This is a genomic window from Virgibacillus alimentarius, from assembly GCF_017874635.1.
In the GTDB taxonomy this organism is placed as follows: domain Bacteria; phylum Bacillota; class Bacilli; order Bacillales; family Amphibacillaceae; genus Virgibacillus_B; species Virgibacillus_B alimentarius.
On record NZ_JAGIKX010000021.1, the window covers coordinates 1 to 53,652 of the forward strand.

Consider the following 53,652-nt stretch of genomic DNA (forward strand, 5'->3'; position numbering starts at 1 on the left):
AACGGAAATATCAACCGAAGAACGGAAATATCAACCGAAGAACGGAAATATCAACCGAAGAACGGAAATATCAACCGAAGAACGGAAATATCAACCGAAGAACGGAAATATCAACTTTTGGGTGTGTGGGTTTGAAAATCATTGTTTCTCGTTTACAATAAAGGAAATGAGATTGTGAAGGCAGGGTAATACATTTTGAATACTATTCGGAATTTTAATATAAAAAATATGTTTCCATCGGTGATTTATCGACGCGGGTTAGCATATTACAAAAATGATTTGATAAGTAATTTAGTATACGATTTGAATTATAATGTGTGGACAGCCACTGTACATGGCTCAGAAGATTATTTTGTGGAGATAAATATGTCTGAATTTTCAAGTGGCTCGATCAAGGCATATTGTGATTGTCCAGCCTTTGATACGTATGGATCGTGTAAACATATTGTTGCTGTTCTAATTAGCATTGCCAATAGATCAGCAGGGAATGAATCGGGACTGGATGACTATGAATACCAAACGACGAATCGTTTCATACAAGCGATTACTTCTACACAACAAAGTCCAGAAGCGGAGGAAATACTGCTACGGAAAATTCCGATGCATGTACAGTACTATTTAAAGTGGTCTTTTGATCGGAATTTGCTCATTGAATTAAAAGCAGGGGAAAAAAGATGTTTTGTTGTTAAAGATGCATTTGCATTTCTGGAAGATGTTTTACATGGACGGGAGCATTACTTTACAAAAACATTTACGTACAGTCCAGAGAGTCATTATTTCCTGCAGCAAGATCTGGATGCTTTTGAGCTGTTGTACTCTATCTTAAGAAATGAGCAAGTCTACAACGGGTATTCATTTTATCATTATCAAACAAAGCTACACGATAAACGATCCATTATTATACCGCCATTACTCGCTCGCGAATTAATAGAAAAGCTGATTGAAAGAGATTTAACGATAGAAAATGGAGAGCAAAGTTTTCAGCATGCAGAGATCGTTAAAGACCATTTACCTTTTCAATTTGTTGTAACCAAAAATAGACGGGAAGATTTAATGCTTGAAATGAGCGATGTTGCACAAAGTGTATATTTTAAACCGTATCAAATACTCTTTTCAGAAGGCACTTTTTATTTCCCGTCAAAAGAGCAAATACCTGTTCTCGAACAAATGAATCAATTAGGGATGGAAAATCACCAGCTTCCAATCACCAAAAATCAAGCAAATGTTTTCCTGTCTGAAGTCCTGCCCTCTTTAAAAAAAGTAGGAGACGTGGAAATTGCTGAAAAGGTCGAAGCTGAAATTATCCAAGTACCATTACATGCAAAATTATATCTAGAAATACAGGCGGATTGGATTGTTGGTAAGTTAGAATATCATTATGGTGATCACCAAATCGATCCCTTTAGCGGACGTGATGAAAGTGATACAATTATTATTCGTGATACAGATAAAGAGCAAAAGATCATGCAGCTGATTGAATATGCCAACTTTCATTATAATGGGAAAGATTTATATATCGAGGCGGATGAAGAAGAACTGTATGATTTTATCTACCATGTTTTACCTTTGCTTGAGCGTTATGTGGATTTGTTTTTAACATCTGAAATTCGAAATTTTATTGTTGAACATGAACCTAATCCAAGCACAAGTGTCAGTGTGGAATCATCTTCTAACTTGTTGGAAATCGGATTTAACATCGATGGGGTAGATGACGTTGAAATAAATCAAATTTTAAATGCGGTGATTGAGAAGAAGCGCTATTACCGCTTGCAGAGTGGTGCATTGATGTCGTTGGAAGGAGATGAATTTTCTTCCATGCAACAGTTCCTTGAAGATTTAGAAATTAAAAAGGGAGATCTGGATAAAGGCAATATTCATATGCCTTTTTATCGCAGTACACAGATTGATGAGCTGATTGATACGAAAAAAGATTATGACCCAAAGTTTAGGAAACTATTACATCAATTGAAGTCACCAGAAGAACAAGTTTATGAGCTTCCGGAAAATTTAAATGCCTCCCTTCGGTCTTATCAGGAGACAGGTTACCAATGGTTCAAATCATTAAGCAATTATTACTTAGGCGGAATTTTAGCGGATGATATGGGACTCGGAAAGACGTTGCAAAGCATCGCTTATATGCTATCTGAACCAAGCGACTCGCCACATTTAATCATAGCACCTTCCTCTGTACTGTATAATTGGAAAAATGAGTGTGAAAAATTTGCTCCTGATTTAAGTGTGTCTATTCTGAAAGGGACGCCAGTGGAAAGAGAAAAAATGATTAAAGAATCAACGGATAAGGATGTATGGATTACCTCCTATGCAACACTGCGACAAGATATAGAGCAATATAAAGAACTAACATTTCAAACAATGATACTCGATGAGGCGCAATATATAAAAAATTATGCTACAAAAACGTCGCAAGCAATTAGACAAATTAAGGCGACAAGAAGGTTTGCATTAAGTGGCACGCCAATTGAAAATTCGATTAGTGAGCTATGGTCTATTTTTCAAGTTGTTTTGCCTGGCTTAATGCCCAGTCAACGGTCATTTAAACAAATGTCGCATGAAAAAATAGCAAGTCTCACAAAACCATTCATTTTACGACGTTTGAAAGAGAATGTTTTAAAAGAATTGCCAGATAAAATAGAATCAACCTCTATTTCGGAGTTAACCAATGAACAAAAAGAATTATATCTTGGGTATTTAAGGCAATTACAACAAGAAGCAGCGGAGTCGATGAAAGCAGGCGGATTTAATCAGAATCGAATGAAAATATTAGCAGGCCTTACAAGGCTTAGACAAATTTGCTGCCATCCATCTTTATTTATCGAAAATTATCAAGGTAAATCGGGAAAATTGGAACAGCTGATGGAAACAGTAAGAAATGCGATTGCAAATGGAAAGCGTATGCTCATCTTTTCTCAATTTACAAGTATGCATGAAATTATCATGAACAAATTACAGCAAGAGGACATTGCCTATTTTTATTTGCATGGTCAAACCGGATCTCGTGAACGTGTCCAAATGAGTGAACGCTTTAATAACGGGGAAAAAGATGTATTTCTTATTTCCTTAAAAGCAGGTGGAACTGGGTTAAACTTAACAGGGGCAGATACGGTGATTTTGTATGACTTATGGTGGAATCCTGCAGTGGAGGACCAGGCGACTGGAAGAGCTCATCGCTTTGGTCAGAAAAATGTAGTGCAAGTGATTCGTCTGATAACGGAGGGGACCATAGAAGAAAAAATTTACGAATTACAACAAAAGAAACGTGAGCTTATTGATCAAGTTATTCAGCCAGGAGAAACAATGTTGTCCAGTCTGAGTGAAGAGGACGTGCGAGAATTATTGAATCTATAAGTGGTTATTTAAGGGGGTTGGGACATAACTAGCCAAGAATAAGTAGAAACGGAATACTTTCCACGACATCACGGCATAGGCAATATCATCTTCTTGTAATGTAATTTCTAAATCAAGCGGCAACACAACTTGATTCATGGTATAAGATTTAAACAAAAGGGACACCCCCGATAAATTGTTGTGTAGTGACTTTCATTTTATCAGAAGGTGTCCTTTTTGTTTCTAAAACAAGCATATTAAAGCTGCTTTCATATCTAGTTGACTGGAACGAAAGGCGGCTACTCTTGCGGGAACAGCACGAGTCCGAAGACCGCGCAGGAAGTGGTTTTCTTACGAGGACGCTGAGGCCGTGCCCGCGGAAAGCAGCCACCTGTAGTGGAAGTCAACGGGATTACTAAAAATTGCACGGAAAAGTAAATTTTTTTTACATTTACTGGGGTTTTGTCCCAATCTCTTTATTTTTGGGGCAATAAAGCTTTAACGAAGTAGATGTAAATCTAAAATTAGAAAGTTTGCGAATGGAGCAAAACGTTCATAATGAAAAATAGATAGACATGTTTCTTGTTTTATAAGTTTACTGATGTTATAATATTTAAACAATTCTGAAAGTTGGTGTTTCATGAAAACGGTTGTGAATGGATTTGCTAAGTTTATTGTTTCAAACGCAACAATTGCATTGGCTATCATGCTTTTGCCCGTATTTTTAATTACGGAACAAGTAACTTTTTTCGATCATATCATGGATTACTTATTTAATAACAAAAGTTAATTTGTTTAGGAGGCAGGTTAATTTCTATTACTATTTAAGTTTTCTTTTCGAATTTAAAAAGAAAAGTCAGGTAATGCGATGTTACCTGGCTTTTTCTTTTTCAGTTGCAATTTGAAATAACTTCCTTGGTCTTCCTTTCAGATATGGTTTTTCTTCACCGACTACTTTAATAACTTTGCCATTTAATAATTTATTTATCGTGCGTTCCGCGCTGCGTTTCGTGACACGGTAATACAAGGCAATATCATTCGAAGAAAAAGGTTCATTATTCCTGCTGGAGATGAAATTTATGAAATTATATGATAATTCATTATTTAGTCGTGCCTTATGAATGAGAGCCTGGTATAATCGTGCAGCGTCAAAATGTTTTTTAACTCCAATTGGGCCAAAGCTATCCCCTTGTTCGTTTACAAGAAAACAATTATGCCTGTATGGCTCTTGGTTGCATCTGTCTAGCGCCAGCTTCGCATTATTTTCCGCTTGTTTCACTGTCATACCTAGTCCAAATCCGATTGAAATAGGAACTTGCAGAGAACGCTCGATTTCTGTCAATAATGGGAAATTCCGGTAATGATCGGTAATATAATGGATCATTTTTTGTGTTCCAAATAAAACATATTGATTAGCTTTTGTTTGGATAAGTGCAGCTTCTGTCTGAAATGTAAATTCCTCTAAGAGTTGATCTAGCTTAGGGAGTATCATTTCATATGTGATTTCACCTTTTTCTCTGTTTAACAATTCAAAACCTTTTACACAAACGTATCCTGCAATCATTTGCGTATGATTATACTTTTTTAGTGTAGCAATGGATTTGCATTTTTGGATCGCACGCTCGATATTAACTTTTGGAATTTCCATGCATGTAGAAGGAATGTTAGCATCCTTCAGCATGAGATCAACTTCTTTTATAGAAGTAAGTACATGATCAATTTTACCTTTTTCCCATAGTTGCTTGTGAAATGCTGTGATCTGGTCAATGTTGTTGTCTTCATTATTTCTGTAATCAGATGTATATACTTCATAATTGCTTGTATTTAACTTTGTAAGTACCTCATGAATACGGTGTTTATTCCATAGATCAATGGATAAACGTTTGATGGGCTTTTCCCGTTCATTATTTGCGAGAAAAAGAGAGGTTAAAAACATATAGTCATCACAAGGAATTTGCACGGCAGGAAGGCGTTTTTTATTGATGATCTTTTTTACAAAGGCATAGGATATAGCTTCTGTAAAAAGGTATACATCACATATAAAGGCCTTCTCGATCAGTTTTGGAGTTTCGTTGACATGTGTATAAATAAAAGGAACGATCTCAAGATCCACTTGTCCTAACACAGAGGAATGGCATTGATCAACGACCTCTTTTCTACCGAACACCGCTATTTTGGTTTTCATATAAGATCCTCCCAGATAAATCGACAAATTTCGTTAATTTATACCATAATATAGAATATTCATACAACTGTCAAGAATGAAAGAGCAGCAGTTTTTATTAAAAATAGCTTTTTGTGCTATGTTCGCGGGTAGAATAATAGAGATGGTGCAACTAAAAAAGAGAAACAGTTGAAGAATACTTTCATTTCCTAGTAGAATCTGATATACACGAGAAATGTTTACGTGGAACTAGATGTGATAAAGAAAGGATGGACATGAATGAAGAAACAGCATGATTTTACCCAAGGAAATATTTTTAAACAGCTCATTTTATTTTCAGGTCCAATCATGCTGACAAATCTATTGCAGACTTCCTATCAATTTGCTGATAGTTTGTGGGTTGGAAATTTGCTTGGAGCAAATGCTCTGGGATCTGTAGCCGTATCGAGTACAATTATTTTTACCATACTTTCTTTTGTTATCGGCTTAAATAATTCCGCTTTAACCATCTTATCTCAGCAAAAAGGACGCGGAAATACATATGGATTAAAACGGTATTTAAATGCTTATGTTGTACTTTTAACGGCAATATCGCTCATTTTAGGTGTTACTGGATATATGTTTGCAGAAAATCTTTTACGAATTTTAGGAACACCAGAAAGTATGATCTTTTCCGCGAAATCCTATTTGCAAATTAATTTTATCGGGATTTTATTTTTATTTGGGTATAACTTTATTAGTACCGTCCTCCGTGCTTTAGGAGACAGCAAGACGCCACTTCGCTTTGTTATGCTGGCTGTTATGCTTAATATCATACTTGCTCCACTGTTCATTGCCGGACTTAACTTGGGGATCAACGGGGCAGCTTATGCAACAGTCATAGCACAAGGAACGGCATTTATCTATGGTGTTTTCTATGTTCTTCGACGTAAGCTGGCGCCATTTCGTATACCCTCTCTTCCAACAAAAGGGGAAATAGGGCTTATTTTAAATCTGGGCATCCCGTCCGGGCTTCAGATGGCAGTGATTTCTGCTGGAGCAGCAGCGATTATGAGCGTTGTCACCGTTTTTGGAGAAAATGTCGTTGGAGGATATGGTGCTGCACAACGGCTGGATAGTATTGTCATGCTGCCAGCCCATGCATTAGGAACAACTGTAAGCAGTATGGCTGGACAAAATATTGGTATAAATGATTGGGAGCGAGTGAAACGGATAGCCAAGTATGGCGTTTTATATAACTTTTCTGTCATGCTGATCATAGGTGTAATTGTTGTACTTTTTGCTGAATTTGGAGTTCGATTATTTATAGAAGAGGAAGAAGCAGTAGCTTTTGGAACAAAATACTTGCGTATCGTCGCATTATGTTATCCATTTCTTGGCATCAATTTCATATTAAATGGAATCGTTCGAGCATCTGGCGCAATGTATCAAGTGCTCGCATTAAATATCACGTCATTTTGGTTATTGCGATTTCCGTTTGCTTCTTTATTTTCAAAAATGTTTGGAGAAGTAGGAATTGGTGTTGGAGTAGGTGCCAGTTTTTTGGCTAGCAGTTTTATAGCCTATATGTATTACCGTTTTGGCAAGTGGCGGGAAAAAGAGTTATTTAAAGGGCAAAAAGCACATTAAATAATAGAGTGAACGTTAGCTAAAATGGATAAGAATTAGAGAACGAAAACATGAATGAATGCTTTAATCTGGATGGGTAAATTTCATACAAACTCTAGCTGTAACAGCGTTGCAACCGTAAGTTAAATAAAACTACGAAAAATTACAGTTCGTAGCTTTTAGCAACGTGCACGATCCAATCATTTGGTAAATGGCACATAAAATATAAAAGACTGGGGTAAGAGAATTGAAAATATGAAACGCAAGACAGTAAAAGCAATGAAAAAGGCAACCGTTCTATTTTTATTTATAGGAATCTTGTTTGTTGTCCTGTCTCTATTAACCTATGAAAAACCGGAAATAGACCGACAACCTGATAGACGCATAAGCGATGAAGTAAAAAAATATCAGCCGCTCGTTGAAAAATATGCAAAGAAATACCATGTATCCTCATACATAGATGTTATTTTGGCCATGATGATGCAGGAATCAGGAGGCAAGGGAAATGACCCAATGCAATCATCAGAAAGTTATTGCGGGGAAGTTGGCTGCATTGATGATCCGGAACATTCGATTAAGCAAGGAGTGTACTATTTTTCTCAAGTGCTGGAGAAAGCGGATGGAGATGTAAAGTTGGCCGTACAATCTTATAATTTTGGAAAAGGGTTCATTGATTATGTCAAAAATCAATCCGGAGAATATTCACAGCAAGAAGCGATTAATTTCTCTAAACAAATGTATGATAAAGACAGGGAAACTTATACGTGTTACCGAGAAGAAGCAAAGCGATATAACGCTTGTTACGGAGATATCTATTATGTCCGTGATGTCATGGCTTATCGAGAAACGCTATAGATAAAAAAACAGGGGTGTTCATATGAAAATCGTAGTGGCACCAGATGCATATAAAGGAACACTGACACAGGTGGATGCAGCAAATATAATAAAAAATGCCATCATGGAAGTGGATGCTACACATAACGTCGTCATCAAACCGATGGCGGACGGTGGTGAAGGAATGCTGGATGCCTTGCTCCGTGCGATTCCTGACAGTAAGCGATTGCCGGTAAAGGTAACTGGTCCTTTAGGGAGAAAAATAGAGACGTGTATCGGAGTGGTATACGAAGATACTGCTGTTATTGAAATTGCCAGTATGGCAGGTTTGCCGTTTGTTCCTAAGGACAGCCGAGATCCATATAAAACAACCACATATGGTATTGGCGAGGCCATACGTATAGCTCTAGATAAACAATTTCGTAAATTTATCATCGGGTTAGGTGGTAGTGCAACGAATGATGGTGGTTTTGGAATGCTCATGTCTCTGGGGGCTACCTTTAAAAATTCCCGTGGTGAACATGTTGGTATTTTCGGTGAGCATTTGTTAGAAATAGAAACAATTCATCTAGAAACACTCGACCCGCGCCTTGCTTCATGTACCATTCGTGTAGCAACAGACGTAGAGAATCCTTTATGCGGACAGAATGGAGCAACCTTTGTATTCGGCCCTCAGAAAGGGGCTAATCGTCAACAAATAGAATATTTGGATCAAGCCATGGGGAATTATAGTAAACGAATGCAAAAAACAAATTCCCTCTCGCTTTCATTAGACAAAGAACCAGGAGCTGGTGCAGCGGGCGGTCTGGGGTTTGCATTTATGGCGATGGGGGGTAAATTGCTTTCAGGCGCTAAGCTCATTTCCGAAGTGATTGAGCTTGAGGATGAAATAAAACATGCCGATCTAGTCATTAGTGGCGAAGGAGAAAGTGATACACAAACGCTTGATGGAAAAGCACCTGGATATGTTGCAGCATTAGCCCGAAAATACCATGTTCCCTCGATGCTTATTTCTGGCAATGTTACGGTGGAGGACAGATCAGCGTTACTTGATCAATTTACTGAAATTCATACATTAATTAATGGTACATTCAGCAAAAAGCAAGCCATGAACCAGCCAAAAATGGTATTATTTAATAGAACAAAGGAAATTTTTAAGTACATACAAAATCAAGGAGGAATTACAATGGTAAAAGCAATCCATACAGAAGATGCACCAGCGGCAATCGGTCCTTACTCTCAGGCAATTGAAGCGGGTAATTTTGTTTATGTGTCCGGACAAATTGGAATCGATCCTCAAACCAAAGAAGTGGAAGGAGGAATTGAAAAGCAGACGAAACAGGTTTTAGAAAACTTAAAAGCTATTCTAACAGAGGCAGGTACAGACTTTTCAGAGGTTGTGAAATTTACCATTTATTTGGATTCGATGGATGACTTTGCTACTGTCAATGATATTTATGGCGGATATTTACAAGAGCCTTATCCGTCAAGAGCTACCGTAGAAGTTGGTGGTCTTCCAAAAGGCGCACTTGTCGAAATGGACGTTGTCGTATATAAAAAATAACGCATGCATGATATAGATGAACTTGAGGCATTCACTGATATAAGAGGGCTGAGCTCTTGTTAGTGAATGCCTCAGTTTATTGCTTGGACTCTATTTTTATTTCATTTTCACGTTTTTTATACCATGTATAAAATCTCTCTCCCAGTTGCACAGGAACATCATGAAGAGCAGTATGACGCACCGGTTTGGCACGATTAACGGTCTCAATAGACGCTAATCCAAGCATTCGCTGAACGATATTACGGGATATTTTCACTTCCATGATCTTATCTCGTTTTGATGTGAACAGAGATGTTGTGAAGCCGCCTGTTTGAAACTGGATAAAGTGATGATTGAATGTATAGCTTGTATGAAAGAAATCAAGCAATCTTGATACAACAATGGATAAAAGCAAGCCAATAGATAAAATCCACCAAGCTTGCGTGATACCAAGTACAGCTGGCTTGAAGTAAAATAATAAACCAGTGGAAAAAATCCATAGCCAGCTAGGTCTGAATAAACGGACCCATAAAGATTTGCCAGGAAGACGCGTCATTTCCTCAGTCACTTCATACGAAGGAAGTATTTCGGAAATTATTTTACGTGCTTGTTCAATAGGCAGAAATGGATAAAGAGAATTAATTTCCATCTCCTCATCTCCGTCATTAGAGCCACCGGCACTGATCAGTTTAACTTCCACAAGTCCAAGCAATCGTTTCATCAGCGATTGTGTCATTTCAATCGCTTGTACTTTATCTTTTGATATGGTAAATGTTGTTTCCTCGACGATACCTTTTGTAATAAAAATTTGCTCTTCACTTGAAGCTATTTCATACTTCCCATATGTCAAAAATGTCTTTGCAAATCCAAAAATGACTGAAGCAAAAAGCATTACGATCACGATGATTGTAAGAAGCCACCAAGAATGCGTAATTTGTAAAAACAATCCTTCTACTTTTTTTCCTACATGAAAGATCTCGGTGAGTTTAAAATAAGCAGAAATGATGATTGGGATGAGCACTAGAATACTGAATGATGTAAACGATGCTTTGATAAGCTCCTTTTTGGTCGGCTTAAAATGAATTCTACGATTGGAAACTACTGCTTCCTTACTGTCTTGAGGTGGCATGTCTGGATCACTGACAGCTTGATTTGTGGATGGCTCATCCACGCCCGTATTTGTTATATGTGCTTCCAAGTGATCGGCCTCTTTTTTAGGGATGGCCTCAAACGCAACAGTGGCATCTGAATCAGACATACCGGTTTCAAATTTTATCGATGTAACGTTAAAAATACGATGGATTACAGTAGTACGACGATTGACGTTTTGAATTTTAGAAAAGGGAATGGTTCGCTCTGATTTTGCAAAAAGTCCTTTGTAAAGATGGAATGACGTATCATCCACCTTGTACTTATGTGAAAACCATTTCACCACAATGGAAATAATGGAGATTCCAATCAAAAGGAAAAAAATGATTCTCCCGTATTTAATAAAAGTGGAATCCGAGCCGAATTTTATAACAAATAAATAAATCACGAAGACAATGGAGTTTTTTATTAACCTCCATAAATGAAAAAGAATAAGCAGTGGGTGGTAACGTTGTTTGCTTTCCGTCATTCCTCCACTTCCTTTATTTTGGCGAAATGAGCAATCTGATTCCTCCATTTGACAGCAACTTCTTTAGGTAGTGCGGGAATTGTGTGAGAAGATCCCATCGTGCTGATTTCCAGTGAACAAAGTCCATATTTTCTAAACAATGGTCCTTGATTTGTCTCCACAGCTTGTATTTTTGTCATCGGAACAAGCTGATGTACTTCTTTTAGGGCGCCTGATTTCAATTGCAAGAACGACTCATCTGCGTCATATCGAAAGTTTCTGTAAAGCAGAAATGGTTCAATAAAGATGGACCAAATGGAGAAAAGGACAGCAATGATTGTAATCACAATAAGAATCCAACCAATCCAGTCTTTCCACGAAAAATGATAGTCTAAATAAAATAAAACACCAAGTATGATAAACCCAAGGATATCGATCATTACCTCGCGTATGATCCAAATTTTAACAGCATCTTTTGACAATCGATGTTCGGGTGAATGAATCTTGGAATACATGAAATCACTCCAATCTATTTCTAGCCATTTTTATACGCTTTCTCGGTTCGCAGTCTTTTCTTTGTAGGGGCCTTGAAATAAATAAAAATTCTTAGCAGCCACTCAAGTGGTCCCTGCTTGAAGTATTTTAAATAGAGGGTGCTTGCATATAGCTGCAATCGAAAAATAATGATTCCTAAAACAATGGAAAAGGTGACCCCCATTTTTGCAAAAAGTCCTAAACCGTAACCATAAAAGATAAACGTACAAATAATGGTTTGCATGATATAATTCGTTAATGATAATTTTCCCAAGTTTTCAAATCCAATAACGAAGCGACTTCCAAAAAATTTGCCATAAACAAATGCAAATAGACAAATATAACCAATCGCAAGGGTAATATCTCCCAAATAACTCAGATCGACAAGCCAATGAATAGACTCTTTGATGTAAAATGTAGCTTTTAAAATTAATCCTATTGGGATAAGCATGATCATTCCAGTTTTGTATTTATTTCTGTTTTTCAGTGGATTTACGAGCCACTTTTTATGGGCAGCATGCATGCCAATGAAAAACATCGGCAGCATAACAAGGGGAATAGCTAATAACATCAAGGCCGCTTCCTCTCCATCGAGTTCCATCGGATCTTTATGATTGCGGTGATATTTGATTTCGCTATATGAGCCAGAACTGTATATATTGGTTGTTTGATTCAGATATGTTTCCATTTTTCCATCTGTCGTTAAAGCAATATCCTCTTCAGTTTCAAAAAAGCTACCAACGGTGATGAATGAAAGTAAAAGTATCGCCCAGATAAGCAATGTTTTTGGTTTCCGGTTAACAAATAGCAAAAGAAGGATACCCATCATGCCATAGGATAATAAAATATCTCCCTCCCACAAAAAAGTGCTATGCAGGACGCCAAGCACAATTAACATGATAAATCTTCGGAATAGGTGCCATTTCACACGCAACTGCCTCTTTTTCAGGCTGTTCCTCATTAGGATTAAGGAATAGCCAAATAAAAATGTAAAGATAGGCATAAATGAATTCTCAATAAAAAGCTTCACAAAATAATAAGAAAACAGGTTGCTTGATGAAAGATCAAAGTAGGAAATTTCATCTTTTCCAAAGATTCCGTACTGAAAAATAAGTAAATTAGCTAGAAGAATTCCGAATAATGCCCATCCGCGGATTCCATCAATGAAACCAATTCTTTTAGTCGTTGCTCGCATGTCATACTTCCTCCCAAAAAACCTTATTTGCGGTTTGATAGTATAAAATATAGCAGATGGGAGATTATTTATCAATATTTTTTTATCGATTATCGATAAAAATGCATTGATAAAGAATGTGTGTTATAGTTGATGAAGAAATGAGGAAAACGGTGTTTTACGATAGGAGTGGAGCAATGGGAGCCAAAAAAGCTATTTTTAAATTATTATCGGTATTATGCTTGATAGGGTTTTATTTCACCATTTTAATAGGGATCTTTGCAATATTATTGCATCTATCATTCATTTGGGATGCAGATAGTGCTCTTTCAAAGTCGTTTGGCAAGTTTGAACCTATTTTTAGCTATCTCGAGTTACATTTTTATCAGGAGCCAAATCTTTACATGGAAAAATCTTTTATGGTTTTATCATTAATTTCCATAACAACCATGATCTTAACTGCGCTATTATTTTTAAGGTTGATGTATAAGCTGTTAAAAAATATTTATAAAGATAGTCTGTTTATGTACGAGAATGTTTCGATTATCTTTAAACTGGGGCTAACCTATCTTATTTTAGGGACGGCATTTACGTATACCGATGGACTTTTGCTGTCAAAGGCTCTGAGTGCATTAGATATTACAAATGCTGAGATTCAATCCTCCAATCTTTCTTATATCGATTCGATTACATGGGGCATTGTACTTATCATTCTTGCATCAGCTTTAAAAACGGCTGTTCATGCGGTAGAGGAAAATAAGAAAACAATATAAAGTAGGGGAAAAAGATGATCAGAATAAAGTTGGATGTTATGATGGCTGAGCGCAAAATGTCGCTCAATAAACTATCGGAATTAGTCGGCATAACAACAGCCAATTTATCCATTCTAAAAAATGAAAAAGGAAAAGCGATCCGTTTCACAACATTGGATGCATTGTGCAAGGCTCTCGATTGCCAGCCGGGTGATTTACTGGAATATATCGATGAAACAGATGCTCAGGAATAAAAAAGAACAAGCTGTTGTTATTGATAAACAGCTAGTTCTTCTTTGATTGCTGCGCGAATTTTGTCTAAGCATTCTTCAACTGTTTTCCCGAAAATTCGCCGATTGTTAACAAGGGCAAATGGCCTTACTCTGCATAAACCGCAAAATGCCAGACATTCATTCTTTAGCACAGCTACTTCTGGAAACTCGGATTCGATGATTCCTTCTATATCTATTTTAGTGATTGCATTTCCGTCACATACCTCGACTACGACAATTCCCATTGCTATCACTTTCTTTCAAATCAATTTAAAATTTTTGACTCTGTTAGTTGTAGCATATACTGCCACATGAATCAATTGATTAGCATTATTTTAGTATACCCATTTTTGTCACATTGAATTAGCGTCATTTTAACTTCCCACTTGGTGCCATCAATAAAAATGGCTTCTTCATCAATCTGTTTTTCCTGCACAAGGCTTACAACGGAATTCTACGAAACACTAACGCAATAATTCTTTGACTTCCGGGTGAATGCGGAAACGATTAATCGTTCGATAACTCGGTTCATATCCCTGGGGCCAGCCACATCATGCGCGGATGGTAGGCCGGACAGCTCCTCTTACGCAAAAGGCTGACGAATGCTTCGTCCGGAATACTTTCCACGACATAGGCAATATCATCTTCTTGTCATTTAATTTCTAAATCCAGCGGCAAAACAATTTGATTCATGGAAACATAAGGGACACCCCTGAAAAATTGTGTGTAGTGACTTTAATTTTATCAGAAGGTGTCCTTTTTGTTTACTAAAACAAGCATATTAAAGCCGTTTTCATATCTAGTTGACTCGAACGAAAGGCGGCTGACTCCAGCGGGAATAGCACGAGTCTGAAGACCCCACGTGAAATGGTTTTCTTCCGAGGAGGCTGAGGCTGTGCCCGCGGAAAGCAGCCACCTGCAGTGCAAGTCAACGGGATTACTAAATAACTATAAATCGAACGGAAAAGTAAAATATAGAAGTTCGGGGGGTCCATCTAGAGACGGGACTCCCGAAATTTTTTTACATTTACTGGAGTTTTGTCCCAGTCTCGTCTATTAGTTTCGGTGTGACGGCAGTGGTTGTGTATGTTTTTCTACATGTTCATATTTATACCATACGCTCAGCATGATCAGGCCACCTGCAAGAAGCAGACCGCTTGTTACAAAGAATACCGTAGAAATTCCGAAATATCCTGCCAGCATACCGCCTAAAGCGGGACCAATCATATTTCCGAGGAAGCGGAGACTAGTGTTGTAGCCAAGAACCTCTCCTTGCATGGAAAGTGGTGCAACTTGTCGTATATAAGCTATTCTTAGCGGGATAATGCCCCCAATCGACACACCTAATAAAAACCGGATGATGATGAGTTGCCAAATGCTTGTAACAAATGCTCCCGGAAAATAGACAATCCCTGCCATAAATAGCAGCGGTATTAAAACTTTCATATATCCAACCCGGTCGCCAAGTCTTCCCCAGCGCTTTGTCATCAGTAAATTTCCCAGACCTGCAGCAGAAAAGGCCATCCCGGAAAAGAGTGCTATACTTGCAGTTCCATGAATTTCTGCAACGTATAAAGAGAGGATTGGCTGTATGCTGAAATGCGCAATTTGTACGAGTGCAGATAAAAGCATAACAACGAGAAGTACTGGTTTTTGTAAAATATGCATGATAACTTCTTTACTGCTGTATGATTTTTGATCTGTTTCATCGGAAACATTTAGCTTTATTTCTTTGACTCCAACTAATACAATGATAGCGGATAAAAATACCGTAACGGATGTCCATTTGAACGTAGCAGCATAACCAACTACGTCAGCTATCGATCCGCCAATCAGCGGCCCCATTAATGTTCCTGTGATGCTTCCAGTTTGCAGTGTTCCAAGTACACTCCCTGCGATCTTTTTTGGGGTTTGTGTCGCAATGAAAGCTTGGGACATTGGGATAAAACCGGTAAATATCCCCATAAAGAAACGCAATAAAAAAAGTCCCCATACGGAAGTAGCATATCCCATCAATAATACAGATAAGCCAAGCCCGGTAGCAGACATAATCAGAATCTTTTTTCTGCCGTATTTATCACCAATGCGTCCCCATATCGGTGAAAAAATAAAAGCAGTAATAAATGTTACACCGAATGTCCAGCCCGACCATGTTTGCACATACGAACTGGAAAAATCGCCGAGTGTTTCAATATAAAGGGAAAGAAATGGCAAAAGAGTTGTCATACTTCCAGCAACAAAAAAGTTAGCAAACCACATGATTGCTAAATTTTTTTTGATACGTATATTTTGATCACAGATTGTGAAGCCCTTCTTTCTTTTATTAGCTATCTTCACTATATAATGGTTCCATAAAAAATAAAAGTTATCTGCTTATGTCAAGTTACTGCTTCTAAGGGGGTGCGAGATGAGCGATGACAATCAAATGTGTTCATTGCGAATAAAAAACGTTATAATAAGTTGAAGGCAAAAAGTATATGCAAGTAAAAGTAAACACTAAAAGGAGTAAAAGAATATGAAAAAAGATTTAAAATTAACTGCCATATTTTTGCTGATTATTGGTTTGGTAACTGGACTAACACAGCCTGCTCATGCAGCGGATTCAGATAGCATTAATGAAAAACTGGGTGTACCTGTAGTTGTTTATGGAGATACTTTATCAGAGGAACAAAAACAGGAAGTACGTGATTTACTAAATGTCACTGACCCAAGTGCAGTAGAAGCGTATACCGTAACAGGCGAGGATATTGCTAAATATATTGATGGAGACCCGCATTCAAGAATGTTTTCTTCAGCAAAAATAACAAGAAAAGAAAAGGGGACAGGTCTTCACATTGATATTGCAACACCAGATAATATTACAGAGGTAACTACGGAGATGTATGCCAATGCACTGCTTACTGCTGGTGTAGAAAATGCAGAGGTTGAAGTTGTTTCGCCAGTAAAGGTAAGTGGACATTCAGCGCTTACAGGGATTTATAAAGCGTATGATGTACAGGGTGAAGAGCTTGATAAGGAAAGAATGGAATTAGCCAATGAAGAGCTTGATGTAGCAACGGAATTGTCCAAAAAAGAAGGAATGAACCAAGAAAAAGTTAGTGAACTACTAACAGAGATTAAAAAGGAAATCGCAGAACAAAATCCGGCAACGAAAGAAGATGTGGAAAAAATTGTCCAAGAACAACTGGATAAATTAGAGATCTCTTTAAGTGACAAAGATCGTCAGTTACTCATTGATTTATTTGAAAAAATGCGTGATTTGAATATTAACTTTGATCAGGTAAAAAATCAGCTTGAGGATATTGCCTCTAAAGTAAAAGACAAACTTGAAAACTTGGATATCGATGAAGGTTTTTGGCAAAAAGTGGTGAACTTCTTTGCGGATCTTTTTCAAATAATCAGTGATTTTTTCAGAAGTCTTTTTAAATAATCGACCAGCCAACAAGGGCTCAGAAAAATGAGTCCTTGTTGCATTTACATAAACTACGCTTGGTCAGGTGGAGTTGATGAAGTGAGTACGAAACATAGAACATCTCAAAAATGGCCAGTAGCCCTTTTTACAATTGGGGTTTTTATGGCAGGCCTTGATAATGGAATAATTAGTACCGCACTTACGACAATTAACGACACGTTTGGTGTTTCTCCTGCCTGGGGAGCCTGGAGCATTACGCTTTACACACTTGGTATTGCAATAAGTGTTCCGATTATCGGGAAATTATCGGATCGTTTTGGCAGGAAGCGGTTATTTATTATTGAAATATTTTTATTTGGGATTGGTTCCTTGCTGGTTGCATTAAGTCCCAGTTTTATCTTTCTTCTTGCTGCGCGTTTTATCCAATCCATCGGTGGCGGTGGGATTTTTATTATTGGAAGTTCACATATTTTAGCAACCTTGCCTAAAGGTCAGCAAGGAAAGGCGCTGGGCATGTTGGGCGGAATGAACGGACTGGCGGCTGTCATCGGGCCTAATTTGGGAGCGATCATTTTAGGCATAACGGGTACGTGGCAGTGGATGTTTTTAATCAATATACCAATCGCCATTTTTTTGATCGTATTTGGCTTTTTTAAAATAGAAGAGACAACACAAAGTACTACAAAGCCGATGGATTTTGCAGGGACTGTTTTACTTGCGTTAGGAATCTTGGCATTCATGTATGGACTGACGAACCTCAATAGTCTTGCTTTATTTGAAAGTATGATGAAGCCTTCTGCAGGACCATTTTTATTGATCGGGATTGTATTTTTTATCATTTTTATTCTTCATGAACGCCGTGTAGAAGAACGTAACGGAGATCCAATTGTAGCTTATTCTTTACTTAAAAAACGGCTATTTCAAATCACATTAATTTTAGGCCTTTTATCAGGCGGGTTTTTAGCGGGCATTATTTTTATTCCTTCCTTTGTCCAGCAAGTTTTGCAAGTGCCGGTTGAGAAAGCCGGATACTGGTTAACCCCAATGGCACTTGCCTCCGGAATTGGCGCTGGATTAGGGGGCTACCTTACAGATAAAGCGGGGGCAATTAAAACAATCATCTATGCCGGATTCATCGGTGTCATTGGCTTTGTCCTTTTCCCGCTTTGGGTCGATAGCCTTGGGCCATTTCTTATCGCAAGCGTTCTGGCGGGGATTGGCTTAGGTATTTTACTTGGAGCGCCACTAAATGTTCTGGTTGGCGAGTGTGCCGGGAGCAATGAAGAAGGATCAGCACTTGGAGCATTATCGTTAATCCGTCAAATTGGTCTATCTCTTTTCCCAACGTTATATGCTGGCTTTGTTGCTGGAGCATTTACAAATATTTCTCCGGTAATGAAAGCGAAATATGGAGACTTAGGCCTGGATCATGTCAATGGGGAGGAAAATTACGGAGAGGTTATCGAACAGATCAATAAAATAACTGATCCCAAAACACGTTTGGAGGCGCTTGATACAGTCTCAAATATATTAAAAGCCGGCTTTAATCAGATGTATATAACAGCTGGTATCTTAGCCCTTTTTGTTATGATCCTAGGTGTTTATTTATCTTCACGAAAGCAATAACTTTCTCCAACTCCCTGTCCCGTATAGGAGTAATACAGTATAACCCATCATACCAATAGGATAGCTTAACTTCCTATTGGTATGATGGGTTTGAAAAGAGTTAAATAGATTATAACATTTTATGGACACTAAAGACGGAATATTTAAACTAAATTGAAATATTAGTAAAATAGTCTTGTAAAAATGTAGCGTATCCTTTATAATCGGGGAAAATAGACTGTTTTGTAAAACAGGGATGTAAGTTTGAGTGTCTCCTGAATTGTCGGAATATTAAATAAAGTGTCGGGAGGTAGATGTCCAATTGAAAGAAAGTCCCTATGATAAAAAGCTTCTCGAAATTAAAAACTTGCAAACAGGCTTTATAATGGATGGGAAATTACATAACGCCATAACAGATATCCATATGGACGTAAAACCAAAAGAGGTTGTTGGTGTTGTGGGAGAATCCGGGTGCGGAAAAAGTGTATTGTCCCTATCTATTATGCAGTTATTACCAATGGCAAACTCCAAAATAGCAGCCGGTGAAATTTTATTTAACGGAAAAGATCTGACAAAGCTACCCGATAAAGAAATGAGACACATACGCGGCAAGGATATAGCCATGATTTTTCAAGAACCGATGACAGCGCTCAACCCGGTATTTACAATTGGCTTCCAATTAAAGGAGGCATTATTTAATCATATTGCTATATCAAAGAAAGATGCGAGAGAAAAGGCAATTCATCTGCTGAGGCAAGTAGGTATTTCTCGTCCTGACAAGGTGGTAGACGAATATCCTCATCAATTATCAGGGGGAATGCGTCAGCGTGTGATGATTGCAATAGCGATTTCCCTTCACCCTAAACTTTTAATTGCAGATGAACCAACGACTGCACTTGATGTAACCGTACAGGCGCAAATATTAGAACTTTTAAATGAGATACAGAATGAAGAGGACATGGCAATTATGCTCATCACCCATGATTTAGGTGTCGTAGCAGAGATGGCAGATCGAGTCATTGTGATGTATGCCGGGCAAATTGTAGAGACATCCAATGTTATCAATCTGTTTCATTCCCCTAAACACCCATATACGGAAGCATTATTAAATAGTATCCCGAAAATAGATGAAGACATTAGTAAGTTACATACCATTCAGGGGATCGTGCCTTCACTGCAAAACATGCCCAAAACAGGATGCCGTTTTGCAGACCGATGTCCCAAGGCATTTGAAGACTGTTCAAAAATAACACCGAAACTTGCTGAAGTCGTTGATGGACATCACGCAAGATGCCTGCTTTATGAGCAGTGTTATCCAAACCCATCAAATAAGCAGGAAGGAGTGAATTTATGAGCAGACAAAGTAGTATAGCTTTAGAGGGTGGAAGTGATCGTGATGTGTTACTGGAAGTAAAGCATTTGAAAAAATATTATCCTGTAACCTCAGGGTTTTTTAAGCGAAAAGTGGCGGACGTGAAAGCTGTAGATGATATTTCATTGCGTTTGAAAAAAGGGGAAATATTTGGACTGGTCGGGGAATCTGGATGCGGGAAAACGACTGCTGGAAGAACAATATTACGCCTTACGGACGCTACGGAAGGAAAAATTGTTTTTGACGGGGAGGATATTACAAGATTAAAAGGTGCTAAATTAAGAAAGGCCCGGAAAGACTTTCAAATGATTTTTCAAGATCCGTATGCATCATTAAATTCAAAAATGATGGTAGGCCATATCGTTGATGAACCAATTCGCAACTACATGTCAAAGTCACATAAAGAATTAAAAGGGGAGGTAAAAAAATTATTAAAAAGAGTAGGTTTGCGCTCGGAAGATTATTATAAGTATCCGCATGAATTCTCAGGAGGACAACGACAGCGTATCGGCATTGCAAGAGCACTTGCATTAAATCCCAAACTAATAATAGCAGATGAGCCAGTGAGTGCTTTGGATGTGTCGATTCAGTCGCAGGTCTTAAATTTGCTTAGGGACTTGCAGGATGAATTTAAATTGACCTATTTATTTATTGCACACGATTTAAGTGTAGTGAAACATATGAGTGATCGCATTGGGGTTATGTATCTTGGAAACATGGTGGAAGTTGGCGATAAGGAAGCAATTTATAGAGAGCCTTTACATCCTTATACGCAAGCGTTGACGTCAGCCATTCCTAATCCCAATCCATTAAGAAAGAAAGAACGTATTATTTTAAAAGGGGACGTACCCAGTCCGCAACATCCACCAACCGGTTGTGTCTTTCATACAAGATGTCCAGTGGCGATGCCAAAATGCAAAGAAGTTGTACCTCAATTGAAGGAGGTGAAACCAAATCGTCATGCTGCTTGTCTCTTATATGGATAATATAGAATAAATTCTAAAGGGGGAAGATGGTTTGAAAAAAAGGTATTGGTTTTTGTTAGCGCTTTCATCTGTTTTGGTTATTGTATTTGCAGCCTGTTCTAATAGTACGTCGAATAATGAGGGAGAAGAAAATAAAAATGATGCAGATACAAAGGAAACAGCGGAGGGCGAAATAAAGGAGGACGGCACGCTTACTTATGCAGTCGACCAGGCCCCAGAGGGATTATTTATTGATGGATTTGCCGGCAGTGCCATTGACAGTGAAATCATGGACTTTATACATGAAGATTTAGTTACCGTAAATGCCGATATGGAGTATGAGCCAAATCTCGCTGAATGGGAGACAGAGGATAATAAGGAATTTACATTTACACTGAAGGAAGGTGTTAAATGGCACAATGGTGAGGAATTAACAATGGAAGACTGGGAATTTGCTCTTGAGGTAATTGCTCATCCGGATTATGAAGGGCCACGCTTTAATTATGTCAAGGAGATTGATGGTGCAGAGGAATATCGCGAGGGAGAAGCAGACTCCATTTCCGGATTTGAAATAAAAGATCCATATACAGCAGTAGTGACATTTAAAGAAGCAAAAGTAAATAACTTGGGGAACTTATGGACGACACCAATGCCGAAAAAAGAACTTGAGGATATTCCTGTAGCGGACATGGAATCTGCAGAGGAAGTGCGTGAAAACCCTGTAGGAATGGGGCCGTTTAAAGTGAAAGAAGTTGTTCAGGGAGAGTATGTTCGTCTGGAGCGTTTTGACGATTATTGGCAAGGCAAGCCTAAATTGGCTGAGGTGTTAATTAAAGTGGTCGACCCTTCATTAACATTAGGGGCACTGCAAAACGGGGAAATAGATATTATGGAGGTTCGCCCTGATGATATCGCAGAACTTGAAGGATTAGATCATATTCGAGTTGAAGAACAAAAAGGTCTCGGGTATTCTTATGTCGCTTTTCGATTTGGACATTATGATCAAGATAAGGGGCAGGCAGTAGCCGACTTTGATAAGTATGCTAATAAAAAATTACGACAAGCTATGTTTTATGCGCTGGACCGGGAATCTTTGATTGACTCTTATCTAGCAGGTAAGGGAACGATTGTTAACACACCTATACCTTCTGTACATTGGATAGCCGCTGATGAATCCGAGTTAACGCAGTATGACTTTGATCCAGAAAAAGCTAAAAAACTGCTTGATGACGCAGGATATAAAGATACAAATGATGATGGATATAGAGAAGACCCAGACGGGGAAGAGTTTGTTGTTAAGTTTTCTCATTATGCTGGTCCGTCTGCTTTTGAGGGACGCGCGCAAGCTATTATGCAAAACTGGGAAGATGTCGGTCTAAAAACAGAACTTGCAACTGGACAGTTAATTGAATTTAATACGTATAATGAAATGAAGGAAAATGATGATAAAAACATTGAAGTGTTTTTTGGAGCTTGGGTGGTCGGGTCCGATCCAGATCCATCTGGATTATGGCACAGCACGGCTGAGTGGAATTATGGCAGATGGGTAAATGAAGAATCAGATAAATTGTTAGATGAAGGATTGAGCAAAGCATCTTTTGATGAAGAATACCGTGCAAATGTATATGTAGAGTGGCAGAAACTATTTAATGAAGAACTACCTGCACTTCCGCTTTGGGAAAATATTGACCTGTACGGGATGAACAACCATTTAGAAGGTGTAACCATTGATCCTAATGGTTTACGTAATTTCCATGAATGGTATGTAACAGAGTAATAAAATAGCTGCATTCTTTATCTATAAGGAGAAATGTCTATGTTAGCATACACGTTGCGCAGGCTGTTCTCTATGATTCCTTTGCTGATTCTTGTTTCTGTTGTTGTGTTTTCCCTGGCACATTTGATGCCAGGGGACCCCTTTTCAGGTGAAATCGACCCAAATAATACAAGTACAGATTACATTGAAGAAATGCGAGAAAAGCTGGGCTATAATGATCCGATCCCTGTTCAGTATAAAAGGTGGGTCACGAATTTTGTCCAAGGAGACTTAGGGAAGTCAACGACGTATAAGAAGCCAGTATTAGATGTCATTGTAGAAAGGCTTCCAAATACGATATTTTTGGCATTAGCAGCACTCATAATTACATACATACTAGCATTCATACTAGGTATGTATTCTGGCCGCAAACCATATACGGTTGGTGATAACTTAATCGCTACGTTTAACTATACTGGAATAGCTATCCCCCAATATATTATAGCGATAGTAGCCATCTACTTTTTTGCATTCCAGTTAGGCTGGCTGCCATCGAACGGCTCCGTCACCCCAGGTCTTGAAGAAGGAACATTTGCGTATTGGAATGATAGAATGCTGCATGTTATTTTGCCGGCGATAACGCTTGGATTATTCTCGACAGCATCTTACACGCAATTTTTACGGAATGATATTATTCAAAATAGCGAAATGGATTACGTGCGTAGTGCTAGAGCAAGAGGTACGAGTGAATCGCATATTTATAATCAACATATTTTAAGAAATTCCATCATCCCTCTTGTAACGTTTTTTGGGTTTGATTTAGCTACATTAATTGGAGGAGCGATTATTACGGAAACAATTTTCACTTATCCGGGAATTGGAATGCTGTTCATTGATTCAGTGAATACGAGAGATTATCCCGTTGTTATGTCTTTAACATTATTGTTTTCATTGCTGACGTTAGTAGGTAACCTCGTTTCCGACCTATTATATGGGGTTGTAGATCCCAGGATTCGTTATTAAGGAGGGTTATTTGTGGAGCCAGCACTAAATACACCATCTTCAGACCGGGATGAAATGGAACGGAAGTTTGACTCTACATGGACGATAGCCCGAAAGAAATTTTTTAAACGGAAATTAGCAGTAATCAGTTTACTCTTTCTTCTGTTTATTATCACGCTGTCCTTTTTAGCTCCTTATATCACTAGTGAGGATATTAGTAGAATTGATATGGCAAATATTAATCAAGAGCCATCAAATGAGCATTGGTTTGGGACAGATAGAAATGGAAGAGACGTGTTTACGAGAACGCTTTACGGAGGAAGGGTCTCCTTGACAATCGGCTTAACGTCCATGCTTTTTGTAACTTTCATTGGATCGATTATTGGATCGATTGCTGGTTTTTTTGGTGGTAGGATTGATGATTTATTCATGCGTTTTACAGACTTTGTTTTAACGTTGCCCTTTTATGTTTTTGTTATAGTATTAAATGCAATAATGATTGGCTTTGGTAAAGTAACAGGGATGTGGAGTTTAATCATTGTTTTTAGTTTACTGGGCTGGGGAAGTGTAGCTCGGATTGTTCGTAGTAAAATATTAGCAGAAAAGGAAAATGAGTATGTTTTAGCTGCAACTTCCATCGGGTCGAAACCATCTAAAGTAATCATGAAACATTTAATCCCAAATGTAATGACAACGATTATCGTCCAGGCTACGCTGTTGCTTGCCACGTATATTGTAGCTGAAGCAGGACTAAGCTTTATTGGGGTTGGCGTCCCGCCGGAAATTCCGAGTTGGGGAAATATGCTTATGGAAGCAAGACAGACAGATGTACTGCAAAATAAACTATGGATATGGATTCCTCCAGCTGTTTGTATTACATTAACGATATTGTCCATTAACTTCTTTGGGGAAGGATTAAAGGATGCTTTTGACCCAAAGCGAAAAAAATAGATTAGATCATCGTGAAAAAGATAAAAAAGCATGGTTCTACTACCAAATGGTGGTAATGAACCATGCTTTTTTACTTATGAATGACATCACGGATAGACAATACACCTATTTTTTATTGGAGAAAAGAACCTTTAATAATACAAAAGTATTACAAAAGATTCACGTGACACATTTATATTACAAAAATATTTCAATTGTAATAGGGTTATAATAGTTTAATAGGAACTGTAATAAATATTAATCGATTTGTAAATCCACTCTCCTTTTTACTGTGATAATATAATCACTGTTAGAAATTTGAGGAGGAATTACAAATGAAGAAAATAGTAGCGACAATTGCTACAGGAATCATTATTGCAGGAGCTGCAGCAACAAGCGTATCAGCAGAGCAATATGAAGTTGAAAAAGGAGATAACCTTTGGGATATAGCAAATGAACATCATACGACAGTAGATGAATTAGTTAATATAAATGGTTTGAAAAATACGGTAATTCAGCCGAAACAAACATTAGTCATTGATGAAGAATCAGAAGACGTTTATGTAGTTGAAAAAGGCGATACATTATCAAGGATTGCAAAAGAATTTAATGTAACAGTTCCAAGTATCAAGAAATGGAACGATCTATCATCAGATAGAATTGTAGAGGGACAAGAACTACATTTAAAAGAGGCCAATGTATCAGAAGAAGTAACTCCAGCTGTTGAAACGGAAGTTAAATCAGAAGAAAATGTTACTGAAGAATCTGATCAAGCTGCTGAAGCAAGTTCTCAGGCAAACCAATCTGTAAATGAAGAATCTGCAAATGATTCCAGTTCTGAAAAAGAATCTAATGAGAATAATAGTGAACAAGAAAGCTCAAGTGAGAGTCCTGAAGGAAAAACAATCAATGTTTCCGCGACAGCATACACAGCTAGCTGTGATGGCTGCTCAGGTGTAACAGCGACTGGTGTGGATTTAAATGCAAATCCAAGTGCAAAAGTGATCGCTGTTGATCCAAATGTTATCCCGCTAGGTTCAAAAGTACATGTTGAAGGCTATGGCTATGCCACTGCTGCAGATAAAGGAAGCGCAATTAAAGGAAATAAAATTGACGTATTTATCCCAAGCAAAGACAAGGCAAATGTCTGGGGCGTCAAAAATGTGAATGTAACGATTGTAGAATAGTTCGCTGAAACAATTAAAGAATCTAATAATCTAACAGAAGGAAGCATCTAAAAAGAGGGTGTTTCCTTTTTCGGTGATTATTTTTAATATAAATAAGAAGAAATATTACTAAAATCATATTTTGTAATATAAATTTGTTAATCTGGAAACTATTGCAATAAACTCTTAACGACCTTGTAACCGCACAACCCCTTTTCTTATGATAGTATAGGCATTGTCAGAAATTGAAGGAGGTACTATTTATGAAGAAAATAGTAGCGACAATTGCTACAGGCATCATCGTAGCCGGCGCAGCCGCAACAAGTGTTTCGGCAGAACAATATGAGGTAAAACAAGGAGATAACCTCTGGAGTATCGCAAACAATCACAATACTACTATAGACGAACTAATGGATAGGAACGGCTTACATAGCACCGTGATCCATCCGCAGCAAAGCCTGGTTGTCAGTGGCGAAGGAGATGCAGAAAAAGCTAACACTTACACCGTTAAGCAAGGAGATACATTATCAAGGATTGCAAAACAGTTTGGTGTAACAGTGCAAAATTTAAAAGCATGGAATAGCTTGCCGTCCGATTTAATTATAGTTGGGCAAGAGCTTGGAGTAAATGGTGCTCAGGCATCTCAACATCAAAATCAAACGAATCAAACTGCTGAAGTAGAAACGGAAGAGCCAGCAGTTACAGAGGAAACTCAAGCGGCTGAAGCATCTAATCAAGAGCAAGAGCCTTCCGAAGATCAAAATCAGGTGCACCAAGATGCTGAAGGCCAAAATGCTGAAAGTCAAACTACGGAAGAACCAATTGCTGAAGAAGTGAGCACATCTTCAAACGAAAATTCAAACGCTGAGCAAGCTTCTGCAGCTGAATCTGATGACCAAGCAGAATCAAATGAAAGCCCTGAGGGGAAAACAATTTCCGTTTCATCAACTGCATATACCGCAAGTTGTAATGGCTGTTCTGGTGTAACTGCAACTGGGAAAGATTTAAATGCAGACCCTAACGCTAAAGTAATAGCCGTTGATCCTAATGTTATCCCATTAGGTTCAAAAGTATACGTTGAAGGCTATGGTTACGCAACTGCTGCTGATACTGGCGGTGCGATTAACGGAAATAAGATTGACGTTCATGTTCCTAATAAAGGTAAAGCATATGACTGGGGTGTCAAGGACGTCAACGTAACAATTGTTGAATAGGCTGTTATGAAACGCCGGCGATATTAAAGTAAGGAAAGCATCTTTATAGAGGCTTTCCTTTTTTCTTATTTAAATATCATGCTGTTATTTGTCGATGCTGAAATAACTATTTTGGTCTACAACTTCAACCGAATGATCCGTTGTTTGACTATATCCGAAAAAACTAAATGCGAGGATCAAGACTAAGAATAATGCGACAAGTAATTTTTTCATTTTCTTTTCCCCCAATATTTTGTATCCTTTCTTAGTATAAAAGAAAATGAAAGAAATAACCATGGATTTTGGTGGCAAAAGTAAAGAAAAATCTTACAAAAATGTAAGGGGAAGTGTACAAAAAGAGACTGGAACAAAACCCCAGTAAATGTAAAAAAAGTTCGGGAGTCCCGTCTTTAGATGGAACTCCCGAACTTCTATATTTTACTTTTTCGTGCGATTTATATACTTATTTAGTAATCCCGTTGATTTGCACTGCAGGTGGCTGCTTTTCGCGGGCACAGCCTCAGCCTCCTCGGAAGAAAACCACTTCACGTGGGGTCTTCAGACTCGTGCTGTTCCCGCTGGAGTCAGCCTCCTTTCGTTCCAGTCAACTAGATATGAAAAGGGCTTTAATATGCTTGTTTTAGTAAACAAAAAGGACACCTTCAGATAAAAGAAAAATGGGTTCGATCATCAAAGACCGATGGTCGAATCCATTTTTTCTTATTCTTGGCTAGTTATGCCCCAACTACTTTGCTTAAACAGCATACATTTCTGTTAATTTTTGTTGTATAGCCTTATCATTTACATATTCATCGTAACTCATTTCCTTATCGAAAATGCCATTTGGTGTAATTTCAATGAGTCGATTTGCGATACTATTGATGAATTCATGGTCATGTGATGTAAACAGAATAGAACCTTGGAATTTAATTAAGCCATTGTTTAAAGATGTGATGGATTCTAAATCGAGATGACTTGTTGGCTCATCAAAAAGTAGTACGTTAGCATTGCTTAACATCATTTTTGACAGCATGCAGCGCACTTTCTCTCCACCTGATAAAACACTGGCTTTTTTCAATGCCTGTTCACCGGAAAACAACATTCTTCCTAAGAAACCGCGTAAAAATGTTTCTGTCTCATCTTCGGGAGAATATTGCCTTAGCCAATCGACTAATGGAAGGTCATTATTATCGAAATACGCACTGTTATCTTTAGGGAAATAAGATTGAGATGTCGTCACTCCCCAGTGGTAAGTTCCGGAATCTGCTTCCATTTCACCCATGAGGATTTTAAATAATGTTGTTTTAGCGATATCATTTTTTCCGATGAAAGCAATTTTGTCACCTTTATTCATGGTAAAGCTTATATTATCTAAAATCTTTTCGCCATCAATTGTCTTCGTTAATCCCTCTACGCGCAATAAGTCGTTACCGATTTCCCTACCAGGAGTAAAGGCGATATATGGATATTTGCGTGACGAAGGTTTTATGTCATCAAGTGTAATGCTGTCAAGCAGTTTTTTTCGCGAAGTCGCTTGCTTGGATTTGGAAGCATTTGCACTAAACCGGGCGATGAAATTTTTCAGGTCTTTTATTTTTTCTTCTTTTTTCTTGTTTTCATCTTGTGCCATTTTAGCAGCAAGCTGGCTGGATTCGTACCAGAAGTCATAGTTACCGACATAAATTTCAATTTTTCCGTAATCAACATCTGCTATGTGTGTACATACTTTATTTAAAAAGTGACGGTCGTGGGAGACGACAATAACCGTATTTTCAAAGTCAATTAGGAATTCTTCCAGCCACTGGATGGCATGGATATCCAACCCGTTTGTCGGCTCATCTAGTAATAAAACATCCGGATTACCGAACAGCGCCTGAGCAAGAAGCACTTTCACTTTTTGATCAGCAGAAAGTTCAGCCATCGTTTTTGTATGCAGGGATTCTTCAATACCCAGTCCTTTTAACAGGACGGCTGCATCGGATTCTGCTTCCCACCCATTCATTTCTGCAAATTCTCCTTCTAGCTCAGCAGCACGTATGCCGTCCGCTTCAGAGAAATCAGGTTTCATATAGATGGCGTCTTTTTCTTGTTTAACATTGTACAATTTCTCATGACCCATTAAGACGGTTTCAAGCACGTGATACTCTTCATAAGCAAAGTGATCTTGTTTTAGAACTGCAAGGCGCTGGCCGGAAGCAAGGGAAACATCTCCAGTCTGAGGTTCTATTTCACCAGATAAAATTTTTAAAAAGGTTGATTTCCCGGCACCGTTTGCTCCTATTACGCCATAACAATTTCCAGGTGTGAATTTTAAATTCACATCTTCAAAAAGCTTTTTATCTCCATATCGTAAACTAACATTAGTAACAGTTATCATTCGCAGAAATTCCTCCAAATAAAAGTAATCTTAACGCTAGCTTACGGGATTTGAAGGCTAACGTCAATCAATATATAAATTGAATTTGCAGCATGAAAAAGGGGATGTTTTTTAAAATAATCGTGTACCAATTCAATCGCAGAACGTATGATAATAATATACGCTCCATAGAATGATAGGGCTTCAAAGACGAAGGCGGAGGGGAAGGTTATGAGAGAAAAGACGATTTATTTTCTCTTTACAGATACAGGCACCTTATTATCGAAATTCATCAATTATTTTACGAAGCAAACACTTAATCATGTTTCGATTGGGTTTGATTCAACATTAAATGAAGTATATAGCTTTGGGAGAAAACGTCCGAGAAATCCGTTTATTGGAGGGTTTGTAAGGGAGGATATTCGTAATGCTCTTTTCAAAGACGCAAACTGTGCGGTGTATGTATATCCAATGACAAAAGGAGAATGGGAGACAGTTGTAAATAATGTTAAAAAGATAGAAGCAGAACAGGAATACTATAAATATAATTTTATGGGTTTACTGGGTATCTTGTTTCAAATTAAAATTAACCGGAAGCGTGCCTTTTTTTGCTCTCAGTTTGCAGCAAAGATGTTAAGCGATATACCATCCGTCCAATTAAATAAATCGCTCTGTTTCATTACTCCTGCCGATATTCGGGCGTTACCGGAAATGCAGTTGGTTTATCAGGGGAAACTTGGGTATTATCAAGCCTCCCAAGAAGTCGCAAACGAACAGGTCATCCTCCATCATCCTGCTTTTAGAAAGCGAATGCTATTTGTAGAAAAGATTAAACAGCTTGTTATTCGATGAGAAGAACGTCTACACGAAGGTAGATCGTTCCTTCTATGTCTTAAAATTCAGGTGGTGGCGGCTCTATTCCAAGTGTTCGATATGGTACTCGGATTTTAAATGCCAAATTATTCGCTTCTAGATCAATATGTTCAATACTTACTTGGAAGTTACTTCTAATATCCATTTCTGTTACTGCCACATAAATTTCTTCCTTTTGCGGATCCACGGATACCCATTTTGGCATTGGTAAATATTTCTTAATATATTCCATGATTTTCTTATTAGGAAGCTCTAATAAGCCAATGGAGATTGACTTTTGTTTCAAAATAACGTCACCGTTTTCTTGAACAAGCGGTTCAAGATGGACGGAGAGGGGGACAGTTGATGAGAAGACAGGTAACTCCCCCATTAAATGAACATCTTCCTCCAAAGATACACTGTATTGATGTTTGGTGTCACTAAGGAATTGATCAATATAGGCATTTACTAATTCATTTAGATTTTCTTTCGTCGTACGAACAACAAATTCAGAACTCTCTTCATCATATGAATCACTGCCCGGAGAGACCTCTGTATCAGCAACAGGCCAGTAAATGAGTGAAATAATGATAAGGACAACAACGATATTGACTGCCAGTAAAGTATAGAACCGTCGTTTCCATTTTTTATTGAGTCTTCTTTTAGACATCGGGCTCACCTTTCCTGTTTGGTTAAGTACATGAGAACACGTTTAGCCATTAATTGATAGCCCCGATTATTCGGATGAAAGTTATCTTCTGCAATCAAGTCTTTGTCTGTTTTATCAAATAAATCGCTTGTAGGGATAAATGCGACATTTTCAAGCTCTTCTGTGATCGCTTCTCCGGTGCCATTCCATTCATCAACAATAATAGCAAGTTCTTTAATGTCTTTAAAGTATTTATCATATGGGTTATAGAATCCAATTAAAAAAATATTTGCATCTGCATTTAAACGTCTTATTTCTGAAAAAATATCTCGCAGCCTAGCTTCATAGTGAACACGCTCTTCTCGAAACTTATTCAATGTTAGATTGGTAATATTATCTTTTAACACCTGCATAATATCGTTTGCTCCAATTGTAATTAAAATAATATCTGCATCTTGGATGGCGGATGAAACTTTTGGATTATCTAGGCGTTTTCGTAATTGATCTGTACGATCACCTCGATGGCCAAAATTATAGAAGTTTGCAACCTGATTATTTTGATTGATTGTATTGTCCAAGATTCCTACATAACCGCCTTGTTTAGTGCTATCTCCCACACCTTGGGTTAAAGAATCTCCAATAGCTACAATATTCATTTCTTTATTTGAAAAATAAGCAACTGTATCTTTAAAGGCTTCAGTGATTGCTCCTTTAAAGTTCTTAGTGGGTGCATTTTCTTCGTTTGTTGGAGTTTCCTGTTTATTATCGTGTATACTCTTTTCCCTTATATGTTCGTTATCTGTATGATTTATATTGGAAAAAGGGTGATTCATGGGGCTGGATTCATTGGTATTTATTTGGCTTATGAAAATAAATACCCCGAATCCTGATAACAATATAAGGATAGTAATGAGGAGGATTTTCGTTTTCATGTCATCACACCTAAAGTTGTTTATATTCTATGTATATAGCCGTAACATGTTGTCTCATGAGTATAGCATATCCTATTTGCTAAAAATCTTACCTTGATAGTTTAAACTTTTATGCTTCAATGTAAACTTCAATTTTCTATTATAAAGACAACTTAGGGTAGAAACCATAACAAGAAGATTACATAATGGAAAGAAGAAATAAAAAACCCGTCTTGCTGCAGACGGGTTTTTCAAAGTTTATATTTTTGCCACGTAATGCTCTCTGTTATTTTCTCGAAGCTGAACTGCTTCTTTGTAAATATTTTTATTTGTGACTGTAACGATTCCTGACGTGTGTGCTACTTCAAGGGTTTGATCGTCGATATTCGCATGTTCCACCCACAGCACTTTTCCTTGTTTATTCCTTAGTTGTTTAAGGGCTTGAGGTGAAACATCCTTATTTATCCATAGAACATCAACGTCAGGTATATCGTTTAACTGGTCCTGGGAAGTTAATATCACTTCATATCCCAAGGCTTCTAGTTGTTTTGCATGTTCATTTTGTCCGGCAATTGCAATCACTTTTTTCCTGGCAACGCCACTGTTGCGATCAAAAGGGGAGTGCAATAGCCATTCAATCGCATCTTCTTCTGTCGTTTGGATCGTCGGTGTGTCGTTTACCGCTCGTGCGATTGCTTGATCTAGATCAAGCAAAATATCTTTAACGGATTCAATGCCTACAGAAAGTCGGACTAACTCTTCGGTGACGCCACTACGTTTTAAGTCTTCAGCACTTAATTGCTGGTGCGTTGTTGATGCAGGATGAATAATAAGTGATTTCGCATCACCCACATTAGCGACATGTGACCAAAGTGAAACATTGTTAATCAGTTTTCTGCCAGCTTCTCTGCCACCTTTAATACCAAAGGTAATGATGGAACCAAAACCAGAAGCTAAATATTTTTTAGCTAATTGATGGGATGGATGTTCTTTTAATCCAGGGAAGTTAACCCACTCGACTGCACGGTGTTTCTTTAGGAATGCTGCGACTTCTTCAGCGTTTTTATTATGCCGTTCGATGCGTAAGTGCAATGTTTCTAACCCTTGAAGCAAATGAAATGCATTATGCGGACTTAAAGCTGCTCCAATATCACGTAATAGCTGTACGCGAAGCTTTGTAGCAAATGCAGCTATACCAAGATCTGCATATCTGAGACCATTGTAACTTTCATCCGGTTCCGTAAATCCAGGGAATTTTCCATTGTTCCAATTAAATCTTCCGCCATCGATGACAATTCCGCCTATGGTTGTTCCGTGTCCGCCGATCCACTTTGTTGCTGAATGAACAACGATATCTGCTCCCCATTGAAGCGGCTTTGTAAGGTACGGCGTGGCAAATGTGTTATCGATGATCAATGGAACGCCATGTTCATGTGCGATAGCACCAATTGTCTCAACATCAAATATATTAAGACTCGGGTTTGTAATGATTTCGCCAAATACGGCTTTCGTTTTAGAAGTAAAGGCTGCCCTAATAGCTTCTGGATCTGTTCCGTCAACAAACTTTATCTCAATTCCATAACGAGGTAGCGTATGAGCAAATAGATTATAGGTCCCTCCATATAAATTACTGTCGGCGATGATTTCGTCACCAGCACCGGCAATATTTAAAATACTAAGTGTAATAGCGGCCATTCCGGAAGATGTCGCTACCGCAGCTGACCCATCTTCCAGTTGAGCCATACGTTGTTCGAAAGCATCTACGGTTGGGTTCATAATTCTAGAATAGATGTTTCCTGGTTCCTGCAATCCGAATAAATTTTGTGCATGTTCGGTATCCCGGAATACATAAGACGTCGTTTGATAAATGGGCACTGCACGTGATCCTGTTGTTGGATCTGGTTCTTGTCCCGCATGAAGTAAAGCTGTTTCTGGATTAAAAAAATGGAAATTTGACATGAATAATTCCTCCTTAGATAGTTTGAGGTTCATTCCTCTTGTGTCTTTGCTTTTCGTTGGAAGAAATGTCTTGAGAGAGGCGCGTATGTAAAAAGCCCTCTTCGCTAAGAAGAGGGCGTATATATCACCGGACCTCCTCTTATCTTCCAGATCTGCAACGGACCTGTAGGATTTGGCACCGTTAAAAGCAAAAGGATTTGCTTAAAGGTTGCTGGGTTTCGTCGGGCCTATTCCCTCCACCGCTCTTGATAAGAGATAAAAGTATAAACTTTTTTGAATTTAAAGAGTATTATAAGCGTAAGAATGGACTTTGTCAACTGGTGAAAAAATTAAGGTTGTGTACGTCGCTGAAAAGAGCTTCTTTGAATCGCTGAACCCATATAAATAAGCAGAGCAATCCAAATCATTCCGAAAGATATAAAATGTGCAAATGAAAATGTTTCTTTAAAGTGAAATACCCCAAGCAGTAACATAATGGTTGGCGCAATGTACTGCAGGAACCCGAGCATTGCTAAAGGGATATGTTTTACGCCGCTGGCAAATAACAGGAGTGGCACCGCTGTTGCAATTCCGGCTCCAATTAGTAAAAGGCCGTCAAATGTAAAAAAACTGCTTGGCGAAATGGTGCTTGAAGGCATTGTTAATAAATAAATAACGGCAACTGGTGTTACGATCATTGTTTCAATCGTTAGTCCAAACATCGCACTGATATCCACTGTTTTCTTTAATAAACCATAAGCTCCAAAGCTAAGTGCAAGTAGCACTGAAACCCAGGGGAAAATTCCAAAATGAAATGTAAGATAGAACACGCCTGCTGCCGCAATGATAAAGGAAATCCATTGTCTTTTCGTTAATGTTTCTTGAAGGACAATCATTCCAAGCAAGATACTGATAAGTGGGTTAATATAATAGCCAAGACTTGCCTGAACGACGTAGCCGCTGTTAACAGCCCAAATATAAGTAAGCCAATTTAAACTGATCACAACCGAAGCTAATGTAATGCTGAATAACTGTTTTTTATGATTCCATATTCTCCGGCATTCTTGGACAAAAGGGGTCCATTTTCTAAGTGAAATGACAATGCCCATCATAAAAATAAAGGACCATAAAATACGGTGAGCCAATATTTCATCAGCAGAAATATGATCAACAAGCTTCCAATAAATTGGTAAAAAACCCCATAGTACATAGGCCAGTACGGTGTAAAAGATGCCAAGTTTTGCTTCGTTTTTTTTCATGGTAGCCTCTCCCCTGAAAATATCTAAATAAATTAATTTTAGATTCAGTTATAAAAGATTGCAAATATCATGACTTGATTGAAAATAAAAACATTACTGTCAAATGCAGGGTAGATATATTATAATAAGAGTTGCACTGCTTGAGAAAATAATCATTAAGGAGGAGATGTCTTTGCATCGGGGAAAGAAATACTTTGAAACATCTGTCATCCATGATGGCTATGATACGAAAGATATGTTAGGAAGTTTAACGCCACCGATTTTTCAAACATCTACATATACATTTAAAACTGCAGAGCAAGGAGAAGCGCGTTTTGCAGGGGAAGAAGAAGGTTATGTCTATTCTCGGTTAGGGAATCCGACTGTATCAGCGCTACAAAAGCGGATTGCGGCGCTGGAGAATGGAGAACGCGGGCTTGCTTTTGGTTCTGGAATGGCGGCTATTTCCGCTGTGCTAATCGCATTAACGAAAGCGAATGATCATATTTTATGTTCATCAGGTCTATATGGATGTACATTTGGATTATTAACAATGATGAAAGAAAAGTATAATATTACACATGATTTTTCGGAGATGGCAACGAAAGAAGAGATCAAGTCTCTCATTAAACCGGAAACAGCCTGTATTTACGTAGAAACACCCATCAATCCAACAATGAAACTGATCGATTTACAAATGGTTGCTGAAGTTGCAAAAGCGTTTGATATTCCTGTTGTCGTGGACAATACATTCTCCTCTCCTTATTTACAGCGACCGCTTGAACTAGGTTGTGATGTTGTTGTTCATAGTGCGACAAAATATATAGGCGGTCATGGTGATGTGGTTGCAGGTTTAGTCGTCGGTAAAAAGACATTTTTAGATTCCGTTGCGATGACAACCCAAAAAGATGTAGGCGGCATTATTTCTCCGTTTGATGCATGGCTGTTGATTCGGGGGATGAAAACACTGCCAATACGGATGGACCGACACTGTGATAATGCTGAAAAAATAGTAGAAAAACTAAAGGCACATCCGAAGGTAGCCAATGTATACTATCCGAATGATGAAAACAATCCTGATTATCCAATTAGAAAAAAACAAATGAAACGTGGAAGTGGCGTTATTTCATTTGAGATTCAGGGGGAGAAGGAGGATGCACAAAAGCTGTTAAACCAATTGAACTTCCTGAAAATTGCTGTTAGTCTTGGTGATGCTGAAACATTAATACAGCATCCAGCAACGATGACACATGCCGTTGTACCTGAGGTATCACGCCTCGAAATGGGAATTTCAGATCGGCTCATCCGTCTTTCAGTGGGCTTAGAAGCTTGGCAAGACATATGGGCTGATTTAGAACAGGCATTAAATAACTTATAATCGCATCTGTAACTTAAAATACGATAACGTAACTACTACCCCCATTCGCATTGTACATATTTTACTTACCGAAAATGTGGAATGGGGTTCTTGCTGTTTGATAAACAAGGATAGAATGGATCTAGAACGCTTATGTTACATGATAAATGGTTATGTATTTTTTATATGTTTTTCACATGCAAGAATGGGTATGTTAAACGTATAAAGGAAATTTATGCTATATTATTGTTAATATAAGTATCCATGGCGTGTGGAAGGAGAGTGATGTTTGTGCAAATGGTGGAAGTAACACCTTATTTTATTGGATTTATTATGTTTATGAATTTTATTTTGGCGTTTACCGTTATTTTTTTAGAGAGAAAAGATGCTACTTCTACATGGGCATGGTTAATGGTCCTTTTTTTTATTCCGATTGCGGGCTTTGTGCTGTATTTGATTTTTGGAAAGACAATAAGTAAACGACGCATCTTTACGTGGGATACGAAAAGTAAATTAGGAGTAAAAAAGGCAGTACATGCCCAAATGCGTGCCATTGAAGAAGGTCATTTCAACTTTAAGCACCAGCATTTAATGAAGTACAAAGATTTATTTTATATGCATTTAAGAAATAATGATGCGATTTTCACACAAGATAATAATGTGCAGGTATATACGGATGGCGAGGCAAAATTTAATGATTTAATACAGGATTTAGAAAAAGCTACTGATCATATTCATCTGCTATATTATATCATCCGGCATGATGAACTTGGAAAACGGATTGCTGATGTCCTAGTCAAAAAGGCAAACGAGGGTGTTGAAGTTCGGCTCCTCTATGACGACATGGGGTCTCGTTTATTAAGCCGAAAATATATTCGACGTCTCAGACATGCGGGTGTTCACGTGGATGCATTTTTTCCGCCGAAAATACCGAAAATAAACTTAAAAATAAACTTCCGGAATCATCGTAAATTAGCTATTATTGATGGGAAAATAGGGTATATAGGCGGTTTTAATATTGGAGATGAGTATCTTGGTAAGAAGAAAAAATTTGGATACTGGCGAGATACCCACCTACGGATAGACGGTGATGCAGTTCGAAATATGCAAACACGGTTTATTTTAGATTGGAACCAAGCATCACGCAACGATATTTTGTATGAAGATCGCTATTATTCAGCTATACCTGCTGGTAACACCGGCGTCCAGATTGTATCAAGCGGGCCAGATTCGGACTGGGAGCAAATTAAATATGGGTATATTAAAATGATTTTATCCGCAAAGAAATACATCTATATTCAAACGCCCTACTTTATTCCAGATGAAAGCTTAAGGGACGCTCTAAGAATCGCAGTACTTTCAGGCATTGAGGTAAAATTGATGATACCAAACAAACCAGATCATCCATTTGTTTACTGGGCAACATTATCTTATATAGGCGATTTATTAAATGCAGGAGCACAAGTGTATATTTATCAAAACGGATTTTTGCACGCGAAAACAATCGTTGTTGACGGGGAGATAGCTTCAGTAGGAACGGCTAATATTGATGTACGAAGTTTCCGGTTGAACTTTGAAGTGAATGCCTTTTTGTATGATGAACAAACAGCACAGAATTTAGTGGATGCCTTTCAACATGATATTGCCTTATCCACGCAGATGACGAAAAAACTATATGAACAGCGCTCCCTGGGAGTCCGCTTTAAGGAATCTGTCTCCCGCCTGTTGTCACCAATTTTGTAATACACATCATCTGCCAATAAAGCTAACGGAGGGATGTAAGGATGGAAGCAAAAAAGTGTATTGATTCATTAACTGTTAAAACGTCTCATGTTCTCCCGCCTGATACGAATGCGCATCACACATTATTTGGCGGAAAATTGATGGCTCATATTGATGATGTTGCAGCCATTGCCGCAGTACGCCATGCCAGGCAAGTAGTAGTTACAGCATCTACAGATTCTGTTGATTTTTTAGCTCCAGTGAAAGAAGGGGACTCGATTTGCGTTGAGGCATTTGTAACGTGGACACATCATACATCGATGGAAGTGTTTGTGAAAGCTGTAACTGAAGACTTAATAACAGGTGAACGAAAAGTGTGTGCCACTGCATTTTTAACATTTGTTGCCTTGGATGAGCAGGGGAAACCTACAGTCGTTCCTCCTATTCTTCCTGAAACAGAGCAACAAAAGTATTTGCATGAAGGTGCATCAACCCGTGCCAAACGGAGAAATGAAAGAAAAGAACAATCCAAGGAAATGGCAGCCTTGTTTGGCAGTGACTATCCTTGGAATGTCAAATAAGCAATCATGGACGAATGGGTTTTTTCAGTGAAGCTGCAACGTATGTTCTTTTGATTGGAACAATTCGATAAAACGAGTGGCACTCTTTGAAAGATATCGATCTTTTGCCCAGATGACAGCTGACCTTGAAATAAGCTCTGCTTCTTTAATCTGCATTACCTTCGCTTCTTGCAAGTGTAATCTGGAAAGAGCGGATTCCGGAATAACAGTTGCCCCGATTCCTTCATTCACGAGTTCCAGTAACATATCGGCATCGGGGCATTCACATACCACGTTTGGGGTTAAGCCGTACTTTTCAAATTTATTGATTACTATTTCATATTGTCCAACACCGCTGATTCGGTGTAACAGTAATAATGGTATATCAGCTAAATCCGTAATGGAGATGCTTTTACCTGAAGTACCATTTCCCCACTGCTTTGGAAGAACGGCAACATACTCTTCATCCGGAAGCAAAAAGTGGGAGAACGCTTTCATTTCCAGCGGCAACCTTACAATTGCCAAGTCAATATGCCGGTCGTTTAATAATTCAGCAAGGCGGTAGGAATCTCCTTCTCTTAACTCAAAAGTAACTTTTGGGTATTTTTTTAAGAAAAGATGCATTCGAGGAGGGACGTAAGAAAAACAGGATTTTACACAACCGATGGACAGTTTCCCCCTTAATCCTTCCCCGGTTTCTTTTACCTCTGTTATTGTCTCATCAAAGTGTTGGAAAATGCCTTCTGTTTTTTTATACAATACCATGCCTGCCTCTGTCAGCTCCATTTTTCTTCCATTACGCTCCAACAAGGTAACTCCCAGTTCAGATTCAAGCGCTTTCAATGATTGGCTTAATGGAGGCTGAGCCATATGAAGTCTTTTGGCAGCACGTGTTATTTGCCCTTCATTAGCGATCGTATAGAAATAACGTAATTGTCGAATATCCATCTTTGTTTCTCCTTCTATACTTTTATTATATACTTATCAAACAAAATAAATATTTCATAAATGATATAACATTGTGATAAAATTTTCAATAGGGAAAATTCCAATAATTCGTTAAAGTATACAAAAGATAGATCAACTTTTGTTTAAAAAAGCATAAGTGTAAGCGCTTCCTGTATATTATGACGTTTATTATTGGAATTGTCAAAAACCAAGACATACTTAGCTAGTCAATACAAGGAGGTAATTTTCGTGCTAGGGATGGAGGATTATGTTGTTGCACTGGCTTGGCTTGCAACTGTTCTATCTGCAGTTGGCTGTGTCCTGTATGGAATTTTTACTTGGAATAAGGGAGGAAGTGATTCTGAATGAATCTGTCAGTATTAATACCGATTCTCGCTGGATATATTCTTATTCTGTCAGGGCTAGCCTATTATGGATATAAAAAAACGAGGACAGAAGCGGATTATTTAATTGCAGGGGGGAATGTGAATCCGATTGTAATGGCGCTATCCTACGGAGCGACGTTTATTAGTTCTTCATCACTGATCGGTTTTGGTGGGGTTTCAGCGATGAATGGTTTTGGTTTATTATGGCTAGCTTTTTTAAACATTGCTTTAGGGATATTTGTTGCTTTTGCTGTATTTGGGAAAAGGATTCGGAAGCTTTCTGTGAAGCTAAATGTTTTCACCCTTCCATCTTTGCTAGGTGCAAGATATGAATCAAAATTTATTACAGTGTTTTCAGGAATCATGATTTTTGTGTTTATGCCTGCATATACAAGTATTGTCCTTGTAGGCGGGGGGAGATTTCTACAAGAAACATTGGGTTTTAATTATAATATGAGTTTATTTATTTTGGCGATATTTGTTGGTTTCTATGTCATCAGCGGTGGGTTAAAGGCTGTTATGTATTCAGATGCTTTTGCGGCCTTGGTAATGCTCTCGATGATGATTTTATTTTTAGTTGTGACATATCAAGCGGTAGGTGGTATTACAGCGGGACATACTGCACTAAGTAATATGAAAGATCTAGTCCCTGAAGATTTAGTTGAACAAGGGCATCGTGGCTGGACTTCCATGCCAGCGCTAGGTTCTCCTATGTGGTGGACACTTGTAAGTACCCTGATTATGGGGGTAGGTATCGGTGTATTAGCACAACCGCAATTAGCGATGCGTTCGATGACTGTTAAAAGCGCTAAGGATTTAAATCGATCTGTTTTGGTTGGCGGTATCTTTATTTTCTTTATGACAGGTGCCATCTACATGATTGGACCACTTAGTAATATTATTTTTCAAGATACGCGTGGTGAACTGGCTTTAACTGTCGCTGGCGGCAATGTTGACTTGGTTGTTCCAATCTTGATCAATGAAATGATGCCTGATTGGTTTGTTTATTTATTTACATTAACTGCGTTATCAGCTGTTATCTCTACCATCAGTTCTTTAATGCATGTGCAGGCTACATCTTTTAGTGAAGATATATTTAAAACGTTGGGAATTACTTCCGTTTTTGGAGGGAAGATTAGTTTAGTGCGTTTTGGCGTTATTATTGGTGTAGTGGCTGCAGTTATTCTAGCGTATATTCTCCCAGGTGGAGTAATTGCTCAAGCAACTTCATTTTGGTTTGGTATTTGCGCTGCCGGTTTTCTGCCAGTTTTAATTGGAGCACTTTTTTGGGAGAAAGGCTCACGTGCAGGCGCTAATGCTAGTGTAGTTACAGGTTTTGCAGTTAGCATTATCGGGTTTCTCTTTTTCCATGAAAAAGAATCTGCAGCATTTGGGATTTCCGAGGCCTTATTTGGGAAAGGAGCATTACTTGGATACCCAGTGACACATATTGATCCGATTATGTATGCGTTGCCGCTTTCAGCAATTGTATTTGTTGTCATTAGCTTATGGACCTATAAAAAGCAAGGTCATTCGGTCAAAGCTGCAAATCAGCAAGAAATAGCTAAATAAAAAAGTATATTTATTTTATATACTTTTATAATAAAATAGATATTTTTAATATAATTTAAATCATGCTATGATTTGAACTATAAGAATAATTCAAAAAATTAATTCGGAGGAGTGTTGACAAATTATGTCGAAAATTGAAGAAGTAAAACAAAAGTTACGAGGGGCATCGATTGCACCGGTCATTACACCATTTAAAGAAGATGAATCGATTGATTTTGATAAATTCACGGAACTCATCGATTGGCAGATTAAAAGTGGAAGTCACGCCATTTCCGTAACAGGTACAAGTGGAGAGCCAAGTTCTTTAAGTGTGGAAGAACGCGTGCAGGTAATGGAAGCGGCGTATAAGGCAATTGACGGCCGAGTACCATTTGTTCCAGGAACAGGTTCTACCAATCATCAAGAAACAATGTACTTAACGAAAAAAGCTATTGAAATTGGCGCAGATGCGGCACTTGTCATCGTTCCTTATTACAATAAACCAAACCAAGCTGCATTGTATAAACATTATAAAACGGTAGCAGATGCAAATGATATTCCGATTATTGTTTATAACATTCCAGGAAGAACTGCAAGAAACCTAGAAGTGGAAACGCTTGCGAAGTTGAATCAAGATTGTCCAAACATCATTGGAGTGAAAGAATCCAATAAAGACTTCGAACATGTGAACCGCGTTCTATTAAATTGCGGCCGCGATTTCCTATTATATTCAGGTATCGAACTACTATGCTACCCGATGCTTGCAATTGGAGGGGCAGGATCCATCAGTGCAACATCAAACGTAGCACCGGCAAAAGTAGCAGAAATGCATGATGCATGGAATGAAGGCGATCTCAAACGTGCACAGGATTTACACTATGAATTAATGCCACTGAATGATGTTCTATTTAAAGATACAAACCCTGCACCAGCGAAAGCAGCACTTGGAATTCTTGGTAAAATCAATCCAACACTTCGTATGCCAATGGATGTTCCAACAAAAGAATTGCAGGATGAGATCCGTGAAGTTCTTAAAGGTTATTATGCCGAAGATGAAATAAAAGACGCTGTTAAGAACTAATACGAACGAAATCACTATCAGACTCAAGTAGAATGTTAAAGGAGTGTTCATAAGTGAGTCAAAAATTAGAAGAAAAACAACAAGCGATTATTGATAAAGAAGTCAAAGACATTCAATTATATATTAACGGTGAATTTGTAGATGCAGCATCAGGTAAAACATTTGATAATTTGAATCCGTTTACAAATGAAGTGATTAACCAAGTAGCAGAAGGGGATAAGGCAGATATAGATAAAGCAGTTGAAGTTGCAGACAAAGCTTTCAAAGGCCCTTGGGGAAAGATGAAGCAAGCAGAGCGTCTCAGCTATATTCGCAAAATTGCGGACGTGATTGATAAGCATATTGATGAGATTGCTCCGCTCGAATCGTATGATACGGGTCTTCCGATTAGCCAAACGAAAAAAATGGTTTCCCGTGCAGCAAATAACTTCCGTTTCTATGCAGAGATGGTTGCGTCTCGGATGGTTGGCGAGGCTTATCAAGTAGATGATCAATTTATTAACTATACCATTCATAAGCCACTAGGTGTTGCAGGTCTGATTACACCTTGGAACGCACCATTTATGCTAGAGACATGGAAAATTGCGCCGGCTCTTGCGACAGGAAATACAGTCGTTCTAAAGCCAGCTGAATGGTCTCCAGTTACAGCAAATCGACTCGCAGAGATTATTGACGAAGCGGGTCTTCCAGAAGGAGTATTTAATGTTGTTCATGGCTACGGTGAAACAGCAGGTGCTTCTCTTGTCGCACATCCTGACGTAAAGCTGATTTCATTTACTGGTGAAACAACAACTGGATCTGAAATCACGAAAAACGGTGCAGATACTTTAAAGCGTACGTCCATGGAACTGGGTGGAAAATCACCAATCATTGTATTTGATGATGCCGATTTCGATCGTGCTTTAGATGCTTGTACATGGGGGATTTTCTCCTTTAACGGGGAGCGTTGCACAGCGAACTCTCGCTTATTCTTGCACGAAAATATTTACGATCAATTTGTCGATGCATTGAAAGAACGCGTTCAAAATATTGTTGTTGGCGATCCAATGGATGAAGCAACCCAAGTTGGCCCACTGATTCATACAAAACATTTTAATAATGTGAAACGCTACTTGGAAATTGCCAAAGAAGAAGGTGCAGAAGTTATTAGTGGAAATGTTGCAGAAGAGCATAAACGCGGTAATTTTATCCCGCCAACACTACTTCTAAACGTAACGAATGATAAAACAGTTGCACAACAAGAAATTTTTGGTCCGGTACTTTCTGTGATGACCTTTAAGGAAGAAGAGGAAGTCATTGATCTGGCCAATGATATTGACTACGGACTTGCGGGATTTGTCTGGACGAAGGACATTCAGCGCGCGCACCGCATCGCACAAGCAGTTGACTCCGGCATGTTCTGGATCAATGCGCAAAACGTTCGCGACTTGCGTATTCCATTTGGCGGATCGAAAGCAAGTGGTATTGGAAGAGAAGGCGGACACTATGCATTTGACTTCTATACAGAAACCCAAGTCATCCACGTGGCATTGCAGGATCATCATATACCACAGTTTGGAAAGAAATAAATTTTTACAACTTTGAGGAGGAACAAATATGGGAGCGAAAACAGGGCAGCAATATATTGACCGTTTGAAAAAAGCGAATAATAACGTCTATATACACGGAGAACGTGTGGATGATGTTACAGAACACCCGGCATTTAAAGGGGCCATTCAGTCAATGGCGAATCTGTATGATCTACAGCATGAGAAGCCGGAGAAGATGCTTTACACCTCTCCGATAACAGGAGATAAAGTAGGTAAATCATTTATGGCACCGAAAACCATTGATGATTTAATTGAAAGACGCGAAGCAATTATGGAATGGCAGCATTTCACCGGCGGATTAATGGGACGTTCACCTGATTATTTAAACGCAGATGTGATGGCAATGGGGACTGCAAGTGAGTTTTTTGCAGAAGGTGACCCAATGTTTGCTGAAAATGCAAGGAAATATTATGAATATGCACGTGAAAATGATTTAAGTTTAACGCATACGTTGATTCACCCACAAGTGAACCGTGCGAAAATCCAAGCAGAACAAAAGGATGCGAACATGGCACTTCATCTTGTGAAGAAAACAGACGAAGGTATCATCGTTGATGGTATTCGCTTACTTGCAACACAAGGCGGCATTACAGATGAGATTCTCGTATTCCCATCAACCGTTGTAAAAGCAGATGTGAAAGATGATCCATACTCTCTTGCATTTGCACTGCCTAATAACACGCCAGGTTTGAAGTATCTATCTCGTGAAGCGTTTGTTCATAGTGAAAATAAATTTGACCATCCACTAAGTGCAAATTTTGAAGAAGGAGATACGATTGTCTCCTTTGATAATGTGCTTGTACCTTGGGATCGCGTATTTGTATGTGAAAACTCCTCGATTTGTAACCGTGCATTTGGTGAAACAAATGCGGTAGCTCATATGGCACATCAAGTGATCGCAAAAAACGTTGCAAAAACAGAATTTGTATTAGGTGTTGTCTTAACATTAATGGATTCAATTGGTATCGATGGTTTCCAGCATGTGAAAGACAAAGGAACTGAAATTATGTTAGCGCTTGAAACAATGAAGTCGCATATGTATCGAGCAGAGCATAACGCAAAATTAGATAAATGGGGAATGATGACACCAGATTTTAATGCACTTGATGCTGCAAGAAATTGGTATCCGCGCACGTACCCTCGTTTAGCAGAAATTGTACGTATTCTTGGAGCTTCCGGATTGATGGGAATTCCAACACATGCTGATTTCAATCATGAAGAAATTGGACCGATTTTGCATCGAGCAATGCAAGGTAAAAATGTGGAAGGTTATGAGCGTGTTCAAATATTCCGCTTAGCTTGGGATTTAACAATGAGTGCATTTGGAAATCGTCAAACACATTATGAGTACTACTTCTTCGGTGACCCAATTAAAATGGGAATGGCTTATTTTGATAAATATGATAAAGAGCCATACAAAGAAATGGTGCGCGATTTCTTAAAACGCCAAAATGTATCTAAACCAGGTCTGATAAAAGCTTAAGGGGGGAAATTCAATGGAAAGAGGCTTTAATATTATTCGTACTGCAAGAGCGATTGTTCGTGTGACTGACTTAGAAGCATCCAGAGATTTTTATGTGCATGCTTTAGGATTTATTGAAACAGAAGCAGATGACAACCATATTTATCTAAGAGGATTAGAAGATCAAGGTCATCATTGCTATGTTTTGAAAAAGGCAGACAAACCGGGTGTTGAAGTAATCAGTTATAAAGTTTCATGTGAAGAAGATCTGGATAAATTGGAAACGTTTTTTGCAGGTAAAGGGCTACCAACGAAATGGGTGGAGGCAGGAAGTCAGCGCGCTATCGGACGTGCGCTTCGCGTGAAGGATATCTCCGGTATCCCAGTTGAGTTCTTCTGCAAAATGGATCGGGTAGAACGTCTTCTACAACGTTTTGATCTCTATAAAGGCGCACGTATGCAGCGCATTGATCATTTCAACTGTATGGTGCCTGACGTTCAGAAAGCCTATGACTTTTATATCGATAAGCTAGGATTCAGATGCTCTGAATATACAACAACAGCTAAAATGGATGAGCGAATTTGGGCAGCTTGGCTGCACCGCAAACCAGCTGTGCACGATGTCGCATATATGAATGGAAAAGGGCCACGCCTGCATCATACAGGATTTTGGCTAAGTGACCCAATGAGTGTTATTGATACATGTGATGTACTCGCATCGATGGGTTATGCAAAAAATATTGAAAGAGGACCAGGCCGTCACGGTTTATCCAATGCATTTTTCTTGTATTTACGCGATCCAGATGGGCACCGAGTTGAGCTTTATACTGGGGATTATTTCACAGGCGATCCTGACTTTGAACCAGTCCGCTGGGATCTAGATGACCCGCAACGTGCCACGTTCTGGGGCCACGAAGCACCTGACAGCTGGTTTGAAGAAGCAATGGAATTCCTTGATGTGACATCAGGAGAGAAAGTAACAACCGAAGAAGCAAAACTAGAAAAAAGAAAACCAGACTTTGTCATGTAGAATCAAAAGCGCATGGCCATCCGAGTAGCGACGTATGGGGTGGACTGAGCCGCAGGAGATAAAGGAAACACGGTGAGCGGGAGCGAACCGATGTTGACCTTATCGTACGGAGGAGAAGGAAGCCTCACTAGTCGCTGGTGGCCATGCGCTAGACGAATCAAAAGCGCATGGCCACCCGAGTAGCGACGTATGGGGTGCGCCTATGCCAAAGCATAATTAAAACAGCGAAGTGGGAGGAAGAGCGAATGGAAGTAATTCATATCACACAGGCAAGCGAGCAATTCAATAAAGAAGCCCATGTGATGGCAATCGGTTTTTTCGATGGTGTTCATTTAGGACATCAGGAATTATTGAATCATGCAAAGTCGCTTGCTGAAAAAAATAATGTTCTATTTACAGCGCTGACGTTCAGTCCACATCCGGATGAAGTAATTAAAGGAGATAAAAACCGAAAATATATTACACCACTGCCTCAAAAGATAGAGAAGATGAGGGCGCTAGGAGTAGATAAGTTATTTGTCATGACGTTTGATAAAGCTTTTGCATCCCTTCCACCAGCTGACTTTATAAACGATTATATTATTAATACACATACAAAACATGTCGTTGTTGGTTTTGACTTTACGTTTGGCTTTAAGGCCGAGGGAGATACACTGCTTCTTCGCAAACAGTCAAAAAAGCAATCGTTTGGATTATCCGTTATACCGAAAAAAACCTACCGGAACGAAAAGATAAGTTCGACCCTATTAAGAAGATTAATAGGAGACGGGGAAGTTGATAGGATTCCTTTCTATTTAGGTGCAAATTATCAAGTAAAAGTAGAGACAGGAAAAAAACATCAAACTGGAAGTCAAAACGTACGCACACTTGGAAGTTACATTTTACCAAAAGCAGGTATCTATTTTGTCAAAATATCGGACGGAAGAAGAACTGTTCAAGGGGAGTTTCACCGATACGCAGAAAAGGATAATGAAATCGTTGCTCCGGGATTACAAGCGTTACATGGTGAGGAATTGTCGATTTTATTTCTCAGTAAAGTGTCAGCGGCAAGTGTGGTTTCTGTTTAAATTAAAATAAGGAGGAGCGTTATCATGGATGATCGAGTCTTTCGAAACACAATGGGGAAATTTGCAACAGGTGTTACGGTGATTACAACAAAAGTTGGAGAAGACGTACATGGGATGACAGCGAATGCATTCATGTCGGTATCCCTAGATCCAAAGTTGATCACTATTTCCATCGATAATAAAGCAAATATGCTGGAGAAGATAAAGAGCTCCGGACAATTTGCAGTGAGTATTCTAGGCGAAGAGCAACAGGACATTTCGATGCATTTTGCGGGTCAGAAGAAAAAAGAAGATGGCATTGATTTTGACCTCGTTCACAATGTGCCAATTGTTCGTGATGCATTGGCAACTGTTGTTTGTGATGTACACGATTCACATGTTGTGGGGGATCATACGCTATTTATTGGTAAAGTATTTGAAATTAGCCTAAGAGATGGCAACCCACTAACATTTTATCAAGGAAAATATGGTAACTATGCCCCGGTAGAATATGCTTAATCAAATAAGATAATCGATTAAGGCGTTAGACCAGTGATGAACTGGTCTGTTTTTCTGAAAAAGTGCAAGCGTACAGAAAGAGAAGAGGAGTGATGTTACATGAGCAATGTAATAATGAAATTACGTGGGGTAAGTCAGCTGCAGGAAGCAAGGGTTAATCAGGAGAATACAGTCGAGATAAATCAAAGAAATCTTCAAGTAAATGAACTATCGTTTGATGTTCCCGTATCTGGTACTGTTTATGGAACATTATTGAATTATCAAGGTGCGTATAAAGCATTTGAGAGTCAGATGCATGAGAAACCTTATAAAGCGCCACCAAAAAAACCAGTACTATATATCAAGCCAAAGAACACTTTTGCAAGTCATGGTGCTGCAATACCACTTCCAGAAGGTGTTTCAGAACTTCAAATGGGAGCTGCACTAGGCCTTGTTATTGGAAAAACAGCAAAGCAGGTAAAAGCAGATGAAGCGTTAGAGTACATGAAAGGATTCACCGTGGTAAATGATGTCAGCATTCCACATGAGAGTGTGCATCGTCCGGCAGTAAAGGAAAAAGCACGCGATGGATTTTGTCCAATGGGCCCTTGGGTGATGGAGCGCGAAGCAATTACGGATCCAGATGCATTAAATATCCGTGTCTTTATTAATGATGAACTGAAGCAAGAAAACAATACAAAGCATTTAATTCGTTCGATTGGAACTTTAATGGCAGATGTAACGGAGTTTATGACATTATATGCTGGAGATGTATTACTCGTTGGTGTGCCCGAAAATGCACCGCTTGCCAAAGAAAACGATGTTGTAAAAATTGAAATGGAAGGTGTAGGAACACTGAAAAATACAATTAAAAAAGAGAACGATGTAGTAGGAGGAGATATCATATGAAGCACGGTCGTGTCGCATTTGACGGATTAATTCATGACGTTGTTGAGCAAGATGGCAAAGTTAAGCTATTGGATGGACGCATTGTAGAAGAGACGGATGTCACTTGGCTTTCGCCGGTAGAGCCTCGCACAGTATTTACGCTAGGATTGAATTATGCGGATCACGCAAAAGAGTTGTCTTTTTCTGCTCCAAAAGAACCGCTCGTATTTTTAAAGGGACCAAACACATTTATCGGGCATCGTGGACAAACCTATCGCCCTAGTGATGCAACCTACATGCATTATGAGTGTGAACTTGTTGTTGTCATTGGTAAGACGGCTCGTCATGTCAAAAAAGAGGATGCATATGACTATGTATCCGGTTATACGATTGCGAATGATTATGTGATTCGCGATTATCTGGAAAACTATTATCGCCCAAACTTACGTGCAAAAAATCGGGATAGTTGCACACCGATAGGTCCATGGTTCGTTGATAAAGAGGATATTAAAGATCCAATGAATCTAACGCTGCGGACTACGATTAACGGAAAAGTTGTTCAGGAAGGCACAACAAAAGATATGGTATTTAGTATCCCAGACTTAATTGAATATTTAAGCGGATTTATGACGCTAAGCCCGGGTGACCTTATACTAACGGGTACCCCAAAAGGTTCCGTAGATACAGCTGTAGGCGATGAAGTGATTACGGAGGTCGAAGGCATTGGTCAACTGGTTAGCACCATTGTAGGAGAATCTGCTTTTAATCAGGCATAGGAAAGGTTAGGACAGGAGGGAATAAAATGCCACACTTTTATATTGAATATACGGATAATATTAAACAAGAAGCAAATATCCCTGAACTACTCAAAAAGATGAATCAATCACTCCTTTCCCATCGTGATATTATTCCAATTGGAGGACTGCGCTCCCGGGCAATTGAACTAACCGATTATCTTGTTGCAGATGGAGCGGAAGATGATGCATTTGTACATGCTACACTTAAACTTGGGAAGGGGCGTTCAGAAGAAGATAAAAAGAAGGTCTGTGATGCTCTTTTTCATGCAATGAAAGAGCATTTTGCTGAAACATATGAAAAGCGATCCTTGGCATTATCCATGGAATTATATGAGTTTCAGGCACCGACATATAAATTAAATAATATTCATACCCGGTATAAAAAGTAATGGGATAATTGAGAAAATGGGGCTGGGGCAAAACCCCAGCAAATGTAAAAATGGTCAGATAGTTCATCTTTCGATGGACTGCCTGACTTTTTTTATAAATGAAATAATTCTCGATATGGATGGGAACTTCGTTGCCTTCCACTACAGGTGGCTGCTTTCCGCAGGCACGGCTTCACCCTCCTCGGAAGAAAAACCACTTTACGCGGGGTCTTCAATTTTTCTTGGAAGATTAATATAACGCATTTTTCGATCGTCACGATATTGACGTTAGGTATGCTTTTCGCTATACTTTCATCATTAATCGTCTTAAAAATCAAAATTATAAAAGATTTGGGGGACATGATCAAGGAGTGTGAGAATAGATGAATGGAAAAGAACCAAATATTGGCCTTGCACTTGTTCCGTTAGTCATTTTAATAGGTGCTGCGGCTATGTCCATCTTTGTCTGGGACGCAGGGATGTTTATTCCCTTAATTAGTGGTATTGCTGCGGCATCTTTGATAGGAAAAATACTAGGGTACCAATGGCGCGATTTGCAAGGGGCTTTATCGGATGGTGTTTCTAAGGCACTTCCAGCAGTATTTATATTATTTATTATTGGAACCATCATTGGAACCTGGATTTTAAGTGGGGTTATCCCTACACTTATCTACTACGGACTCGCAATGATTAATCCTAATTTTTTTGTACCGCTCGTTTGTTTTATTACTGGTATTGTTGCACTTGTACTGGGCAGTTCTTTCACCTCAATCGCTACAGTCGGGCTGGCTTTTATTGCCATTGGACAGGGGATGGATTTTCCGCTGCCACTCGTAGCAGGTGCGGTTATTTCGGGAGCCTTTTTTGGTGATAAATTATCTCCTTTGTCAGACACTACAAATGTTGCTCCAGCAATGGTGGGTGAGGATCTATTTGCACACGTTCGCTACATGCTCTGGGATACGATCCCAGCTTTTGTAATCTCACTGTTATTATATTGGATTGTGGGGCTGAATTACGCAACATCAACAGCAAGTGTCAGTGAAATCAATGAAATGATGCAAGGTTTAGATGCGTTATTTGTCATTCATCCACTCCTATTTGCTATTCCGGTTTTCACCTTTTTTTTAATGCTGAAACAGTACCCGGCAATACCTTCTCTTGTACTCATTGCAGTCATAGGAGGTATAACAGCAATCCTTGTACAGGGAAGCAATATTACGCAAGTGGTCCAAGCAATGACAGCAGGATATCAAGCAGAAAGCGGTATTGAAGCAATTGACTCTTTGTTATCAAGAGGTGGAATTAATTCGATGCTTAACACAATCGGCTTAATTATTATTGCAACTGCTCTTGGTGGAGTCCTAGAATCAACCGGAGTGTTCAAAGTGATTGTAAATACGATCGTAGCAAGAGTTCATTCAACGGGGTCGCTCATTCTTTCTACGGTTCTATCCACTTTTGTAGTTGCTTTTGCAAGTGGAGCCCAGTTTTTGGCAATCATTTTACCTGCAAGAGGCTTTCTTAAGTCCTATAAAAATTTTGCACTTTCCCCATTAAATCTATCAAGAAGTGTTGAAGCTGCTGGGACAGTCGGGATAAATTTGGTGCCGTGGGGAGTTCCAGCTGTGTTTGCAGCAGGGGTATTTGGTGTACCAGCAACTGAATTCATTCCATTTATCTTTTTTGCGTTTCTGGTGCCGCTTATCAATATTGTCTATGGGTATACCGGTTTTGCAATCAAGCGTATCCCGGCTACAAATTATGAAAAGAAAGAGGGGATGGCTCGCAATGTTTATTAAAGTATTAGGAACAGCACAGGATGCAGGTATACCTCATCCCAATTGTTTTTGTGACCATTGTGAAGCAGCAAAAAAGGATAAAAAATACCAACGTTCTGCTGCTTCACTTTCCATTCATTTTGAAACAGAAAATAAGTGGTATATGATTGACCCTTCACCTGATTTTAAGCAGCAGCTTCAACATGTTCAAAGTGACATGGGGTGGAAGCAGATGATGGATGGGATACTGCTTACACATGCACATATCGGTCACTACCCTGGTTTGATGTTCCTAGGAAAAGAAGCAATTTCAACAAAGGAAATGCCTGTCATGGCAGGGGGGGAAATGAATCATTTTCTATCAAGCCATTATCCTTGGAAACAATTAATCGATTTTAATAACATAAAGCTCAAATTAATAGAGAATCAAAAAGCAATTTCATTCCCTGAAGGAGCATGTATTATTCCGCTATCTGTTCCGCATCGAAATGAATTCTCTGAAACGTTTGGTTTTATGATTCAAGGTAAACAAAAAAGTCTGCTGTATATACCTGATATTGATAGCTGGGAGGAATGGGAGCAAGACTTAGGTCAACGAATGAAGGATATCGATTACTGTATTATTGATGGAACATTTTATTCCACCGTAGAGCTTGAGTGGATTGGCAGATCCTATAAAGATATTCCGCATCCGCTCATGACAAAGTCGATGGAAAAGTTTGAACCATACAAAGACACATGTAATATTTATTTCACTCATTTTAATCATACGAATCCAGTGATTGGCACCGACCAGAGGTATCAAGAAGAAGTAGAAGCAAATGGATTTTTCATTTTGGAGGAAGGTCAGGAGATTCACTTATAAGAATGAATAGAAACAGCCCCACTTAGCTACAAAGTAAATCGGCTATTTGAGGGTAGGTATTCGTCTTGGTGTCGTTACGAATCATGATTTATTCCAGGGTGCTGCTGATCGGCACGGGAAATATGGGAATGGCCATATGGTTGTGAATACAAATGGTAGAAGATGTGTTTGTGGTAGTGATGGGTGTGTTCACACGTATTCAACCATTCTAGCTCTAAAGAGTGAGGTTATAGAAAAGATAAAATGTGGCCATTCCTCCCTTCTGATGGAACATGTGGAAAACCCGGAAGATATTGATTTTGATTCCATTTGTTTAGCAGTTGAAAAAGATGATGCATTATGCACCACTATTTTAAAAGATTTTGGTTATCATACTGGAATAGCTGTTTCTAATATTTTTGCGCTTTTGCAGCCTGATTTAGTTATCCTAGGCGGACCGATGTATCATCGCTTCGACTTATTTTAGTGCGCCCAGCATGGGCTATAACTTGGTGGTGAAAGTCCACTACAGGCTTGGCAGTAGGAACTGTTAGCTGAAAGCAAGGGTGTCCATTG

General features: G+C 38.7%; 47 protein-coding genes, 1 pseudogene and 1 riboswitch. Of the genes and pseudogenes, 34 read left to right on the forward strand and 14 right to left on the reverse strand.

All coding sequences use genetic code 11. From position 1 onward, the window contains the following. Window positions 1-195: 195 nt before the first annotated feature. A complete protein-coding gene (locus tag J2Z81_RS10615) occupies window positions 196-3,366 on the forward strand; it encodes a DEAD/DEAH box helicase (protein ID WP_029266073.1) in 3,171 nt (1,056 codons plus the stop codon). A 619-nt stretch (window positions 3,367-3,985) separates the two neighbouring features. Further along, window positions 3,986-4,135 (forward strand): hypothetical protein, encoded by a 150-nt coding sequence (locus J2Z81_RS10620; RefSeq protein ID WP_156947652.1) that lies wholly within the window; start codon window positions 3,986-3,988, stop codon window positions 4,133-4,135. 81 nt (window positions 4,136-4,216) lie between these two features. On the opposite strand, the gene J2Z81_RS16280 is transcribed toward J2Z81_RS10620, so the two are convergent. Continuing rightward, window positions 4,217-5,530: a hypothetical protein gene (locus J2Z81_RS16280; protein ID WP_264315444.1), complete on the reverse strand. Its 1,314-nt coding sequence runs from the start codon at window positions 5,528-5,530 to the stop codon at window positions 4,217-4,219. 258 nt (window positions 5,531-5,788) lie between these two features. Here J2Z81_RS16280 and J2Z81_RS10630 point away from each other — a divergent pair, with 258 nt between their 5' ends. The 3 genes from J2Z81_RS10630 (at window position 5,789) to J2Z81_RS10640 (ending at window position 9,515) form a co-directional block, all read left to right on the forward strand. Continuing rightward, a complete protein-coding gene (locus J2Z81_RS10630; protein ID WP_226371318.1) occupies window positions 5,789-7,138 on the forward strand; it encodes an MATE family efflux transporter in 1,350 nt (449 codons plus the stop codon). 234 nt (window positions 7,139-7,372) lie between these two features. Beyond that, the gene (locus tag J2Z81_RS10635) at window positions 7,373-7,972 is read left to right on the forward strand and encodes a lysozyme family protein (RefSeq protein ID WP_029266067.1); all 600 of its coding nucleotides are present in this window, start codon (window positions 7,373-7,375) and stop codon (window positions 7,970-7,972) included. Between the two features lie 22 nt (window positions 7,973-7,994). Further along, window positions 7,995-9,515, forward strand: a complete 1,521-nt coding sequence (locus J2Z81_RS10640) for a glycerate kinase (RefSeq protein ID WP_226371319.1) — start codon at window positions 7,995-7,997, stop codon at window positions 9,513-9,515. A gap of 76 nt (window positions 9,516-9,591) precedes the next feature. Here J2Z81_RS10640 and J2Z81_RS10645 read toward each other — a convergent pair whose 3' ends face one another. Genes J2Z81_RS10645 through J2Z81_RS10655 form a run of 3 tightly spaced genes read right to left on the reverse strand, consistent with a single transcriptional unit; the run spans window position 9,592 to window position 12,820 of the window. Then, window positions 9,592-11,112: a PH domain-containing protein gene (locus J2Z81_RS10645; RefSeq protein ID WP_226371320.1), complete on the reverse strand. Its 1,521-nt coding sequence runs from the start codon at window positions 11,110-11,112 to the stop codon at window positions 9,592-9,594. Next, a complete protein-coding gene (locus J2Z81_RS10650; RefSeq protein WP_029266062.1) occupies window positions 11,109-11,606 on the reverse strand; it encodes a PH domain-containing protein in 498 nt (165 codons plus the stop codon). The genes J2Z81_RS10645 and J2Z81_RS10650 overlap by 4 nt, the downstream gene beginning before the upstream one ends. A gap of 20 nt (window positions 11,607-11,626) precedes the next feature. Continuing rightward, on the reverse strand, window positions 11,627-12,820 hold the full coding sequence (locus J2Z81_RS10655) for a DUF418 domain-containing protein (protein ID WP_226371321.1): 1,194 nt from the start codon (window positions 12,818-12,820) through the stop codon (window positions 11,627-11,629). Window positions 12,821-12,996: 176 nt separating this feature from the next. Between J2Z81_RS10655 and J2Z81_RS10660 the strand changes: the two genes are divergently transcribed. After that, complete coding sequence (locus J2Z81_RS10660; protein ID WP_029266058.1) at window positions 12,997-13,572, forward strand: DUF2975 domain-containing protein; 576 nt, start codon at window positions 12,997-12,999, stop codon at window positions 13,570-13,572. Between the two features lie 14 nt (window positions 13,573-13,586). Continuing rightward, complete coding sequence (locus J2Z81_RS10665) at window positions 13,587-13,805, forward strand: helix-turn-helix domain-containing protein (RefSeq protein ID WP_226371322.1); 219 nt, start codon at window positions 13,587-13,589, stop codon at window positions 13,803-13,805. 17 nt (window positions 13,806-13,822) lie between these two features. Here J2Z81_RS10665 and J2Z81_RS10670 read toward each other — a convergent pair whose 3' ends face one another. From J2Z81_RS10670 to J2Z81_RS10680, 3 genes and pseudogenes are all read right to left on the reverse strand, one after another. After that, entirely contained in the window at window positions 13,823-14,068 is a 246-nt protein-coding gene (locus tag J2Z81_RS10670; protein WP_226371323.1) for a DUF1450 domain-containing protein, read from the reverse strand. Between the two features lie 134 nt (window positions 14,069-14,202). Next, window positions 14,203-14,516 (reverse strand): annotated as a pseudogene (locus tag J2Z81_RS10675) (IS5/IS1182 family transposase); the annotation flags it as partial. A gap of 363 nt (window positions 14,517-14,879) precedes the next feature. Continuing rightward, window positions 14,880-16,082, reverse strand: coding sequence for an MFS transporter (locus tag J2Z81_RS10680; protein WP_038221104.1), 1,203 nt, complete (start codon window positions 16,080-16,082; stop codon window positions 14,880-14,882). Between the two features lie 256 nt (window positions 16,083-16,338). Here J2Z81_RS10680 and J2Z81_RS10685 point away from each other — a divergent pair, with 256 nt between their 5' ends. From J2Z81_RS10685 to J2Z81_RS16080, 9 genes are all read left to right on the forward strand, one after another. Continuing rightward, complete coding sequence (locus J2Z81_RS10685; protein ID WP_029268694.1) at window positions 16,339-17,253, forward strand: DUF1002 domain-containing protein; 915 nt, start codon at window positions 16,339-16,341, stop codon at window positions 17,251-17,253. A 27-nt stretch (window positions 17,254-17,280) separates the two neighbouring features. Continuing rightward, the gene (locus J2Z81_RS10690) at window positions 17,281-18,861 is read left to right on the forward strand and encodes an MFS transporter (protein WP_226371324.1); all 1,581 of its coding nucleotides are present in this window, start codon (window positions 17,281-17,283) and stop codon (window positions 18,859-18,861) included. Window positions 18,862-19,225: 364 nt separating this feature from the next. Further along, entirely contained in the window at window positions 19,226-20,194 is a 969-nt protein-coding gene (locus J2Z81_RS10695) for an ABC transporter ATP-binding protein (RefSeq protein WP_226371338.1), read from the forward strand. Continuing rightward, window positions 20,191-21,198, forward strand: a complete 1,008-nt coding sequence (locus J2Z81_RS10700) for an ABC transporter ATP-binding protein (RefSeq protein ID WP_226371325.1) — start codon at window positions 20,191-20,193, stop codon at window positions 21,196-21,198. Before J2Z81_RS10695 ends, J2Z81_RS10700 begins: the two co-directional genes overlap by 4 nt. Window positions 21,199-21,229: 31 nt before the next feature. Beyond that, on the forward strand, window positions 21,230-22,954 hold the full coding sequence (gene opp4A, locus J2Z81_RS10705) for an oligopeptide ABC transporter substrate-binding protein (RefSeq protein ID WP_226371326.1): 1,725 nt from the start codon (window positions 21,230-21,232) through the stop codon (window positions 22,952-22,954). Between the two features lie 39 nt (window positions 22,955-22,993). Further along, on the forward strand, window positions 22,994-23,956 hold the full coding sequence (gene opp4B / locus J2Z81_RS10710; RefSeq protein ID WP_226371327.1) for an oligopeptide ABC transporter permease: 963 nt from the start codon (window positions 22,994-22,996) through the stop codon (window positions 23,954-23,956). Between the two features lie 12 nt (window positions 23,957-23,968). After that, on the forward strand, window positions 23,969-24,886 hold the full coding sequence (gene opp4C, locus J2Z81_RS10715; protein ID WP_390337533.1) for an oligopeptide ABC transporter permease: 918 nt from the start codon (window positions 23,969-23,971) through the stop codon (window positions 24,884-24,886). A 314-nt stretch (window positions 24,887-25,200) separates the two neighbouring features. Then, on the forward strand, window positions 25,201-26,052 hold the full coding sequence (locus J2Z81_RS10720; RefSeq protein ID WP_226371328.1) for a 3D domain-containing protein: 852 nt from the start codon (window positions 25,201-25,203) through the stop codon (window positions 26,050-26,052). 242 nt (window positions 26,053-26,294) lie between these two features. Next, window positions 26,295-27,245: a LysM peptidoglycan-binding domain-containing protein gene (locus J2Z81_RS16080; RefSeq protein ID WP_029268708.1), complete on the forward strand. Its 951-nt coding sequence runs from the start codon at window positions 26,295-26,297 to the stop codon at window positions 27,243-27,245. An 84-nt stretch (window positions 27,246-27,329) separates the two neighbouring features. Here J2Z81_RS16080 and J2Z81_RS15995 read toward each other — a convergent pair whose 3' ends face one another. After that, complete coding sequence (locus J2Z81_RS15995; protein ID WP_264175928.1) at window positions 27,330-27,458, reverse strand: hypothetical protein; 129 nt, start codon at window positions 27,456-27,458, stop codon at window positions 27,330-27,332. Window positions 27,459-27,978: 520 nt separating this feature from the next. Continuing rightward, window positions 27,979-29,601: an ABC-F family ATP-binding cassette domain-containing protein gene (locus J2Z81_RS10730; RefSeq protein WP_226371329.1), complete on the reverse strand. Its 1,623-nt coding sequence runs from the start codon at window positions 29,599-29,601 to the stop codon at window positions 27,979-27,981. 210 nt (window positions 29,602-29,811) lie between these two features. Between J2Z81_RS10730 and J2Z81_RS10735 the strand changes: the two genes are divergently transcribed. Then, complete coding sequence (locus tag J2Z81_RS10735) at window positions 29,812-30,432, forward strand: hypothetical protein (protein WP_029266726.1); 621 nt, start codon at window positions 29,812-29,814, stop codon at window positions 30,430-30,432. 40 nt (window positions 30,433-30,472) lie between these two features. Here the strand turns inward: J2Z81_RS10735 and J2Z81_RS10740 are convergent, their stop codons facing one another. The 4 genes from J2Z81_RS10740 to rarD all read right to left on the reverse strand — a co-directional run bounded on the left by J2Z81_RS10740 (window position 30,473) and on the right by rarD (window position 35,189). Further along, a complete protein-coding gene (locus J2Z81_RS10740; protein WP_029266724.1) occupies window positions 30,473-31,102 on the reverse strand; it encodes a YpmS family protein in 630 nt (209 codons plus the stop codon). 5 nt (window positions 31,103-31,107) lie between these two features. Next, window positions 31,108-32,013, reverse strand: coding sequence for an SGNH/GDSL hydrolase family protein (locus J2Z81_RS10745; protein WP_226371330.1), 906 nt, complete (start codon window positions 32,011-32,013; stop codon window positions 31,108-31,110). Window positions 32,014-32,250: 237 nt separating this feature from the next. Then, the gene (locus J2Z81_RS10750) at window positions 32,251-33,951 is read right to left on the reverse strand and encodes an O-acetylhomoserine aminocarboxypropyltransferase/cysteine synthase family protein (protein WP_226371331.1); all 1,701 of its coding nucleotides are present in this window, start codon (window positions 33,949-33,951) and stop codon (window positions 32,251-32,253) included. 136 nt (window positions 33,952-34,087) lie between these two features. After that, window positions 34,088-34,206: riboswitch (SAM riboswitch) on the reverse strand. 74 nt (window positions 34,207-34,280) lie between these two features. Continuing rightward, window positions 34,281-35,189 carry an EamA family transporter RarD gene (rarD, locus tag J2Z81_RS10755; protein ID WP_029266719.1) on the reverse strand — a complete coding sequence of 303 codons (909 nt, stop codon included), beginning with the start codon at window positions 35,187-35,189 and terminating at the stop codon, window positions 34,281-34,283. Window positions 35,190-35,355: 166 nt separating this feature from the next. Here rarD and megL point away from each other — a divergent pair, with 166 nt between their 5' ends. From megL to J2Z81_RS10770, 3 genes are all read left to right on the forward strand, one after another. Then, window positions 35,356-36,546 (forward strand): methionine gamma-lyase, encoded by a 1,191-nt coding sequence (gene megL / locus J2Z81_RS10760; RefSeq protein WP_029266717.1) that lies wholly within the window; start codon window positions 35,356-35,358, stop codon window positions 36,544-36,546. A gap of 279 nt (window positions 36,547-36,825) precedes the next feature. Beyond that, window positions 36,826-38,268 (forward strand): cardiolipin synthase, encoded by a 1,443-nt coding sequence (gene cls, locus J2Z81_RS10765; protein ID WP_029266715.1) that lies wholly within the window; start codon window positions 36,826-36,828, stop codon window positions 38,266-38,268. A gap of 41 nt (window positions 38,269-38,309) precedes the next feature. Then, window positions 38,310-38,828 (forward strand): acyl-CoA thioesterase, encoded by a 519-nt coding sequence (locus tag J2Z81_RS10770; RefSeq protein WP_029266713.1) that lies wholly within the window; start codon window positions 38,310-38,312, stop codon window positions 38,826-38,828. A gap of 24 nt (window positions 38,829-38,852) precedes the next feature. Here J2Z81_RS10770 and J2Z81_RS10775 read toward each other — a convergent pair whose 3' ends face one another. Beyond that, window positions 38,853-39,755, reverse strand: coding sequence for a LysR family transcriptional regulator (locus J2Z81_RS10775; protein ID WP_226371332.1), 903 nt, complete (start codon window positions 39,753-39,755; stop codon window positions 38,853-38,855). Window positions 39,756-40,013: 258 nt separating this feature from the next. Between J2Z81_RS10775 and J2Z81_RS16235 the strand changes: the two genes are divergently transcribed. The 14 genes from J2Z81_RS16235 (at window position 40,014) to J2Z81_RS10840 (ending at window position 53,563) form a co-directional block, all read left to right on the forward strand. After that, entirely contained in the window at window positions 40,014-40,124 is a 111-nt protein-coding gene (locus J2Z81_RS16235) for a symporter small accessory protein (RefSeq protein WP_324234489.1), read from the forward strand. Continuing rightward, window positions 40,121-41,713 (forward strand): sodium:solute symporter family protein, encoded by a 1,593-nt coding sequence (locus J2Z81_RS10780; protein ID WP_029266709.1) that lies wholly within the window; start codon window positions 40,121-40,123, stop codon window positions 41,711-41,713. Before J2Z81_RS16235 ends, J2Z81_RS10780 begins: the two co-directional genes overlap by 4 nt. 124 nt (window positions 41,714-41,837) lie before the next feature. Next, window positions 41,838-42,773 (forward strand): 2,4-dihydroxyhept-2-ene-1,7-dioic acid aldolase, encoded by a 936-nt coding sequence (gene hpaI / locus J2Z81_RS10785; RefSeq protein WP_029266707.1) that lies wholly within the window; start codon window positions 41,838-41,840, stop codon window positions 42,771-42,773. A gap of 53 nt (window positions 42,774-42,826) precedes the next feature. Continuing rightward, window positions 42,827-44,341 (forward strand): 5-carboxymethyl-2-hydroxymuconate semialdehyde dehydrogenase, encoded by a 1,515-nt coding sequence (hpaE, locus tag J2Z81_RS10790; protein ID WP_390337536.1) that lies wholly within the window; start codon window positions 42,827-42,829, stop codon window positions 44,339-44,341. Between the two features lie 28 nt (window positions 44,342-44,369). After that, a complete protein-coding gene (hpaB, locus tag J2Z81_RS10795; RefSeq protein ID WP_029266703.1) occupies window positions 44,370-45,845 on the forward strand; it encodes a 4-hydroxyphenylacetate 3-monooxygenase, oxygenase component in 1,476 nt (491 codons plus the stop codon). Window positions 45,846-45,858: 13 nt separating this feature from the next. Further along, window positions 45,859-46,854, forward strand: coding sequence for a 3,4-dihydroxyphenylacetate 2,3-dioxygenase (gene hpaD, locus J2Z81_RS10800; protein ID WP_029266701.1), 996 nt, complete (start codon window positions 45,859-45,861; stop codon window positions 46,852-46,854). A 245-nt stretch (window positions 46,855-47,099) separates the two neighbouring features. Then, window positions 47,100-47,921 carry an FAD synthetase family protein gene (locus tag J2Z81_RS10805; RefSeq protein WP_051681367.1) on the forward strand — a complete coding sequence of 274 codons (822 nt, stop codon included), beginning with the start codon at window positions 47,100-47,102 and terminating at the stop codon, window positions 47,919-47,921. Window positions 47,922-47,945: 24 nt separating this feature from the next. Then, window positions 47,946-48,419, forward strand: coding sequence for a flavin reductase family protein (locus tag J2Z81_RS10810; RefSeq protein WP_029266697.1), 474 nt, complete (start codon window positions 47,946-47,948; stop codon window positions 48,417-48,419). A 99-nt stretch (window positions 48,420-48,518) separates the two neighbouring features. Next, on the forward strand, window positions 48,519-49,307 hold the full coding sequence (locus J2Z81_RS10815; protein ID WP_226371333.1) for a fumarylacetoacetate hydrolase family protein: 789 nt from the start codon (window positions 48,519-48,521) through the stop codon (window positions 49,305-49,307). Continuing rightward, entirely contained in the window at window positions 49,304-50,062 is a 759-nt protein-coding gene (locus J2Z81_RS10820; RefSeq protein WP_226371334.1) for a fumarylacetoacetate hydrolase family protein, read from the forward strand. The genes J2Z81_RS10815 and J2Z81_RS10820 overlap by 4 nt, the downstream gene beginning before the upstream one ends. Window positions 50,063-50,088: 26 nt before the next feature. Then, on the forward strand, window positions 50,089-50,472 hold the full coding sequence (locus J2Z81_RS10825) for a 5-carboxymethyl-2-hydroxymuconate Delta-isomerase (RefSeq protein WP_029266691.1): 384 nt from the start codon (window positions 50,089-50,091) through the stop codon (window positions 50,470-50,472). 362 nt (window positions 50,473-50,834) lie between these two features. After that, entirely contained in the window at window positions 50,835-52,253 is a 1,419-nt protein-coding gene (gene nhaC / locus J2Z81_RS10830; RefSeq protein WP_226371335.1) for a Na+/H+ antiporter NhaC, read from the forward strand. Beyond that, window positions 52,243-53,097 carry an MBL fold metallo-hydrolase gene (locus tag J2Z81_RS10835; RefSeq protein WP_226371336.1) on the forward strand — a complete coding sequence of 285 codons (855 nt, stop codon included), beginning with the start codon at window positions 52,243-52,245 and terminating at the stop codon, window positions 53,095-53,097. Before nhaC ends, J2Z81_RS10835 begins: the two co-directional genes overlap by 11 nt. A gap of 46 nt (window positions 53,098-53,143) precedes the next feature. After that, window positions 53,144-53,563: an ROK family protein gene (locus J2Z81_RS10840; protein ID WP_226371337.1), complete on the forward strand. Its 420-nt coding sequence runs from the start codon at window positions 53,144-53,146 to the stop codon at window positions 53,561-53,563. The last annotated feature ends 89 nt before the right edge of the window (window positions 53,564-53,652 follow it).

Coding starts and splice junctions, on each gene's coding strand:
- rarD (WP_029266719.1), bottom strand. CDS start 35,189: ATGAAAAAAAACGAAGCAAAACTTGGCATCTTTTACACCGTACTGGCC.
- J2Z81_RS10655 (WP_226371321.1), bottom strand. CDS start 12,820: ATGCGAGCAACGACTAAAAGAATTGGTTTCATTGATGGAATCCGCGGA.
- J2Z81_RS10660 (WP_029266058.1), top strand. CDS start 12,997: ATGGGAGCCAAAAAAGCTATTTTTAAATTATTATCGGTATTATGCTTG.
- hpaB (WP_029266703.1), top strand. CDS start 44,370: ATGGGAGCGAAAACAGGGCAGCAATATATTGACCGTTTGAAAAAAGCG.
- J2Z81_RS16280 (WP_264315444.1), bottom strand. CDS start 5,530: ATGAAAACCAAAATAGCGGTGTTCGGTAGAAAAGAGGTCGTTGATCAA.
- J2Z81_RS10650 (WP_029266062.1), bottom strand. CDS start 11,606: ATGTATTCCAAGATTCATTCACCCGAACATCGATTGTCAAAAGATGCT.
- J2Z81_RS10690 (WP_226371324.1), top strand. CDS start 17,281: ATGAGTCCTTGTTGCATTTACATAAACTACGCTTGGTCAGGTGGAGTT.
- J2Z81_RS10700 (WP_226371325.1), top strand. CDS start 20,191: ATGAGCAGACAAAGTAGTATAGCTTTAGAGGGTGGAAGTGATCGTGAT.
- J2Z81_RS10780 (WP_029266709.1), top strand. CDS start 40,121: ATGAATCTGTCAGTATTAATACCGATTCTCGCTGGATATATTCTTATT.
- J2Z81_RS15995 (WP_264175928.1), bottom strand. CDS start 27,458: ATGAAAAAATTACTTGTCGCATTATTCTTAGTCTTGATCCTCGCATTT.
- hpaI (WP_029266707.1), top strand. CDS start 41,838: ATGTCGAAAATTGAAGAAGTAAAACAAAAGTTACGAGGGGCATCGATT.
- J2Z81_RS10630 (WP_226371318.1), top strand. CDS start 5,789: ATGAAGAAACAGCATGATTTTACCCAAGGAAATATTTTTAAACAGCTC.
- J2Z81_RS10740 (WP_029266724.1), bottom strand. CDS start 31,102: ATGTCTAAAAGAAGACTCAATAAAAAATGGAAACGACGGTTCTATACT.
- J2Z81_RS10835 (WP_226371336.1), top strand. CDS start 52,243: ATGTTTATTAAAGTATTAGGAACAGCACAGGATGCAGGTATACCTCAT.
- J2Z81_RS10635 (WP_029266067.1), top strand. CDS start 7,373: ATGAAACGCAAGACAGTAAAAGCAATGAAAAAGGCAACCGTTCTATTT.
- J2Z81_RS16080 (WP_029268708.1), top strand. CDS start 26,295: ATGAAGAAAATAGTAGCGACAATTGCTACAGGCATCATCGTAGCCGGC.
- J2Z81_RS10730 (WP_226371329.1), bottom strand. CDS start 29,601: ATGATAACTGTTACTAATGTTAGTTTACGATATGGAGATAAAAAGCTT.
- J2Z81_RS10685 (WP_029268694.1), top strand. CDS start 16,339: ATGAAAAAAGATTTAAAATTAACTGCCATATTTTTGCTGATTATTGGT.
- J2Z81_RS10735 (WP_029266726.1), top strand. CDS start 29,812: ATGAGAGAAAAGACGATTTATTTTCTCTTTACAGATACAGGCACCTTA.
- J2Z81_RS10670 (WP_226371323.1), bottom strand. CDS start 14,068: ATGGGAATTGTCGTAGTCGAGGTATGTGACGGAAATGCAATCACTAAA.
- J2Z81_RS16235 (WP_324234489.1), top strand. CDS start 40,014: ATGGAGGATTATGTTGTTGCACTGGCTTGGCTTGCAACTGTTCTATCT.
- J2Z81_RS10815 (WP_226371333.1), top strand. CDS start 48,519: ATGAGCAATGTAATAATGAAATTACGTGGGGTAAGTCAGCTGCAGGAA.
- J2Z81_RS10825 (WP_029266691.1), top strand. CDS start 50,089: ATGCCACACTTTTATATTGAATATACGGATAATATTAAACAAGAAGCA.
- J2Z81_RS10810 (WP_029266697.1), top strand. CDS start 47,946: ATGGATGATCGAGTCTTTCGAAACACAATGGGGAAATTTGCAACAGGT.
- J2Z81_RS10820 (WP_226371334.1), top strand. CDS start 49,304: ATGAAGCACGGTCGTGTCGCATTTGACGGATTAATTCATGACGTTGTT.
- J2Z81_RS10640 (WP_226371319.1), top strand. CDS start 7,995: ATGAAAATCGTAGTGGCACCAGATGCATATAAAGGAACACTGACACAG.
- megL (WP_029266717.1), top strand. CDS start 35,356: ATGTCTTTGCATCGGGGAAAGAAATACTTTGAAACATCTGTCATCCAT.
- J2Z81_RS10750 (WP_226371331.1), bottom strand. CDS start 33,951: ATGTCAAATTTCCATTTTTTTAATCCAGAAACAGCTTTACTTCATGCG.
- J2Z81_RS10620 (WP_156947652.1), top strand. CDS start 3,986: ATGAAAACGGTTGTGAATGGATTTGCTAAGTTTATTGTTTCAAACGCA.
- J2Z81_RS10805 (WP_051681367.1), top strand. CDS start 47,100: ATGGAAGTAATTCATATCACACAGGCAAGCGAGCAATTCAATAAAGAA.
- J2Z81_RS10775 (WP_226371332.1), bottom strand. CDS start 39,755: ATGGATATTCGACAATTACGTTATTTCTATACGATCGCTAATGAAGGG.
- J2Z81_RS10695 (WP_226371338.1), top strand. CDS start 19,226: ATGGATGGGAAATTACATAACGCCATAACAGATATCCATATGGACGTA.
- J2Z81_RS10745 (WP_226371330.1), bottom strand. CDS start 32,013: ATGAAAACGAAAATCCTCCTCATTACTATCCTTATATTGTTATCAGGA.
- J2Z81_RS10770 (WP_029266713.1), top strand. CDS start 38,310: ATGGAAGCAAAAAAGTGTATTGATTCATTAACTGTTAAAACGTCTCAT.
- nhaC (WP_226371335.1), top strand. CDS start 50,835: ATGAATGGAAAAGAACCAAATATTGGCCTTGCACTTGTTCCGTTAGTC.
- J2Z81_RS10720 (WP_226371328.1), top strand. CDS start 25,201: ATGAAGAAAATAGTAGCGACAATTGCTACAGGAATCATTATTGCAGGA.
- opp4B (WP_226371327.1), top strand. CDS start 22,994: ATGTTAGCATACACGTTGCGCAGGCTGTTCTCTATGATTCCTTTGCTG.
- J2Z81_RS10645 (WP_226371320.1), bottom strand. CDS start 11,112: ATGACGGAAAGCAAACAACGTTACCACCCACTGCTTATTCTTTTTCAT.
- hpaD (WP_029266701.1), top strand. CDS start 45,859: ATGGAAAGAGGCTTTAATATTATTCGTACTGCAAGAGCGATTGTTCGT.
- J2Z81_RS10680 (WP_038221104.1), bottom strand. CDS start 16,082: ATGTGGTTTGCTAACTTTTTTGTTGCTGGAAGTATGACAACTCTTTTG.
- J2Z81_RS10665 (WP_226371322.1), top strand. CDS start 13,587: ATGATCAGAATAAAGTTGGATGTTATGATGGCTGAGCGCAAAATGTCG.